Below are 55,845 nucleotides of genomic sequence, written 5' to 3'. Positions count from 1 at the left end.
AAAGTGGGTTTTCAAGACCCCGCAAACCGACCGTATGGCGGCAGAGCGCATCCTGAAAGATATGCAAGAGCGCGGCCTGACCAAGGTTGGCCTGATTTCTGGCACCGGTGGCTTTGGCAGTTCCGGGCGCGAGCAAACCCTCGCAGTGGCCAAGGAAATGGGTGGGATCGAGATTGTTGCCGATGAAACCTATGGCGGTTCAGACACCGACATGACGGCGCAGCTCACCAATATCCGCGGCACTGAAGGTGTGCAGACAATTCTTAACTTCGGCTTTGGCCAAGGCCCGGCCATCGTAACCCGTAACTACGCCCAGCTGGGTATTGAGCTTCCGTTCTATCAGTCTCACGGCGTTGCCTCTGATGGCTTCCTCGAGCTGGCAGGTAGCAGTGCTGAAGGCCTGAGATTGCCTGCGTCACCGTTGCTGGTGCCGGACTCCCTGCCAGAGTCTGACCCGCAAAAGCCGGTGGTTGAGGCTTATAAGAGTGAGTACGAAGCTCGCTGGGACTCCAAGGTGTCTACCTTTGGTGCCTATGCCTATGACGGCCTGATGCTTGCGGTTGAAGCTATCAAAAAAGCCGGCAGCACAGACAAAGCAGCTGTGCGCGATGCTCTTGAGAGCATTCAGGGCCATGTGGGCGTTACCGGCACTTTCAATATGTCAGCCGACGACCACAACGGTCTGCAAGCCGATTCCTTCCGCATCCTGGAAGTACAGGATGGTAGCTGGAAGCTGATCAACTAAGCCTGTTTTCATCCGTACCACAGGCTGGCGGCGACCCTTAGGGATTGCTGTCAGCCGCTGCGCGAGCGGACCTGATTATGTTCTCTGAATTCCTGCAGTACCTGTTTACCGGTATCACCATTGGTGCCACCTATGCCCTGATCGCTTTGGGCTTCACCCTGATTTATAACGCCAGCCATGTGATCAACTTTGCCCAGGGCGAGTTCCTGATGATTGGCGGTATGGCAACGGTATCCATGACAGCTATGGGTGTGCCGATGCTGCTCGCGATTGTACTTGCTGTGGCTCTGGCAGGTCTGTTGGGCATTGCCCTTCAGCGCTTTGCCATTGCGCCCGCCAAAAATGCGGATGTGGTTACACTGATCATTATTACCATCGGTGCGTCTATTTTTATTCGTGGCCTGGCCCAGCTGATTTGGGGCAAGGAATACCACGTTATGCCTAATTTCAGCAGCGACGAGCCGATTGAGATTTTTGGAGCCGTGCTGAACAACCAGAGCCTTTGGGTACTGGGTGTTGGCGCGGTTCTTGTTGCGGTGCTGGTGTACTTCTTTACCCGCACGCTGACCGGCAAGGCGATTCTTGCTACCTCGATGAACAAAGATGCTGCTCGCCTGGTGGGTATCCGTACCCAGGTCGTTCTGATGCTGGCATTCATGGTGTCAGCGTTGCTGGGCTCCATAGCCGGTATTGTGGTGGCACCGATTACCTTCACCTCCTATGACATTGGCATTATCCTCGGGCTGAAAGGCTTTGTGGCAGCGGCCATTGGAGGCCTCGGCAGCGGTATGGGTGCCGTAGTCGGCGGCCTGGCTCTTGGTGTGGTTGAAGCCATGGCTGCGGGTTATCTGTCGTCTGACTACAAGGACGCAGTGGCCTTCTCGATGATTCTTGTGGTGCTGTTCTTCATGCCCCGAGGCTTGTTTGGCGCCAAAGTTGTGGAGCGGGTGTGATGATGGCTCGATTTTCGCAATCCCGTCTAAAAGGCTTGGTGTTTCTGGCCATCGTGGTGTTTGCAGTACCACTGTTCATCTCCAACCCGTTTCATTATGGCCTGGCCACGCAAATCGCGCTGATCGCGGGAGCGGTGGTTGGACTTAACCTGCTTGTAGGCTTTGCTGGCCAGATCAGCCTTGGGCATGCGGGTTTTTTCGGGCTCGGTGCTTATTTCAGCGCCCTCATGACCAGCAATTACGGTTGGTCTGCAATTCCTGCCTTGATAGTCGGCGCCATTGTCGTGGCTATTATTGCCTGGGTTGTCGGTCGCCCGATTCTGCGCCTGAAGGGCCACTATCTTTCCATGGCTACCCTCGCGGTGGGCTTCATTATCGCGATTATCCTGAACAACGAGCGGGAAATAACCGGTGGGCCGGATGGCATGCCGGTGCCCCCGTTTGATGTGTTCGGCTGGGAGCTCAGCGCCTTTGGCCAGTATTCCCTGTTTGGCATGGATATCAGCGGTGACCTGGCCTGGTATCTGTTCGCGGGCGTGGTGCTGCTGGCAGCGGTCTGGCTGGCCCAGAACCTGATTGATTCTCCTATTGGCCGGGCCTTGCGCTCCGTTCACGGCTCGGAAGTCGCTGCCAGTGTGGTGGGTGTGAATACCGCAAAATACAAAAGCCTGGTATTCGTAATCTCAGCGGTATACGCCAGCGTGATGGGTGCGCTCTACGGGCATTTTCAGGGCTTTATTACGCCCTCTGTGGCCAGTTTCGACTTTTCCATTCTGCTGATCACTATGGTGGTTCTGGGTGGTATGGGCTCGACTATCGGAGTAATTATTGGCGCTGTGGTACTGGAACTGCTGCCGCAACTGCTGGCTGATTTTCAGGAGATGGAAATGGTGTTGTTCGGCCTGATCCTGATGCTGACCATGATCTTCATGCCCAAAGGCTTACTGCCAACTGCCGCTAATTTCCTGAACAAACGACGCTCCAAGTCTGCCGGAGGTGACGCATGACCGCTCTGGTGGAAGTTAATAAACTGTCCAAGGCTTTTGGTGGCGTACATGCCGTAGAAGGTGTGAGTTTCTCGGTGGATGCGGGCCAGGTGTACTCGGTTATCGGCCCCAACGGTGCCGGTAAAACCACGTTGTTCAACCTGATCACAGGTCTGTATACGCCCACCGGCGGCGAAGTGAAGCTGAACGGCGAAAGCATCGCGAAGCTTGAGCCTAATCAGCTGGCAGAACGGGGCATGTGTCGCACGTTCCAGCAGATGCAGATCTGTATGAACATGACGGCCATTGAAAATGTGATGCTGGGCCGGCACCTGACCCTGAAAAGCAATCTGTTAACCACTCTGTTCCGTTTGCCTGCGCTCACTCGGGGTGAAAAAGCCGCGCGGGAGAAGTCAGCTGAATTGATGGAGTTTGTCGGTTGTGGCGAGTACCTCAACACCGAAGCCTCAGCGATGTCTTATGGCGCGCTGAAACGGCTGGAGATTGCCCGCGCTCTGGCGGCGGAGCCGAAAATCATTCTTCTGGATGAGCCGGCCGCTGGCCTGAACGCCGTGGAAACCGCTGCGCTGGAAGAGCTGATCCGCAAGATTGCCGAGCAGGGCATTACCGTGATGCTGGTAGAGCACGACATGAAACTGGTGATGGGTATTTCTGACCGTTTGCTGGTGCTTAACTACGGGCGCGTACTGGCGGAAGGCACGCCGGAACAGATTCGTGCAAACCCGGACGTGATCGCAGCCTATCTGGGCGGTTAAACGGAGCGAGGGATAACCATAATGACACAAACACCGACCAACGTTGCGTCTGAAGACAGCTACAGCCTGCAAGCCATCAGTACGATTGTTCAGGAACATCAGGCCCTGTGGCGCATACTGGATTTGCTGGATGAGCTTCAGCACGACATGAACATCAATGAACAGCAGCCCGATGAAACGCTGTTTAATAACATCTTCGATTACGTTCAGCATTTTGCCCGGCGTGTGCACAGTTCTCCCGAGGAGATAGTGCTGTACCGCGTGCTGGGAGAAAAGTCGCCGGAAACCAAACCGCTGCTGGATAAGCTCGCTCACGGCTACGTGATTGGCGACCAGAAGATCAACGAGCTGCGCCATCTGCTAATGGTATGCATGGAGCGCTGGCCTGACGGCCGGGAGGACTTCAGTCACGCGCTGGCACGGTTTACCGAAGCCTTGCGCAAGCACATCAAAAAAGAGGAAGGCGTTGTCATACCCCGGGCCCGCAAACTTCTGAGTGAAGATGACTGGCACCTGATTATTGAATCCCGTGACCAGGCTAACGATCCGCTGTTTGGCGAGCGGGTGCGGGATGAATTCCGCGAACTACGTCATCGCATCGTGAGCTACACGCCGGAGCGCCTGGGTGGCCTGGGGCTGCATCACGCGCCGCGTAGGACTGCACAGCACGCCACTGAGGAAATGCTGACGATCAAGGGCCTGAAAACCTCCTATGGCCAGATCGAAGCGCTCCACGGCGTTGATATTCGCATCAATAGCGGTGAAATCGTTTCCCTGGTTGGCGCCAACGGTGCGGGCAAGTCGACACTGCTAATGACGATCTCTGGCCTGCAGCCGACAGACAGCGGCAGCATTACCTTCGAGGGTAAAGATCTGCTGAAAATTACTACGGATCAGCGGGTTGCCAGTGGCATCGTTCAGGTGCCAGAAGGCCGGCAGGTATTCAAAGATCTGAGTGTTGAGGACAATCTGCTGTTGGGCGCCTACACCCGTGGTCGCAGTCCGGAAGTGGAAGACGACCTTGAGCGCATGTATGAGAAATTCCCCATACTGCGGCAGAAACGCCGCAACCTGGCGGGCGAACTGTCTGGCGGCCAGCAGCAGATGCTGGCCATGGGTCGGGCGCTGATGGCAAAGCCCAGGCTGTTGCTGTTGGACGAGCCCAGCATGGGGCTGGCGCCGCTGATCATTGAAGAGATCTTCAACATCGTCAAAGAGCTTAAAAACGAAGGCATCACCATCTTTCTGGTGGAGCAGAATGCCTCCCAGGCGCTGGCGCTTGCTGATCGTGGTTACGTGCTGGAAACCGGCCGAGTGGTAATAGAAGGCTCTGGCCGTGAGTTGCTTAGTAATGAGAAAGTACGTGAGGCTTATCTGGGGATGTGACGGGGTGCATCTGTGTCAGCCCGGTATCCGGGCTGACACAGATGCAGTAAGCGCAGCGGTTGTTGATTTTCACCGCCGCCTTGATCACAGGGAGCGGCGGTACAGGGTTCCATCGAAGAACGTGGCAAGCTCATCAGCGTCACTAAATGAGAGCACCTGCGAAACATAATGGTCCGGTCGCACTACGACAACGGCCCCGTTTCTGTCGATACCGCGGGTTTCGAAAATGTCGACTTCCGGATCGATAGCGTAGACCTTTTCATAGTCAGTCACCTGGAAGGGCCCCACCTTTGGCGCAAAAACGGCCGGTATGTTCGGGCCAAATTCGATCTCACCATGGGGTTGTTGGTAGATCACCTTGACGTCGAAGATGCTGTCCAGATCCCAGCCCTCGGGGGTGTACTTCACAACCGGCGAGTCGGGTGAGCTGGATAGCCATTCCGCCCAGGCGGACAAACGGGAATCCTCTCCGGGGCGCGCCTTGTCCGCGAAGGCATAGATCCGCCAACGGCCGTCGGCGGTAGCATGGTGACCCAGATGGACATCATTACCATCACAAACGCGCGTCACCCGCTCCGATTTGAACCGTTTGCCAACGGGGAAGCCAGTGGCCAGGTTCTGATGTTCTGTGGTGCCAGTAATCATCGACTCTGTGTACTCGGTCATGAAGCCCGCCGGAAATTCCGCGGTTTTGACATAGAAATCTGAAAGTTCTTTCGGATCCTCGAACTCCTCTGCGGGCTTGGCCATCAAGCTCGACCATTCCCGATCGAAGTCGATCAGGTTCTGCGCGACAACCTGGCGTTCACTCGAATAGGTACTGAGCAGAGATTCGGGCGCGATGCCGGAGAGCACATGGCCCAGCTTCCAGGCGATGTTCCAACCATCCTGCATGGACACATTCATGCCCTGGCCAGCTTTGGCGCTGTGGGTGTGGCAGGCGTCACCGGTGATAAATACCCGCGGAGCCCGGGAGCCTTCTTCGCCGGGGGGCACATCATCGAATTTGTCGGTCACTCGGTGGCCAACTTCGTAAACGGCGTACCAGGCGCAGTCCTTCACTTCCAGGGTATAGGGGTGCAGGATCTGGTTGGCCTTGGCGATGGTGGTTTCCAGGGTGGTCTGGCGTACCTGCCGGTTGTCATCCTTGGCGACTTCGCCGAGGTCGACGTACATCCGGAACAGGTGACCGCCTTCGCGGGGAATGTGCAAAATACTGCCGCCAGTTGATGACTGAATGGCACACTTGGTGCGAATGTCCGGGAAGTCGGTGTTGGCCAGCACATCCATGACACCCCAGGCATGATTCGAGACCGCGCCGATATGCTTGCGGCCAATCGACTCACGAACGCGACTGTGAGCGCCATCGCAACCGACGACGTATTTGGCTTTCACCGTGCATTCCTGGCCTTCTTTATCGCCGGCGGTATGGCGCAATGTTACTTCGACGGGATAGTCCTCGCCGTCGTGAATCGTCAGCCCCACGAATTCCAGACCGTGGTCGGGGGTCAGCCGGGCGGGGGCGTTTCTGGCGAACTCGGCGAAGTAATCGAGAACCCTTGCCTGGTTGACGATCAGATGGGGAAACTCGCTGATTTCACCGGTGGCGTCATCCGGGGCCACCGAGGAGCGGGTAATGTGCGCCGGGTTATTGGCGTCCGGGGCCCAAAAGGCCATCTCGGTAATACGGTAGGCCTCGGCGGTGATTCTTTCGGCAAAACCGAACGCCTGGAATGTCTCGACACTGCGTGCCTGGATGCCATCGGCCTGGCCGATTTCAAGTCGTCCGGGTCGCCGCTCGACGATTCGGGTAGTGATGTTCGGGAATTTCGCCAACTGAGCGGCGGCAATCACGCCGGCCGGCCCGCTGCCGACGATAAGAACATCCACAAAATCCGGTAGCGCCTCGGGGCGATCAATGCCCGTGCCAGCCGCCTCCTCGACTCTCGGGTCGGTGGATACGTATCCGTGATGGTGAAACTGCATTGTTACTTCTCCTTTTTGTTTTTTAGGTCCGGCCGGATGATACCGGGACTGGTTGGCTCTGCTTCTTATTGGTAATCCGCTTTTTTATCCGTATGTGATGGCCTTCGAGTCGTTACCCGAACAATAACTTTGATAATGATCCATGAAAGACTGACTCAATTATGCGGAGTGAAGCTTGTGCAGGAAATGTATAATTCTGGTTTATTATTGCACTTTTCTATATTTAACCCGAGTTATCCCAGCTCACCACCGCCCCGTGTTGTTGATCAAAAAGCAATCAATAATCTGTGCCAGGTTGAATCAGGACCAAGCCGCAGGCTGTCGCGTTAGCGCCAGTGCCGCCAATGAGTTGCAGGTGACCAATACGGCCTGCAGTTGCAGGCCGTTATAGCGTCCGATGTTTACCCTCAGATGCGGCTTGAACCAGGAATAAAGGACTCGGTGACCGAGGCCTGCGGAGCAGGAACCTTATCGCCGCTGACCTGAGATACCGGGAATACGGCGTTAATCTGGCCAGTTCCTGAGCTGCCGAAGTAAGGGGTCAGTACTTCCGCTTTCTGGTCGTATTCGGACCAGCCCAGTGCGCCCAGCAGCATGGCGGTGTCGTGCATAAAGCCTTCACCGTGACCTTTTACGGCGTATTCGGGCAGCATTTCACAGAAGTCTTCCCACTCGCCGTTTTCCCACATCCGAACCACACTGTGATCCAGGCGTTCCAGGAACGGAGACCAGGTCTTGGTGGCGAACTTCGGTGCCTGACCGTTCTGGGCAAAGCGATGAGACAGCGAGCCGCTGGCAAAAATAGCCACGGTGCCATCATAATGCTCTTCGATCGCCTTACGCATTGCCCAGCCCAGGCGGGCACTGTCATTCAGGTAGTGCACGGTACACATTGCAGAGACCGAGATCACCTTGAAATGGCGGTCTTCGTTCATATAGCGCATCGGTACGAGAGTGCCGTACTCAGGATCGAGGGTGGTCTTGTCATGCGCCAGTGTTTCCACGCCCTGAGCATTGCATTCGGCGGCCAGCAGTTTGCCCAGCTCAGGGTTCCCGTCGTATTCAAACTTCATATTGGAGATGAAGTGGGGCAGTTCACCACTGGTGTAGTTGCCTTTGAAGTGGGCGCCACAATTGATGTGGTAGTTGGCGTTCACCAACCAATGGGTATCGAATACGACAATGGTATCCACGCCCAGTTCGCGGCAGCGGCGCCCGATCTCGATATGGCCGTCGATGGCTTTCTGGCGAAAGCCCTTCTGCGGGCCGTCCAGCTCGGACAGGTACATGGATGGTACATGCGTGATTTTTGCAGCTAATGCGAGCTTACCCATGAGGTTTTCCTCTTTTGTCGTTGTGGGTTTCCATAACCATTATCAGGCAGTTCTGTCGTGTCTTCGGTGCCAGGCGCTAAAGTGTGCCAACAGGGCGATTATAGGGGCTACCAATATGCATCCGAATATCAGTGTAGTGTTATGTTCCAGCAGGACAGGCACCAGCTGGGCGATGGCGGCACCGGTTACTAGCTGAATAAAGCCCATCAGTCCTGATGCGGTTCCGGCTGAGCTGTCACTGCTGTTGATGGCTGCTGACTGGGCGTTGGGTTGGCTTAGACCACGGCCGAATATAAGCAGCGCCATCGGCAGAAACAAGCCGGCAAAGCTGAGCTGATGGAGCACTGACAGGCCCATCAGCAAGGCCGCTCCTAGCAGTGAAATCAGGTTTCCGCTGAGTATCATCTGGTCAACACTGAACGCCTGTGCCAGGCGCGTTGACAGAAAACTACCCGCCATGAAGGCTAGCGATACAATCAGAAACCAGCTTCCGAACTGGGCCGAGTTGCCTCCTAGCTGATCCGTCACAATGTAAGGGCTGCTGCCAACAAAAAGATAGAAAGCTGCCGCCACTGCCGTGGTCGAGAGCACATAACCCAGATATTGCCTAGAGCCTAGTACGTCTCGATAGCGCTCAAGAATGCCGCGAAGGTGCAGGCTGTCACTGCGCACGTTGCTGGTTTCGGGTAGCATCCGCAGAGCCAGCAGCCAGACCAGAGCACCCATGAAAACAGATAGATAAAATATAGAGTTCCATCCGCTCCATAGGTTCAGATAACCACCGATGGTTGGTGCGATCGCCTGCGCAATGGCAATGGCCATAACCACATAACCCATGCGGCCAGCTGCACCCTGACGGCCATGTACATCAAGAATGATGGCGCGAACCAGTGCCATGCAGGTGCTGCCGCCCAGCGCCTGCAGGACGCGCCCAACAATCAGCATATCAACGCCATCAGCCGAGGCAGCAAACAGGCTGCCAACAGTGTGCAGACCAAGGCCGGTCAGCAGCACCTGCCGACGACCGAAATAGTCTGCCAGCGGTCCGGTGATCAACTGTCCGATTGCCAGTGTCAGCAGATAGAAGGTGAAGGTCAGCTGAATGGTGGCAATATCCGCATCCAGCGCAGCGGCTGCATCAGGCATCGCCGGCACGAAGGCATTCAGGGCCAGCGGGCTGGCCATGGCGATCAATGCCAGCAGAGCAACAGGTGGTGTCGGTTTCAACGTATCTCAGCCGTTTAGGCAATCGACGCAGCCGCAATGGGCGGCACCAGAAAGCACTTACTTGGGGTCGCGTATAACCAATAGGCGCAGCTCGGTCATATCTTCGATCGCATAGCGAACGCCTTCACGACCCAGGCCGCTGTCCTTAACACCGCCATATGGCATGTGGTCTACCCGCCATGACGGAACATCACCAATCACCACGCCGCCAACTTCCAGCTCGTTCCAGGCTTTTTGAATCTTGTAAATGTCGCGGGTAAAGATGCCGGCCTGCAGCCCGAAGTCAGAATTGTTCACTTCCTTCAGTGCCGCATCAAAGTCGGTGAACCTGGACAGAATTGCCACTGGGCCGAACGCTTCTTGAGTGTTTACGTTTTGAGCCGGGTCTACGTTCTCCAGCAGAGTTGCCTGCAGCATGGCGCCATCGCGATCGCCACCAGCCAGAATGTTGGCGCCGGATTCTTCAGCTTCCAAAACCCAATTGTGCAGCCGGGTTGCCTCCTTCTCGGAGATCATCGGGCCGATAAAGGTGGTTTCGTTTTTCGGGTCGCCGTGTACCAGAGCATTCACGGCAGCGGAGAGCTTCTCGCGTATCTCATCGTAGTGCTTCTCGTGCACCATAATGCGCTGCACGCTGATGCAGCTCTGGCCGGACTGGTAGTAGGCGCCGAACACAATGCGTGCAACAGCGTCGTTGATATCAGTGCCTTCGTCGACGATGCAGGCTGCGTTACCGCCCAGCTCCAGAACAACAGGCTTTTTGCCAGCTTTTGCCTTCAGCCGCCAGCCCACATCGGGAGAACCTGTGAAGCTCAAAAGCTTCAGGCGGTCGTCGGTTGTAAACAGGTCGGCACCGTCGCGGTGACACGGCAAGATGGAAAAAGCGCCTTTGGGCAGGTCGGTTTCAGCCAGAACTTCACCGATGATGATCGCACCGATCGGGGTTAGGCTTGCCGGCTTCAGGATGAAAGGGCAGCCCGCTGCAATGGCCGGTGCTACCTTGTGCGCTGCCAGATTCAGTGGGAAGTTGAACGGCGAAATAAAGGAGCAGGCACCGATCGGCACGCGCTTCCACATACCGGTGTAGCCTTCGGCACGAGGGCTGATATCCATGGGAACTACTTCACCGCCGATGCGAACAGCCTCTTCGGCCGCAATACGGAAAGTGTCGATCAGGCGCGTCACTTCACCACGCGAATCCTTGATTGGCTTGCCAGCTTCAATACAGAGGGCGCCAGCCAGCTCTTCTGCACGCTCCTCGAAGCGCTTGATACAGTGATTGAGGATTGCCTGACGCTTGTAGGCCGGCAGCTTGCGCATTGGCTCAGTTGCGGCGTCAGCGGCTGCGATTGCCCGGTCAATCGCAGCCGCATCTGCCATCGCGACACGGGTCGCAACTTCACCAGTGAACTTGTCATACACCGCCAGGTCCTGGTTCGGTGTAAGGGCTTCGTTAGCCAGATAGTAAGGATAGGATGCTTGCAGCATGAGATGGGGCTCCGCCGGATTTGGACTTTGTTAATATGTTAACTAATGCTAGTTAACATATTAACTGAAGTCAACGACCTCCAACGCAGGAGCCGCCTGACAATAGAGTGGATTATTAATGGGTGTCAGGGTTTTATCTCACAGAGTTGATCAAGCAGCTCTGCCAATTGCTGCATGTTCTTCTTGGAGAACTGTTTGGTGATTTCCTGATAACGGGCTTCCAGTGACGGACTAACGCTATCAAACATCTGCTCGGCCTTGTCGGTCAGGCTGATCAGCACGCGACGCTGATCCTCTGGTGAGCGGCGACGGTGGATGTAGTCCTGCTGTTCCAGTCGGCTGATGATGCCCGTTAAGCTAGGGCTAAGGATGCAGCACAGATCAGCGAGTTGCTTTGACTCCAGCTCACCGTGCTCGACCAGTGCGCGAATGACCCGCCACTGCTGCTCGGTGAGCGGGATTGACTGCAGCGCCGGGCGGAAGAAGCTCATGGTCGCTTCGCGCGCCTTGAGTAGCTTTAGAGGGATGGAGTCTTCGTATTTGCGCATCAGTGGTTCGCTACCCGTAATTCGTGTCGGCTGTAGGATGATCACCGAATCCCCATATATTGCATTGAATGCACCAGCAGGCCTGAAAACGCGGCAATGGAGATTCTGGAGGGTTGCCCGGTGGTCGATTTCCGTTGCATGGTAACATTTTATTAATATATGAATTAACAGTCCACAGCCTATTGTTGTTGGCTGCGGTAGCGCTTTGCAGTAACGCCTGTGTGGCGCTTGAAAAAATGGGAAAAGTAGGCAGGGTCAGAGAAGCCAAGCTGGTAACAGATATCGCTGCTGGAGAGATTGCTGAAGATCAGCAGTCGCTTGGTTTCTTGTATAATACGGTCGTGGGTCAGTTTTTTTGGTGAGCGATTAGATATGCGCTGACAGATTTGGTGCAGGCGGCTTTCAGAAATGCCCAGCCGGTCGGTGTACTCCGGAAGGTGCCAGTGTTCGCGGAAATGCTCCTCGATTAAATCGGAGAAACGACGAAAGATTTGCAGGTCATCGTTATTGACTGCGCTACTTTCTGCCTCTTTGGCAGACAGGCGGCTGATCTGGATCAGTAACAGGCTAACCAACGAATGCAGCGCCAGCCGCTTGGCCGGATGCTCCCGAAACCACTCAACCTTGAGATTGCGAAAGGTCTGGGTAATCAGGGGCCATTGATTGCGCTGCTCGGGTTCCAGGTCTGCTCGCACAATACAGATGCCATGACTCAGCTCAGTATCCATCTCCTGTTGCAGGCCATCTTTGAGCAGCTGCCAGACAATGGACTGATGAATGGTCAATACGTGGCCGCGGGCATCGGGTTTGGTCAGAAAAGAGTGGGGTACAGAGGGCGGCGTCAGAATCAGGCTAGGGCCGCGGACGTGATAGATCTTATCATCGATATGGAAGCTGATTTCGCCCCGGTCGATGTAGTGAATCTGTAGGTATTGGGCATGCCGGTGCACCGGCATGTCACGACCAAAAAAAATGGCCAGGTTTTCCAGAGCATCATAGTGAATGGGCGCGTCGATGTAACGGCGGTCGTAATCCTGCCCCATGATGATGTTAGGAATCCATTCACTGCTATCACTATCGTTCATGGTGCGCCGATAACAGAAAAGGCGGACGGCCATGCCGGGCACCTGAAGGTGTCGGCATGGCCGTATCTGCAGCTCTTAGCGTTTGCCAAGAGTCGGTACACGGTGAGTACCATGTGCGATGCAGACGTTCTTTGTTTCCATATAGAAGTCGAAGCTCCAATCACCGCCATCACGGCCGATGCCGGACATCTTGGTTCCGCCGAACGGAGATGGCAGGTTTCGATTGTTTTCGGAGTTTACCCACAGCATGCCGGCTTCGACGTGCTTGGCCATGCGCATGGCGCGGCCAGTGTTTTCAGTCCAGATGTAGCCGGACAGGCCATACTGGGTGTCGTTGGCAATCTGGACGGCTTCTTCTTCGGTGGTGAAGGTGATTGCAGTCAATACCGGGCCGAAGATTTCTTCCTGGGCAATGCGCATCTGGTTGTTGGCGTCGGTAAACAGGGTTGGCTCAACGTAGTTGCCTTTCGGGTTCAGTTCGGGTTTTGCATCGGTGATGCGCTTGCCACCCACGGCGATGTTGGCACCGTCTTTTTTGGCAATGTCGAAGTAGCTCAGAACCTTGTTGAAGTGTTCGGTTGCAACCAGTGGACCCACTTCGGTTTCCGGATCAAGCGAGTGGCCCACGCGCAGGTTGCGCACGCGCTGTTCCAGCGCAGCGATGAACTTGTCGCGGATACCGCTCTGGATCAGCAGACGGCTGGAAGAGGTGCAGCGCTGACCGTTCAGGCTGTAGATCATGAATACAACAGCATCGAGTGAGCGTTCGAAGTCGGCATCGTCAAACACGATAACTGGATTCTTGCCGCCCAACTCGAAGTGCATGCGCTTCAGAGTGTCAGCACCCTGGCGCATGATGTGAGAACCGGTGGCAGACTCGCCAACCAGTGCCACCGCCTTGATTGCCGGGTGTTCGGTCAGGCGCTTGCCAGCATCTTCGCCGAAGCCGTTGACCATGTTCCACACGCCTTTGGGCAACACTTCATCTGCGATCTCGGCCAGAATATAGGCGCTCAGTGGGGTCAGCTCAGCCGGTTTGTGCACTACGGTGCAGCCTGCGGCCAGTGCCGGAGCGATTTTCCAAGTGGACAGCATGAACGGCGTGTTCCATGGGGTGATGATGCCGACTGGGCCAATCGCATTGCGGATGGTGTAGTTGGTGTGCTCATCCTGATGCAAGGCCAGGCCATTTTGCGCTTCCGGTACCTTGTCGGCGAAGAAGCGGAAGTTGGCAGCGCCACGCAGGGCGGCCTGCTTCATAAAGCGGATCGGCTGACCGCAGTCCATGGATTCGACCATTGCGATTTCATCAGCGCGCTCAACCAGCCGGTCAGCGAATTTGTGCAGCATCTTCTTGCGTTCGGCACCTGGCGTGTTGGACCAGGCTTCGAAGGCGTTTTCAGCAGCTTCACACGCAGCGTCCATGTCGGCCACGGAGGCGGCCATCACTTTACCGATGCAGCTGTTGTCGGTCGGGGTGAGATTGTCGTATTCACGGCCGCCGTTACCCAAGGTGAATTCACCGTTGATATAGTGGCCGGTGGTGTTGTTCTTGAAGCGCTCCAGGTACTGCTGTGCGCGTTCCAGGTTGGTTGCCAGTGTATCGCTCATTTTATAACTCCTGAAACTTTCAGTATTTGTCGCCGTAGTATTCCTGCTCGGAAACGATCTTCGTTTCGAGTGAGCAGACGTTCTCGATGCTGCAGACCACGGTGTCGCCCGGCTGCATGTCGACTACCCCGTGCGGCGTGCCGGTAGCGATCATGTCGCCCGGGTTCAGGGTCATGATCTTGCTCAGGTATTCGATCAGGAAGGGCACGTCAAAGATCATGTCCTTGGTAGAGCCGTCCTGAGTGATCTTACCGTTCACTTCAGTGGTCAGACGCAGATTGTTGGCGTTGGGCACGTCAGCGGTATCAACGATCCACGGCCCCATCGGCAGCAGAGAGTCACGGCTCTTCACGCGCAGGTTCGGGCGGTAGTAGTTTTCCAGATAGTCGCGGATGGCGAAGTCGTTACAGACAGTGTAGCCAGCCAGGTAGTCCAGTGCGTCTTCACGCTTGATGTTCTTGCCGGTCTTGCCGATAACGGCGACCAGTTCGCACTCGTAGTGCTGGAATTCGATGTTGTCCGGGCGGTAGCTGATTTGCTTGTGGCCGGTCAGCGTGTTGGCGTGCTTGAGGAATACCAGCGGCTCCTTCGGCGGCTCGAACGCCAGTTCGGTGGCGTGGTCAGCGTAGTTCAGACCCAATGCGAAAATGGTGCCCGGCTCCTTTACCGGCGGTAGCCAGCTGATATCGTCCGAATTCAGCGCCACGTCCAGCACTTCGCCGTCAGTGGTGGTGATGCGATCGTTGGTGTTGATGTCGATATCCAGCTCACGGCCGTCAAAGATAATGCGTGCGTGTCTCATGGCTCAGGCACCTCCCAGCGTGTTGTTCAGGGTGCCGACACCCTCGATGCTTGCTTCAACTTTGTCGCCCTTGGCAACGGTAACGCGGTCACCGGCGAAACCGACGGCGATGATTTCGCCCGGCTGCAGCGTCATGATGTGCGAGATGATGCTGATCAGCTCCGCAACGCTGCGTTCCATGTTGGCCAGTGCAAAGGCGCTCTTCTGTGCGCCATTGACGCTTATGGTCACGGTCAGGGCGTCCGGAGTGGCAACCTTGTCGGCAGCAACCACTTCAGGGCCGACCGGTGCCGAGGTGTCCAGGCACTTGCCTTTGATGTCCGGGCGGTAGTAGTTCTGCTCTGGCAGAGAGTAGTCGGCGACGATGGTGTAACCGCCCACGCAGTCCAGTGCTTCCTCGGCAGAGACACGGCAGGTTTCCTTGCCGATCACCACACCCAGGCTTGCGCCTACAACCATTTCAGCAACGTCGTTGCCGTCAAAATCTTTTGCCCACTCTACAACGGCACCCTCGGTGCTCCAGGTATTGCGTGGCTTATAGTAAAGCACCGGTTGAGTCGGAGGCTTTTTGTAGGGAGCTTCGTTGAATGTTGCTTCCAGAGCAGCCATCTGTTTCTTGTCGTTCAGTGCGACGCAGACCAGCTTGCTGTTAACCAGAGTCCTTGCAGTCATTGTTAGCCTTCTCGTGTTGATGGCGGGCGATCAGTAGCCGGCCCGAGGTTTTTCGTCTTCAACCGGGGTGCCCTGTTTGAAGCGCTGCGCCAGTTTGCGGGTTTCATTGGCCAGAATCATGGTGTCTACACCGACACCAACGAAGTCGGCACCTTGTTGGACATAGCTCTCCGCCAGTGACGGGTCCAGGCAAAGCAGGCCGGCATACTTGCCGGCGTCGCGAATCTTGTTCAGGCCGGTGTTGACAGTATCGACCACCACCGGGTTGCCGGCGTCACCAATGTAGCCCATGGATGCGGACAAATCGGATGGTCCAATAAAGACGCCGTCAACGCCGTCCACGTGCAGAATGGCGTCAAGATTTTCCATCGCACTGGCAGTTTCCACCTGAACAATCAGGCAAATTTCATCGTTGGCTTTTTTCAGGTAATCCGATACCTGGTTCCAGCGCGCAGCACGGGCCAATGAGGTGCCCAGGCCGCGGATGCCCTGCGGCGGATAGCGAACAGCCTTTACTAGTTGAGCTGCCTGCTCGGCCGTCTCGACCATTGGCACGAGCAGAGTCTGCACGCCGATATCCAGGAGCTGCTTGAGCAGGGCCGTGTTGCCTTCGACGCAGCGCACGATTGGTGCTGTGTCGTAAGGGGCGATCGCCTGCAGATGCGCCATTATGGTACGCAGGTCGAACGGGGCGTGCTCACCGTCGATTAGCAGCCAGTCAAAGCCGGCCACGGCGGCAATTTCAGCGGCACTGTTGTCCGGCAGGCCAAGCCAAAGGCCGAACTGGGTATCGCCGGTAGCCAGTCCCTGCTTGAAGCGGTTCTTTAGCAGCTCCATGCTCGTCTCCTGTTTGATTGGTGCTTATTCGAAGTTCAGGGCCACGCCACCCAGTGAGCCGAAATCGGCGTGGACAGTATCGCCCGCCTTGACCGGCACCGGGCGGGTGAAAGAGCCGGAGAGGATCACCTGGCCTGGCTCCAGGCCAATACCGTGCGGGGCAAAACGTCTGCACACCCAAGTGATACCTTTCAACGGATTGCCAAGTACGCCACCGGCCAAACCAGTCTCTTCAATCTGACCGTTCAGGTACAGCATGCAGCCGGCCCAGCGCAGGTCGATATCCATCGGTTTGATTGGGCGGCCGCCCATGACGATACCGGCATTGGCGGCGTTGTCGGAAATGGTGTCATACACCTTGCGAGTGTAGCCTGTTTTCGGATCGGTACGCAGGCAGCGCGCGGCGATCAGTTCCAGTGACGGAATTACATAGTCAGTCGCGTCGATAACATCAAAGATGGTGACATTTTCACCGAATAACGGTTTTTTCAGTATGAACGCCAATTCTACTTCGATGCGCGGATCGAGAAAATCGGATGCTTTGAGGGTGGCACCGTCTTCGAACAGCATGTCGTCGAGCAGCACGCCGTAGTCAGGCTGGTCAATGTTGGATGACATCTGCATGGCTCGAGAAGTCAGGCCGATCTTGTAGCCGATTACCTTGCGTCCATCTTCAATCTTGTGGTCAACCCAGGCTTTCTGAACAGAGTAGGCATCTGCCATGTCCATTCCAGGGTGCTCCAGGGTCAGCGCCGGGATCTGCTTGCGATTCACTTCTGCTTCGTGCAAGCGATCGGCGGCGATCTTGATCTGCTCTTTGGTCAACATGCTTTATGGCACCTTTGATAGTCCGTTGCGGTTCAATGGCTGTGCGTGGAATCGCGCGCGGCCATATCGATTGGCGGCTGGCGATGGCGCAGGTGATATGAGACTTATTTTAGTTAACATATTAAGTAAGTCAAGAGTCGATGTCTGAACTATAGTTGTGGCTGTGTGTGGGTATCAATCAGAAAAGTGGTGCAATGGCTATACGTATTGACAGCAGTTAACATGTTAAGTAGATTTCTTACTATTCGCCCTTTGCTCATAATCGCCGGATTGATCCGGGACAAGGACTCGAATCAACCGCTCAGGGGAGTACTGACGATGCCGCATTTTATAGTTGAATACTCGGGCAACCTGCATGACCGACTGGATTTTCAAAAGTTATTCAAGCGCTTGCACGAATATGTGGTGTCAACGGGTGCTTTCCCGCTTGGCGGTGTGCGCAGCCGTGCAATCCGCTGCAACGATTTTCGGGTGGCTGATGGTCGTGATGACTTCGCGTTCCTGAACCTGAACCTGAAGATCGGACACGGTCGCGATATGGCGCTTAAACAGGAAGTCGCTAAGCAGGTATTCAAAATTTTGTGTGACTGGATGCAACCGATCAGTGATGAAACTTATGTACAGATCTCTTTCGAGATGACGGAACTGGATCCGGTGCTGAAGTTCAACAAGAACAACATACATCCTCTGTTCTCAAATACCTGACGGGAGTGTGACACGGGTGGGCGCTGCAAGACCTGTAGGGCAGTGCCAGGAAGGTTTGCGGGTATTCCCGGGCCGCGGCCAAGCAAGTAATAATTACAAAACTATCAGGAGATAGGCCGTTATGACAAAAACAAAACTCTTTACTAAAGCTGCCATCCTTTCATTGGGGCTGGCGATATCCGGCAGCGCTTTAGCCGCCACGACGTTGCACGTCGGGACCTGGCTGCCGCCGACCAACCCACAGAACGCCGTGGTCTGGCCGACGTGGGCCAAATGGGTTGAAGAGGCAACGGAAGGACGGGTTAAGGTTGAAATCGAACACGATCTGGGCCACCCGAAAACCATGTTCCAGCTGGTAGAGGACGGTGTCGTCAACGCCGGATTCAGTTACCACGGTTACGTTCCGGGTCGTTTCAAGTTGCCCCAGATTGTGGAATTGCCGGGCCTGGGTGTAGGAGCTGAGGCGGGTTCGGTCGCACTCTGGCGGGTGTATAACAAGTACTTTATGGACTCCGGCGAGTTTGAAGGCCTAACGCTTCTGGGCATGTTTACCCATGGTCCGGGCTATATCCAGTCCATTGAGCCAATCACCTCCTTCGACCAGATAAAGGGCAAGAAGATTCGCATTGGTGGTGGCGTCCAGACCGAGCTTGGCAAGCGAATGGGCGTGACTGCGGTTTCAGCGCCAGCCCCCAAAGTCTATCAAATGATGCAGCAGGGCGTGATTGATGGTGCCTTCCTCCCCATGGGTGAGCAGAAGACTTTGCGTCTCAAGGAAGTGGCGCCCAACGTCACCATGCTCCCTGGTGGCATGTACCTCGGCAGTTTTTCGATGTTCATCGATCCATACTTTCTGGAAAAGCTCGACCCCAAGGATCGCGAGGCGATCATGAGCGTATCGGGTGAAAAACTCTCCGCCCTGGCCGGGCGCGCCTGGGATGGTATTGATGACGAGGGCCTGAAGGCTGCGGAGGAAGCCGGCGTCAACATCATCCGGGTTAAGGAAGGCGATAAGATGGCGCAGGACTTCCAGAAGCTGATTCAGGGCATGGACGAACAGTGGATCCAGAGCGTGTCTGATCGTGCTCCGAATGCCCGACAGGCGCTAAAAGAGCTGCGGACCGTTGCCCGAGAGTATGAGCGTGAGCATCAGGAGTAACCACATGTCTCTCGCTACATGGGTTAACAGGCATTATAGCGAGAAGGGACCAGCCAAGTGGCTGGTCTTCCTTCTGGAGCTTGTAGCAGCATCAGTTCTCTTCCTGCTTATGTTGACTACCTGCCTGGACGTGGCCGGTCGTTATCTGTTCAGCAGCCCCGTTCCCGGGGCCACTGAACTCACCCGGCTGGGCCTTGCCCTGATGGTATTCGCGGCTATGCCGGTTGTCACTTATCGGGGTGGGCACATCGTGGTGGATCTGTTGGACAATGTGCTGGGGCAAAAGGTGTTGAAGGTTCTCGGACTGGTTTCGGCCCTGATTATTTCCTCTTCGATGTATTTCCTTGGGGTACGGATCTTTGAGCTTGGCGAGAGATCGATCCGGCGTGGTGTTGTGACGGAATTTCTCGGCATGCCCAGTGGTTATATTTCCGAGTACATCGCCATAATGAGTTGGCTAACCGCCGCCGCCGTGATAACGCTCGGCGTTCATCGCACCCTGTTCACTCCTGAAAAATAAACCAATCAGTTACGGAAAATTCTATGACCGTCGTGCTGACCGGCTTTGCCGTTCTCCTTTTCATGATCTTGGTTCTGAGGGTGCCGATTGCCTTTGCCATGGGTCTGGTCGGTTTCTTTGGCTTCGCTTTTCTGATGGGGCTGGACCTGAACAATTTCATGGATTTTCGCTGGCGGGGCGCCCTGTCGATGGCGTCGAACCGGGTGATCGATACGGTCCAGAATTATGGCCTGTCGGTAATTCCGTTGTTTGTGCTGATGGGTAACCTGGTGACCCGTTCGGGCCTGGCCCAGGAGCTTTACCATGTTTCCAATGCCTTTCTCGGTCATCGCAAAGGCGGACTGTCAATGGCAACGGTGGTAGCCTGTGGTGGTTTTTCGGCGATCTGTGGCTCCAGTCTGGCAACCTCCGCGACCATGGGCAAGGTGGCCATGCCACCGATGCGCAAATACGGTTATGCCGACTCTTTGGCCACCGCCTCTATCGCCGCTGGCGGCACTCTGGGCATCCTGATTCCGCCGAGCGTGATTCTGATAATTTACGGTCTGCTGACCGAGTCCTCTATCCGTGAACTGTTCGCCGCCGGTTTTATTCCGGGCATCCTCGGCATGCTAATGTATATGGGCGCGGTGCGTTATGTGGTTTGGCGTGATCCCAGCGCCGGCCCCGCGGGTGAGAAAGCCGAATGGCCGGAACGTTTGCGCGCGCTGAAAGGAGTTTGGGGTGTATTGCTGTTGTTCACTGTCGTCATGGGCGGTATCTATCTGGGTGTCTTCACGCCGACGGAAGCGGCAGGCATCGGTGCCGGTGGCGCTTTTCTGATTGCCCTCGCCCGGCGCAGTCTCACTTTGTCGACACTCTTCGAAACACTGGCGGATACAGCCCGTACTTCTGCGATGCTGTTTGCCGTGGTGATCGGGGCGCTGATTTTCTCGGACTTTATTAACCGGGCCGGGCTGCCGGGCATGTTACTGGAGTTCGTGACTGCGCTGGATGTGGCCCCGATTGTCGTGATTCTGGCAATTTTGGGTATCTACATTGTGCTCGGGATGGTGTTTGAAAGCCTGTCGATGATCCTGTTGACAGTGCCGGTATTCTATCCGCTTGTGGAGAGTATGGGCTTCGATCTGGTGTGGTTCGGCATAGTTGTCGTTGTCGTGACTGAGATCAGTCTGATCACGCCGCCCGTGGGCATGAACGTCTTTGTGCTCAGTGCAGTATTGAGGGATGTCAAAACGGGCACTATCTTCAAGGGTGTTACACCATTCTGGTGTGCCGATATTGTGCGTTTGGCGCTGATTGTGTTTATTGCTCAGATTGCACTGTTTTTGCCGGAGCTGCTGTACCGCTAAGAGGTACAGCCTTACCTGTCCCTGGTGGATAGAGGAGAAGAACAATGTTTCATGATGTTAAAAAGATTTTGTATGTCTCAGATCTTGATCAAGGTTCGCGTCCGGCATTCCGTGCAGCGGTCAGCCTGTGTGGTCACTACTCTGGCGCTCAGATCACGTATCTGTACGTGATTGAGTCCCTGTCGAGTACCGCACGCAGTTTGCTGAGTAACATGATGGAGGAAAAAGAGCTCGAGGACATGCTGCACAAGGGCGTTGAGGAGTTGAGCCTCAAGATCCGCGGGCGGATAGAGCGCTTCTGCGCGGAAGAGCTGGAAGAGCACGAAGTGTTAGGCCTGAAGAACATTGAGGCGCGCATCGAGGAAGGCACGCCCTGGCGTAAAATCCTTGAGGTCGGCGACGAGATGAATGCCGATGTGATCGTTATGGGAACCCGCAAGCACAGCGCGCTAGGGCAGGCACTGATGGGCTCTACCGCGACCAAGACGCTGACTCACTCCAAGCGTCCGGTTCTGATCGTGCCGCTGGGTGTTGGCTGATCTAGACTGTTCTGTTTCTGGCAGACGGCCACAAAAAAACCGCCAGCAGCTTTAAGTTCTGGCGGTTTTTTATGGCCGGAAGGTTTATTCCGGCTTTTTGGCGACCAGTGTCAGAATATCGTAGCTGGCAACCAGCTCGTCTTCCTGATTGGTGACCTGAACGTCCCAGACTACCACGCCTTGCGGATGGCCATCTGGCGAGGTGCGGCCCTGGTCGATCTTGCGCTTGCAGGTCAGGCGGGCACGAATGGTATCGCCCGGCGCTACCGGCTCGATGAACCGCAACGTATCCAGACCGTAGTTCGCCAGCACCGGACCTTCGCCCGGATACACAAACAGGCCGGCCGCAGCAGACAGCACGAAATAGCCGTGTGCGATGCGCTTGCCGAATTGACTTTTACGGGCGGCGATTTCGTCAAAGTGCATGTAGAAGTGATCGCCTGACAGGCAGCCGAAGTTCACCAGATCCGCCTCAGTAACCGTGCGACGGTGGGTCAGCAGTGACTGGCTGATCTGAAGATCTTCGAAGTGATACCGGAACGGGTGTATGTCGTTCTCGATCACTTTCGCCCCGCGGATGTACTCGCCGGTTACTGCGGCCAGCATGGTGGGGGAGCCCTGAATGGCTGTACGTTGCAGGTAGTGATACACAGCGCGGATACCGCCAAGTTCTTCACCGCCGCCAGCGCGCCCGGGCCCGCCGTGCTTCAGCATAGGCAGGGGAGAGCCGTGGCCTGTGGATTCTTTTGCAGCTTCTGCGTCCAGCAGGTGCAGGCGGCCGTGATAGGCGGCAAGTGCCGGTGCCAGCTTGGCAATGGTAGCCGGGTCGCGGCTGGTCACTGTGGTAACCAATGAGCCACGGCCCTTGGCGACCAGCTCAATCGCTTCGTCCAGGGTGTTGTAGGGAATGATTGTGGCAACCGGGCCAAAGGCCTCAATGTCGTGCGCGCCACAGCCGTTTTCCGGATTACGGCACAGCAGCACGTGCGGTTCAATGAATGCGCCTTTCTCGGTACCTTCGCCGGTTGGCTTGAAGTTGCCTTCGCCACCGACAACCAGCTCACTGGTTTTCAGCAGTTCCTGGATGTTGGCTTTAACGTCTTCAAGCTGGTCGATCGATGCCAGGGCGCCCATGCGTACGCCTTCGACCGAAGGATCACCTGTGGTGATTTTCGAGAGACGTTCTTTGAGCTTGTCGCACACTGCCTGTACCTGATCCTGAGGCACCATGACCCGGCGGATCGCGGTGCACTTCTGGCCAGCCTTGGCAACCATTTCTCGGCCCACTTCCCGTACAAACAGGTCGAACTCTTCGTGTTCCGGCGTCACATCCGGAGCCAGAAGGGCACTGTTCAGCGAGTCGGCTTCTGCATTGAACGGAATAGAACGGTTGATGATGTTCGGATGGTTGCGCAGCATGCGTGCCGTCTTCGCCGAGCCGGTAAAGGTGACCACATCCTGTTCTTCCAGGTGCTCGAACAGATCGCCGGTGCTGCCGATGATCAGCTGCAGGCTGCCTTCCGGCAGAGCGCCGGATTCGTGCATCAGGCGAACGGCCAGCTCGGTAACGTAGCAGGTGGAAGTAGCCGGCTTCACAATGGAGGGCATGCCCGCCAGGAATGTGGGTGCAAACTTTTCCAGCATGCCCCATACCGGGAAGTTGTAGGCGTCGATATGAACGGCTACGCCGCCACGGGGCACCATGATGTGGGTGCCGGCAAAGTGGTTGTTTTTGCCCAGCTGCGTAACCGGGCCTTCGTGTATAACGTTGCCGGACGGCAGCTCACGGCGGCCCATGCTGGCGTAGGAAAACAGCGTACCGAACCCGCCATCGATATCAATACCGTTATCCGCTTTGCTGGAACCGGTGTGCATCGAGAGGGCATAAAGTTCTTTTTTGTGCTCTTGCAGGTACATCGCCATGGCTTTGAGAGCCAGAGCGCGCTCCTGGAAATCCATGGCCAGCAGGGTTTTCCCGCCGACCTTGCGGCCGTATTCCACGGCTTTCCTGAAATCCAGAGTATCGTCGTGCGTATGCGCAACGATCTCGCCGTTGATGGCGCTGGGCAGCGCTTTTGCTGCCTGCTCACCAATCCAGTCACCGGCAATAAAACTCTTGAGAACTGACATGTAAGAAAACTCCAGAATTACATTTCGTCGTAGTCGAGGACTACCTTGTCGCTAACGGGGTAGCACTGGCACGACAACACGTAGCCCGCCTCAACTTCGTAATCTTCCAGTGCGAAGTTCTGATCCATTTCGACTTCGCCTTCGATTACCTTGGCGCGGCAGGTAGAGCAGACACCGGCTTGGCACGAGTAGGGCAGGTCGGCGCCTTCGTCGTTACCCGCCTGGAGAATGCTCTTGGTATCTCGCACCAGGTTGAAGGTCAGTGAGCGGCCATCTGCTTTTACGGTTACAACGCTGACAGCTTGCGGGTCGACTTTGGTTTCAGCACGGTCTTTGCGTGCCTGAGGCACTCCACCGGCAGGCGTAAAGAGTTCGTAGTGAACTTTCGACTTTTCCAGCCCGTGGCGCACCAGTGAGTCACGCACGGTCTCGGTCAACATCTGAGGGCCGCAGAGGAACGCAGCGGTCAGATTCTTGGCGTCAATCCAGTGGTCAAACAGCTGGTCACATTTGTCGGCATCAATGCGCCCGTTATAAAGGTCTATGTCCTGCTCTTCCCGGGTGAAGATGTACACCAGGTTGAAGCGGGTCATGTATTCGTTTTTAAGGTCCTGCAGCTGATCCCGGAACATGGTGCTGCTGGTGCCCTTGTTGCCGTAGAACAGGGTGAACTGGCTCTTGGGCTCTGTTTCCAGTGTGGTTTTCACGATGGACAGAATCGGGGTGATGCCACTGCCAGCGGCGACCGCCAGGTAGTTGCCTTCACGCTCCGGATCCAGATCCGTGGAGAAATGTCCCTGTGGGGGCATCACATCCAGCGTGGAGCCGGGTTTTAGCTGTTCGTTGGCAAAACTGGAGAATACGCCACCGGGTACGCGCTTTATGGCGATTCGCAGCTCTTCATCATTCACACTGGAGCAAATGGAGTAGGTGCGGCGCACTTCTTCGCCATCCACTTTGGCACGCACCACAAGGTGCTGACCTTGCTTGTACTTGAATTTTTCTGCCATATCGGCGGGCAGATCAAAGCACAGGGACACGGCGTTTCTTGTTTCCGGCCTGACCTCTTTGAGGGCCAGCGAGTAGAATTTATTCATGATCGTATCGGCTCTATATGCATTTGAAGTAGTCGAAGGGTTCAAGGCAATCGCGGCAGCGATAAAGCGCCTTGCAGGCAGTAGAGCCGAATTCGCTGATGCGCTCGGTGTGCTCGCTGCCACACAGTGGGCAGGCGATCACTTCATCGGCGCCCAGCAGGCTCATTTTGCTGGCACTGCCCTTGGGCGGAGCTATGCCAAATACCCGGAGTTTTTCGCGGCCTTCTTCGGTTATCCAGTCTGTGGTCCAGGCCGGCGTAAGCACGCGATTGATCTGCGGATCACGAATGCCGGCTGCACGCAGGGCTTCGACGATCAGCTCTTCGATCAGCTCTGTCGCGGGGCAGCCGGAGTAGGTTGGCGTTACATCTATGCTCAGATGTTTGCCATCCCAGCTTAGCCTGCGCACTATGCCCAGCTCCACTACGCTGACCGCAGGCACTTCCGGGTCCTTGACGTTATCCAGCAGTTCCCAGATTGCGTCTTCTGTCAGCAGTTCCGGGTGGGCGTTGGCCGGTACCCGGTCGCTGGCAATCAGTACGTCTACAGATGATGGTTCACGTTCATTCACCGGAGGTGCTCCCTTTAACAGACAGACTTACCAGGTGGTCGCATCCGGGTAGGCGCGAGGCAGGAACTGCATCTCGGCCAGGATGAGCCCCAGGTGCTCAGTGTGAACGCCGCTTTTGCCGCCCATGTACATCCAGGCATCTTCCGCGCCGGTTGTCAGGGTGGCCTCGGCAGCTACTTCACGCACCATGCCAAACCAGTCCTGCTTCAACTGCTCAGGATCCGGGCCAATGCCGGCCTTGAACATGGCGTGGTCGGTATCATCCGGAGTCACCAGTTCGCCGGTGAAGCGCCACAGGAGATCAAAAGCTTCCTGAATGCGGCGGTGGCTTTCCTCGGTACCGTCGCCCATGCGCTTGACCCACTCCGAAGAGCGGCGCAGGTGATAGGTGGCCTCTTTGACAGCCTTGGCCGCAATGTTGGCAATGCGCTCGTCACCGGCGTTCACCAGGCTTTTCAGCGTGAAGTAGTGCCACACATCGAAGAAAAACTGGCGCGCCATGGTGACGGCGTAGTCTTCATTCGGTTGCTCGACCATCAGCAGGTTGCGATAGTCGTGGGTATCCCGCAGATAAACCAGTTTGTCGGCGTCGCGGCCGTCATCGATCAGTTCGGCGACGTACTCGTACCAGTTGCGGGCCTGACCCACCAGGTCGAGCGCAACGTTCATCAGTGCCAGTTCTTCTTCAACCGCCGGTGCTTTACCAGTCAGCTCACAAAGGCGTTGGCTCAGAATGATGTCGGAGTCCGCCAGGCGGAGCAGGTATTCCTGTAGAGCTTGTTGCTGGGTCATGGGTCGCTCCTCACATGTGTCCGACTTCGTCAGGCAGCTTGTAAAAAGAAGCGTGCCGGTAAACCTTGTCTTCGGAAGGATCGAAAAGAACCTCTTTTTCGTCCGAAGCAGAGGCCGTGATGGTGTCAGACGGAACGACCCAGATGCTTACCCCTTCGTTACGACGGGTGTACAGTTCGCGGGCGTTTTCCATGGCCATTTCATTATCTGCAGCGTGCACGCTACCCACGTGTTTGTGGTTGAGACCGTGCTTACTGCGTACGAAGACTTCGTATAGGCGCCATTCAGACATTGTTATTTCTCCTGTTTACGCGGCTGCGCGCTGTTTTTGTTTTGCGGCGTAGGCAACGGCAGCTTCCCGTACCCAGGCACCCTCATCAATGGCTTTCCGGCGAGTAGAAATACGCTCATGGTTGCAGGGGCCATCGCCCTTGAGTACGTCGTAGAACTCTTTCCAGTCGATGTCTCCGAAGTCGTAGTGACCACTCTCTTCGTTCCACTTCAGATCCGGGTCGGGCACGGTGCAGCCGAGGAATTCGAGCTGTGGAATTGTCTGGTCAATGAACATCTGGCGTAGTTCGTCATTACTCTTACGCTTGATCTTCCAGACCATGGACTGCTGGGAGTTGGGGGACTCATCGTCGTGTGGGCCGAACATCATAAGCGCCGGCCACCACAGGCGGTTAATGGCGTCTTGCACCATATCTTTCTGGTCCTGGGTACCCTCACGCATCATGTCCAGCAGGATCTGGTAGCCCTGACGTTGGTGGAAGCTCTCTTCCTTACAGATACGTACCATGGCGCGGGAGTAAGGACCGTAGGAAGTACGTTGCAGCACCACCTGGTTAACAATGGCGGCACCATCAACGAGCCAGCCTACTGCACCCATATCGGCCCAGTTCAGGGTTGGATAGTTGAAGATGCTTGAATACTTGGCTTTGCCGTCGTGCAGCTTCTGGATTTCTACATCCCGGTCAGCGCCCAGAGTTTCCATGGCGCTGTACAGGTACAGGCCGTGGCCCGCTTCGTCCTGGATTTTGGCCATCAGCTGCAGCTTCCGCTTGAGCGTCGGCGCGCGAGTAACCCAGTTGCCTTCGGGCAGCATGCCGACGATTTCCGAGTGGGCATGCTGGGAGATCTGGCGGATCAGCGTTTTACGATAGCCGTCTGGCATCCAGTTCTTGGCTTCAATCTTCGTTTCCGCATCTACCTTTTCCTGGAAGTCCCGCTCTTCGGGAGACATTTCTTCCAGGGTCTTGAGGCGCTTGGTTCCGGTATCAACCATCTGTGCGTACATAACTCTCTCTCCGAATCTGGCTTATTTGGTCTGCTGGAGTTGGGCAGCAGTGCGCCGTGACGAATCACGGGCGATATCTCCATACTATATGATACTGAATAAATATCAAGGAATCGTATTCTGTATCATGTTCGCTTCATCAGGCTTTGGTTGTATGCTCAAGCCATTGAAAAGCAGAAGTTAATTTTCTTTCATTAATGATTGCTTTTGGTTTTTTGAAACACCAAGGAAAAATAAATGACCGGGACGTTACTGCTGACCGCCCCGGCTGCGGGCTTTAGTCCTTGCGGCGATCAAATACCCGCTTGGCCTTGCCCTCAGAGCGGCTCAGGGTTCCCGCATCCTGCACCTGTATTTTGGTGCTGATGCCGATGTAGGACTTGATGTGATGTGCCAGCTCTTTGGCCGCGTTTTCTTTAATATCTGCACCTTCTGCGCCGACTTTCAGCTCGACCCGGACATCCACGCAGTCCAGATTGCCCTTTTTGTACACTTCGATTTCGTAGTGAGGTGCCAAGGCATTGCACTTCAGTACCTGTTCTTCAACCTGGGTGGGGAATACGTTTACGCCACGGATAATCAGCATGTCGTCACTGCGACCTGTGATCTTGTCGATACGGCGCATGGGCCGTGCCGTGCCTGGTAGCAGACGGGTGAGGTCGCGTGTGCGATAACGCAGCACCGGCATGGCTACTTTGGTGAGGGAGGTGAATACCAGTTCGCCGTACTCGCCGTCGGGCAGCACTTCACCCGTTTCCGGGTTGACGATTTCCGGGTAGAAATGGTCTTCCCAGATGGTCGGGCCATCTTTGGTTTCCAGACACTCCATGCCCACGCCGGGGCCCATCACCTCAGACAAGCCATAGATGTCCAGAGCCTGAATGCCAAGGCGATCTTCCAGTTCCGTGCGCATTTCGTTGGTCCAGGGCTCTGCACCGAAAATGCCCAGTCGCAATGGCAGTTTTTTGGGATCAATGCCCTGACGATCCATCTCGTCAGCAATGTTCAGCATATAGGAAGGCGTGACCATGATGATGTCAGGCTCAAAGTCGCTGATCAGCTGAACCTGCTTCTCGGTCTGGCCGCCGGACATGGGAATGACGGTACAGCCCAGGCGTTCGGCACCGTAGTGGGCACCGAGGCCGCCGGTGAAAAGGCCGTAGCCATACGCAATATGAATCTTGTCTCCGGAGTGACCGCCACCGGCGCGGATGGAGCGGGCGACGATGTCGGCCCAGGTTTCAATGTCGCTCTGGGTGTAGCCCACGACGGTGGGTTTGCCGGTGGTGCCGCTTGATGCGTGTACCCGGACGACTTTTTTCATAGGTACTGCGAACATGTTAAACGGATAGTTATTCCGCAGGTCGGCTTTTCCGGTGAACGGAATCCTGGCGATGTCTTCCAGGCTGTTGATGTCCATGGGCTTGAGGCCAATGGCGTCAAACGCATTGCGATAATGAGGCACGTTCGTATAGGCATGCCAGACACTCCAGCGCAGGCGTTGAAGCTGCTCGTGGCGCAGTTCGTCAACGCTGGCAGTTTCCATCCGGTCCAGCTTTCCGACTTTTTGCATGGGTAGATTCATGGTTTTTCCTGTGTTGTTCTTGTCGCCCTGACTTGCCGCCGGGCCAGTTTCAGTTTATGCCACGCGCCCGGAACAATCCGGGCTGGTTTAATTATTCCGCGCTGTCTACGCGTTCGATAATCAATGCGATGCCTTGGCCTACACCGATGCACATGGTGCACAGTGCATAGCGGGCGCTCTGGCCCTGCTGATGACGACGCTCCAGTTCATTCAACGCTGTGGTCACAAGGCGTGCACCGCTCATGCCCAGTGGGTGGCCGAGTGCAATGGCTCCGCCGTTGGGGTTCACGTGCTCGGCATCATCCGGCAGGCCCAGATCGCGCAGCACGGCCAGGGCCTGGGCGGCGAAGGCTTCGTTCAGCTCAATTACATCCATATCGGCCAGTTCGAGGCCAGCGGTCTTCAGCACCTTGCGGGTGGCCGGCGCCGGCCCCATGCCCATAATGCGCGGTGCAACACCGGCAGTGGCCATGGCAACAACCCTGGCGCGGGGCTTGAGGTTGTGCTGTTTCAGGGCATCGCCGCTGGCAAGCAGCAGCGCGCAGGCGCCGTCGTTTACGCCGGAGGCATTGCCAGCGGTAACGCTGCCGCCATCACGGAACGGTGTTGCCAGGCTGGCGAGCTTTTCCAGGCTGGTTTCCCGCGGGTGTTCATCGGTATCAACAATGAGAGGGTCCTGCTTGCGGCGTGGAACGCTCACCGGCACGATTTCATTATCAAAGCGTCCTGCTTTCTGAGCCGCAACGGTACGCTGCTGGCTGCGCAGGGCGAAGGCATCCTGATCTTCCCGGGTAATGCTGAAATCGGCGGCGACGTTCTCGGCGGTCTCCGGCATGGAGTCAATGCCGTACTGCTTTTTAAGCAACGGGTTTACGAAACGCCAGCCTATGGTGGTGTCGAACATCTCGGCTTTTCGGCTGAAGGCGGAGTCTGCCTTGCCCATCACGAAAGGTGCCCGCGACATGGATTCCACGCCGCCGGCCAACATCAGGCTGGCTTCGCCCGTGCGCAATGCCCGGGCTGCGCTGCCAATGGCATCCATACCGGAGCCACACAAGCGGTTGATGGTGCCGCCCGGCACATCAATCGGCAAACCGGCCAGCAGTAATGACATGCGGGCCACGTCACGGTTGTCTTCACCGGCCTGGTTGGCACAGCCGTAGAGCACGTCGTCTATGGCAGCCCAGTCCAGTTCGCTATAGCGGTCTTTAAGTGCCTTCATGGGAATGGCCCCCAGATCGTCGGCGCGCACGGTTGCAAGGGAGCCGCCGTAGCGGCCAATCGGTGTGCGTACCGCATCCACTATGTAGGCATTTTGCAGGCGTTTTTCGTTACTCATTGCTCATTCTCCGACTGGATGACTTCGCCGCGTACCTGATAGGACTTGCCGCGAAACAGGGCAATCACGTGGCCGTTCTGGTTAGTGATTATGATGTCGTACACGCCGGTGCGGTTACCGCGGGACTGCTCAACCGCATTGGCGGTCAGCACATCGCCTTCACGGGCACCGAGCATGTAATCGATGGAGCAGCCTGAAGCCACAGTGGCTTTGTTATAGCTATTACAGGCAAAGGCAAAAGCCGAATCGGCCAGAGTGAACAGGTAGCCACCATGACACGAGCCGTGGCCCTGAATCATGATGCTGGTGACCGGCATGGTGACCGTGGCTTTGCCCGGGGATACGTGGGTAATCTTCATGCCAAGGTTACGGCTGGCCTCATCCCGCTCGTACATGGATTCGGCGCAGTCCTGTGCCAGCTTTTGGGCATCGGGTGCGTGGTGTTCGTTGCTCATGAATAGAACCCCTTTTCGGCAAACCGGTTTTTCCGCAGCAGCAATGCCGGCCTGTAGCGATCTTCGCCGTAGCTCTGCTGAAGGTGTGTCAGTACTGTATGCACAAGGCTGAACCCGAGGTTGTCGCTCCAGCGAAGCGGGCCTTCCGGATAGTTCAGGCCGGCTTTCATGGCAAGATCGATATCGCTGACGGAAGCCACGCCGTGCAGCGCCGCGTCAGCGGCTTCATTGGCCAGGGTTGCAACGGTGCGCATAATCACGAGGCCCGGTCGGTCGGCGATCTGACTCACGGCAATGCCGGCTTTTTGCAGCAGGGCGCAGGCGTCATTTACGGCCTGTGAGGTCGCCTGATCGGCCGCGGCGATAGCGAGGCGGCTGGCTTTGGCGTAATCGAACGCCAGGTCCAGCAGAATCAGGTTGTTGCAGGCTTCCGCTGCGGCGCGTTCGGTCGCCATGCGGCCATCGGTCAGTGCCAGTACAGCTTCGCCGAAATGCAGGCGGCCTGGGCCGTCCCGCTCGATGATCTTGAGGCCGCTTTCGCTCAGGCGCGTTACCAGTGCCGCCAGTGGGCCCGGGTTGCCTTCCACAATAAGGGTGTCTGCATCGCAGTTGGCAGACGCGGCTGTCGCCGGCTCAGGTTTTTGCGAGCCTTCGGAGTAGTTGTAAAAGCCCTGGCCACTCTTGCGGCCTAACCGGCCGGCTTCAACCAATTCTTTCTGCACCAGAGAAGGCAGAAAGCGTGTGTCCTGGTAGTAGGAATTGAAAACCGAGGAAGTCACCGCGTAGTTTACGTCGTGGCCGATGAGGTCGGTCAGCTCGAAAGGCCCCATACGAAAGCCCCCGGCTTCGCGCACGATGGCGTCCAGTGTCGCGCTGTCTGTTGCCTGTTCCTGTAGCAGGCGCAGGCTCTCCGCATAAAAAGGCCTTGCGACCCGGTTAACGATAAAGCCGGGTGTGGACGTTGCGGTTACCGGCTTCTTGCCCCACTGGGCGGCCGTGGCGTAAACGCTTTGTGCAATCTCGTCGCTGGTGGCCAGACCTTTGATGACTTCTACCAAGGCCATCAAAGGCGCCGGGTTAAAGAAGTGCATGCCCACCAGACGCTCGGGGTGCTTCATTTTGGCGCCCAGGGCTGTCACAGATATGGACGAGGTGTTGGTGGCCAGAATGGCTTTCTCACCGCAAACGTCCTCAAGGTTGGCCAGCAGGCTACGTTTGATCTCCAGATCTTCAACGATGGCTTCGATGACCAGACCGGCCTCCGCAAGCTCGCTGAGTTCTTTGATCGGCTTGATGCGATCAAGAAGTGCGTCCAGAGCGGACTGCTCCATCTTTCCCTTATCAACCCGGCGCTGCAATTGCTTGGCAACACTCTGGCGGCCAGCTTCAGCAGCACCCTCGCGCTGGTCGAGCAGGAATACCTGGTGGCCAGCCTGGGCGGCTACCTGGGCAATACCGGAACCCATGGCTCCGGCGCCGATGACGGCAACGGGGGTGTCGGTGGCAAGTGGTTGCATGCTTATTTCCCCTTGAATTCAGGTGCGCGCTTTTCCATAAAGGCGGTAACACCCTCACGGTAATCCTCGGTGCGCCCAGCCAGGCGCTGCAGGTCCCGCTCCACCAATACCTGCTCTTCAAAGCTGTTATTGGCGCTTGCGTGCAGGGCGCGCTTGATCATCGCCAAGCCTTTGGTGGGCTGGGTCGCGAAATGGCGGGCCAGTTTCATGGCTTCATCCTGCAGGGCGTCGTCTTCTACGCACTGCCAGATCATGCCCCACTGCTCCGCCTTTTCGGCGCTCAGCTTGTCACCCAATAAGGCCAGGCCTTTTGCGCGGGCCATTCCTACTGCGCGCGGCAGGGTCCAGGTGCCGCCCGAGTCGGGAATAAGGCCTATCTTGCAAAAGGCCTGAACAAAGTTTGCAGAACGCGCTGCAAGCGTAATGTCACACGCCAGAGCGATGTTTGCGCCGGCTCCGGCAGCAACACCATTAACGGCACAGATCACCGGCATGGGCAGATCCCGAATGGTCTGCAGCAGCGGGTTATAATAGTTCTCGATGGAGAAGCCCAGGTCCGGAGCTTCGGCGCCGGGCTTGACGTTGCGATCCGACAGATCCTGGCCGGCACAGAAGCCGCGGCCATTGCCGGTAAGCAGCATGACCCGCACGGTGTGATCGTTGCGGATGGCTTTCAGCGCGGCGCGCATTTGCTCATGCATTTCAACGTTAAAGCTGTTGAGGCTCTTGGGGCGGTTCAGGGTTACTTTTGCAATCCCCTGATCGATGTCGAGAAGCACACTCTGCTCGGTCATGGAAGAATCCTTGTGATAGCAGTGAAACCCGGTTTGGTCGCTTCGGGTGGGTGTTTTTAATCAGTCCGGGCTCAACGCCCGGAGAACCTCGGCTTGCGTTTGTTGCGAAAGGCCTCAAGGCCTTCACGGCGATCGTCCGTCGCTGCCAGAATGGTAAAGGCATGACGCTCAAACCGCAGGCCGGCAGCAAGATCCATATCTTCAGCGCGCTGCACCGCTTCGCGGGCCAGTCGCACGGCGATAGGGCCTTTGGAGGCGATGGTGCGGGCAATAGCCACAGCGCGCTCGATCGTCAGTTCCGGCTGGCATATTTCGCTCACCAGACCCGCTTCCAGAGCTCTCTGAGCACTGATAGGTTCGCCCGTGAGCACCATTTGCATGGCCAGTGACTGGCCCACTGCGCGCACCAGCCGCTGGGTACCGCCGGCCCCGGGCATAATGCCGAGGTTGATTTCAGGTTGGCCGAAGCGGGCGTTTGTGCCCGCAACCATAATGTCGCCGTGCATGGCCAGTTCGCAGCCGCCACCCAGGCAGAATCCGTTCACAGCGGTAATCAAAGGCTTGGTAAACCGGGCGATGCGCGCCCAGTGCTTGATGCGGGGGTCTTCGAGCATGCCGACCAGATCGCGAGCCGCCATTTCGTTGATGTCAGCGCCTGCAGCGAAAGCGCGCTCACTACCGGTAATAACCACGGCGCGGGTTTCAGGATCAGCTTCGGCGGTATCCAGCTCGCTGCTCAGGGCTTCAAGCAGTGCAGTATTCAGGGCGTTGAGGGCTTCAGGGCGATTAAGCGTTAACAGGCGAACGCCTTGATCCGGCCCTTCCGAGAGCAGTATCTGTGGCATAGCGGTTCCGGCATTGCGTTGTTTTAGTGGTTTGTCGGTAAGGCCTCATGGTTTTCAAGGCGACTTCCGCAGGGCGGTGTCCCGCCTTGTTCAATATCAGGAAAGAGTATAGGTTTGAATTGATACCGGTCAAGAATCTGAAACGAGATTTTTGTATCACGTTATTGTCGGATGAATTGGTGTGTTTGTAGACTTATGATTTCCATGGTTATTTTTCTTGTTAGCCTTTAGTCTTATGGCGCAGCAAAAGAGGCCATGCCGCGCCCCGTCACCTTCTGAGCCGTGTATTATCTGTTCCGATACAGAAAAAGTAGCTTAAAATACGAAAAAACAAACACGTTATAAGGAGCGTTTTATGCCCTGTTACCGGATTGATGGTGTGACGCCAGTGGTACATCCATCGGCGTACGTGCACCCCACTGCCGTACTCATTGGCGATGTGCATGTGGGGCCCGATTGCTACGTTGGGCCCTGCGCGTCTTTACGCGGTGATTTTGGCCGTATTGTGATGGAACAGGGTGCAAACCTGCAGGACACCTGCGTGGTTCATGCCTTTCCCGGACGTGATGCGGTTATCCGGCGCAATGGCCACATAGGGCATGGTGCTGTGCTGCATGGCTGCGTGATAGAGGAAGATGCCATGGTCGGGATGAACTCAGTCGTAATGGACGAGGCCGTGATAGCGGCGCGCTCCATTGTTGGTGCCGCAGCGTTTGTGAAAAGTGGTTTTAGTTGTGAACCGGCCTCACTGATTGTCGGCTCGCCGGCCAAGGTGCTGCGCCAACTGAGTGATAAAGAAGTAAGCTGGAAACAGCGTGGCACCCAGGAATACCAGACGCTGACACGGCGGTGCCTGGAGAACATGAGGGAGTGCTCGCCACTGGCCGAAGTGGATGCTGACCGGCCGAAGTTGCAGATTGGCGAGCATGATCTGAAGGATAATACATAGAGCTTGCCATTCCTTTTTTGGCTTGCGGTCGACAACGGCTTGCGCATGGAAATGATATGAGCCCGGAAGAATGGCAGAACATTCTGGAAGTGATTCCGGATGTGCGTGATGGCCTGACGCGCACTGAGCGGCTTGTTCTGTACCTGATACATGAAACCCAGAAAGAGCTGAATGGGCGCAATGTCCCTACCGTTATGCTTTACGGACGGGTGCTTGAGTATGTTGATATGAGTGAGGCAGAGCTGCACGTCTATCTTGACCGGTTGGGTGTCCGGGGTGACGGCACTCAATAGCGGTGACGCTTGGCCCTGCTCACTGATCCCGCAACCGCAACGATCATCCCGGAATCAGATATGCCAGCAAGATCCTGCTTTCAGTGATCCTTGAATATCACTGCTTCACTGAGAGGCGCACGCGTGGTCCGGGTTTTGTTGGCCTTGACCTCCGGGTCTTCGTAACCGAAGCAGATACCGAAAACAACGCCCGTATTCTCGTCCAACCCAAAGGCATCGCGAATCATGTCAGGGTGCGAGCGCAGGCTGCCCATGGCGCAGGAGCTTATGCCATGGGCCGTCATCGTCAGCATCAGGGTTTGCGCGTAAATTCCGACATCCACGGCGATGGTGGCACCAAAAGAGCGATCCATGCACAAGAAGGCCACATGTGGCGCATCAAAAAATTCGAAATTACGCAGCGCCGCCCGGTTCCGTCCAGCCTTGTCGTCGCGGGCGATCTCCATTTCTCCATACAGGGCTGAGGCACATTCAACCTGGCGGCTACGATAATGGCCATCAAACTTGCTGACGTAGCTGAAATCCGGTTTTGACGGGATTCCTGACAGGGCTCGCTCAACAAACTGTTTGCACAGTGAGTTACGTAGCGCACCAGAAGCCACGACTACGCACCAGGGCTGCGTATTGCAGTTTGATGGGGCTTTCTGTGCCTGTTCAAACACTGCCCTCATTGTGCTTTCCGGCACGGGTTCTGGCAGAAACCCGCGGACAGAGCGCCGCTGCGAAATCGCATCTGCCAGCGACATGTTGGGTTTGCTGATTGCATTCATATGAGACTCCGAAACGACATGAAGGTCTTCAGCACTCGGCGCGAGTGCTCAGGCGGTGCTGGTCAGAAAAACACACCCGGCAACCAGGTCGCGATTTCCGGAAAGACCATGATGATGCCAATGGCCACTATCTCGATGATCACGAACGGAACTACAGAGGTGTAGATGTCCTTCATGGTAATGTCCGGCGGTACCACACCTTTCAGATAGAACAGGTTAAATCCAAAGGGCGGTGTCTTATAGCCGATTTCCATGTTGATCACGAACAGGATGCCGAACCAGACAGGATCGAAGCCGAGGGATTTCACGATTGGCATGAACACCGGCAGAGTGATCAGCATGATGCCAACCGGGTCGAGCACCATTGCCAGGAAGAATATGATCACCATCATTGCAATGATGATGCCCCAGGGGCCGCCGGGAATGTGCTGCATCATGCCTTCGATCAGATCTTGAGCTCCCATGCTTTGATATGCCGCGCTAAACGCGTGAGCGGCAAACAGGATCCACATGATCATGCCTGTGAGCTTGAAGGTACGGATAGCTGCTTCTTGCAAGATGCTCCATTTGAGCTGGCGATAGACGGCTGCCGAAATCAGCGAACCGAGAACGCCCATGGCGGCGGCTTCCGTTGGTGTGGTAATGCCACCGATAATCGAGCCGAGCACCATGAACACAACGCCAATGGGCAGCAGTACGGCTCTTAAGGCACGGAGTTTCTCAGGCCAGGTGCCACGTTCTTCTGGAGGCAGCGCTGGTGCCAGGTGCGGCTGAAGGGTAGAGCGCACGAGGATGTAAGTAACGGTCAGTACCATCAGCAGAACGCCAGGCATGATGCCGGCAGCAAACATCTGGCCTACGGATACCCCGGTAATCAGTGCGTAGAGAATCATCAGGATGCTGGGCGGTATCAGAATGCCCCAGCCGCCACCTGTATTGATGACGCCCAGTGCCATTTTGCGGTCATAGCCCCGTTCCAGCATGGAGGGCAGTGCGATGGTTCCCATGGCAACTACCGCTGCACCACTGATGCCAACCATGGCAGCAAATACGGCGCAGATAACCAGGGTTCCTATAGCCAGACCGCCGCGAAGGCCACCAAACCACAGATGCATCATCCGGTACAGGTCCTTTGCGACACCGGTTCGCTCCAGCACCATGGCCATGAAGACAAACAGAGGAATCGCAACCAGGGTAAAGCTGCCCATGGTGCCCCATATCTGCGAGGCCACCATATAGAAGGAATCGAATCCCCAGGTGAAATAAAGGAAGATCACCGAAACACCACCGAGAACAAAAGCCAGCGGCAAACCCAGTAGCAGGAAGAATAACAGCGAACCAAAAAACAGCAGGGTCAGGATTTCAATACTCACGACTGCTCTCCTTCAGAAGCGCTGTGATCCGGGCGGTAATAATCCAGGTTGAATGCAATGGCAATGTCTTCAAGGAGTTTTGCCAGGCCCTGCAGTACCAGCAGCCCTGTTCCGACAGGAATGGCAAGCTTGACCGGCCAGACCGGCGGGTTCCAGGCAGAGTAAGAGGTTTCCCAGTTTGATATGGATTCGCTGGCTATATCAATGCCAAACCACAGCAGTGCAAGGGTAAAAATGAAAAATATCAAAGAGGTGACGATGTCCATAAACGCCTGGTTGCGAGGCGATAGCTGCGAGTGCAGAAGATCGACATTGACGTGGCCCCGATGAGCCATGATGTAGCCTCCGGACATGACCGCATAAACGCCGAACAGCATCTGGGTAAGCTCGTTGGTCCAGACTGTGGGTGCGTTCAGCAGATAACGGAAGCCCACTTCCAGCAGCAGGAACGCGAACATGGCAAAAACGAGCAGGGCTATCCAGCGCCCGACAAAGTCATTAAGACGGGTAACCCCTCTTATGAATGCGGTCAGCACACTCATGGCATTCTCCAGGAGGATGTTGGGTTTTTCAGGGATAAAAAGGCCGGACGTCAAAGACTCCGGCCTGTATCACTTATTTAAACTCGCGGATCAGAGGTAGCCGAGTTCGGCCAGGTAGCCCTTCAGCATATCCAGCGCCTTCTTGGCGTTCTCGCTACGCTCGCCTTCCTCGTCCCACATTGCCTGTGCGGCCTTTACCAGCTTGTCCTGAACTTCATCTGGCAGAACGTTCACCTGTACACCCTGTTCGGCGATGACCTTGGCCAGAGTTATGCGCTCCTTATAAAGGTACTCGTTGGTACGGACCCAGAATTGCTCGTCGAGCGCATCCTTGACGATCTCCTGCATGTCTTCCGGCAACTTGTTGAGCGCCTTCATGCTGACAATGATGACGTCAGTTCCCGCGATGTTCAGGGCCGGTTGAACGTGGTACTTGGCCACTTCATACAGGGCCATGCTGGCGGCACCCTGAGCTGCACCCCAATGGGCACCGTCAACGATGCCGGAGTCCAGTGCCGAATAAAGCTCGCTGCCTGGAATATAAGACGCTGCAGCACCCGCTTCGGTCAGGAATTTTTGCAGAACACCGGAGGAGCGAATCTTCAGGCTGGTGAAATCTTCCCAGTTTTTGATAGGCTTTTTGACCACCATCTCGGTGGGATAAACCTTATCGGTCGCCCAGTAAACGTCGTGCTCTGCCGCTTCGTCACGGAGCATCTGCTCAAAGCCCATGCCTTGATGGAAGTATTCAGCCTCCCAGACGTTACGGAACGCAAAGGGCAGGCCGGAGGCAATGCCGGCAAGGGAGATTTTGTCCTGGGCATAGGAGGGAGAGATTGTGCCCATTTCCAGAATGCCGCGGCTTACGGCATTAAAGGTGTCCTGGGCTTTGAACAGAGCGCCTGCTTCATAGAGTTTCAGCTTCAGGCGCCCGTCTGTGCGCTCGTCCAGGACTCGCTGTAGCCTTACCAGGCTGTCAGTATAGGAACTGCTGGCGCCGGGCCAGTGGGACTGCACTCTCCAAGTAAATGTCTCTTGGGCTGCTGCGGGCGCAGCGCTTAGGGCAGCGGAAACCCCGATGGTAAGGGCTGATGCGTAAACTGTGAGGTTTTTTCGTGCTTTGGCGAAGAGATTCATGACTATGCCTCGTTCGTTGTTGTAATGATACTTCTTGTTGTTTCACTGTGCAGAACTATCGATTGCAGGGTGAATTTATGTTTTCTGAATCTATCACATGATTGGGCTTTTGCAATAGGATGTTTTATGTGTAGACAGCAGAATGTTCTTAATAAGGGTAGACCAATGATTGACAGTCAGCATTCCCATGGTGTGTTCCAGCTTGTTATCAACCGTCCCGAGAAGAAAAATGCTCTGACCCGGGAAATGTATCAGCAACTGAGTGACGCCGTAATCCGTGCCAATGAGGATGAGGCCGTAAACGCCATTGTTATCTCTGGCGCCGGAGGTGTGTTCACTGCTGGCAATGATCTGGATGATTTTCGGGCTCGTGCTACGGATGAACATCCAAAGCCCTCTGCCGGCCTGGCGTTTATCGAAGCGCTAATGGACTGTGATACGCCGGTTATAGCTGCTGTCGAAGGCCTGGCAATCGGTATCGGCACAACTCTGCTGTTACACGTGGATGTTGTGGTAGCTGCAGAGAATGCGAAATTCAAAACGGCGTTTGTGGATCTCGGGCTGGTGCCGGAGGCCGCTTCCACCGTGACCATGCCCCTGCATTTGGGCGCGCGCAGAGCCACAGATCTGTTGCTGTTGGGCGAGGTAATCAGTGGCAGCGATGCCAGGGAATGTGGGCTGGTAAGCCGGATTGTGGATGATGGGCAGGCGCTGGTTGAGGCGTTGGCACTTGCAGCGAGCCTGGCAAACAAACCCCGTGAAGCTCTGCGGGCCAGTAAGCGACTGATCCGCGCTCCCTGGCGGGAGCAGATTAAACAGGCACTGGAGCGGGAACGTCAGGTGTTTTCTGAGCGGCTTCGGTCGGAGGATTGCCGGGCCGCTCTGGCCAAGCTGACCCGGCGTTGACCGGGTTTAACGCGTGATCGTTTGCCAGTAAGGTTCGCGCAGCTCCCGCTTCAGAACCTTACCTATGGTGGAGCGGGGGAGCTCCTCGCGGAGCTCGATAGCGGAGATGCGCTGGCTTTTGCCCAGCTGTCCGTTAGCCCATTCGAGTATTGCGGGCCCGGAATCCTGGTGCCCGGGTTTTAGAACCACCAGGCCCAGAGGTGTTTCCCCCCACTGTTCACTTGGAATGCCGATAACCGCTGCATCGTCCACCGCAGGGTGAGCCAGCAGCGCCTTCTCAAGATCGACCGCGTAAATGTTGAATCCACCGGAAATAATCATGTCCTTGCGGCGATCGAGAATATAGATAAAACCGTCCTCATCGATTCGTCCCATATCTCCGCTGCGATAGAACACCTCGCCCTCAGGGCTTTCCCACAGCATTTCCCGGGTTTGCTCAGGCTGGTTCACGTAGCCTCGCATCATTGAAATAGCACGGCCAGCCAGCTCGCCGGTTTCGCCTTTCGGCAGTTCGTGGCCATCTTCGTCGATCACGCGCACTTCCGCGCCTTCTGTTGGTATGCCTACCGAGCTCCATTTGTCCGGGTGCGCGGCACAGTCGAGGCTGGTGGAAATGCCACCCTCTGTGAGGCCGTAAACCTCCCGTATGTTGCCGGGCCAGCGTGTCATGGCATCGGCTATCACGTCCGGTCTTAGCGGTGCGCTGGTGCAGAGCTTCAGCTTGAAGCTGGAGAGATCAAAGCGGTCAAATTCCGCGTCGGCCAGAATCCTCTGGTACTGCACAGGTACCAGCATGGCATGAGTCACACGGTGTGTTTCGGCCAGCTCCAGAAACCGCCGGGCGTCGAACTTTGCCATCACCACCAGAGTGCCACCGTGGAACAGCGTGGGTAACACAGAAACCAGTGTGGTGTTGGAGTATAGCGGCGTTGAAACCAGGTTAATGGCATCGCCATCCAGCCCGAAGCGGCTCATGCGCATCATTTGCCGCTGGCGGAAACGGTAGTCATGGAGAATGCCCTTCGGGGTGCCTGTGGTTCCAGAGCTATAGATGATGTTAAAGGCATCATCCAGTGATACGTCCGCAGGGCGGGCCTCAGCTGAGGCATTGGCAAGCCAGTCTCTCAGCGTCTGGCCAATTCCTTCGCCGTCTTCACCCAGGGCCATAATACGGTCGTCCGGTAATCCCTGCAGCCCGGGCCGGAAGCTGTGAAGGAGGTCCCGGTTTTTCCGTGACACAAACAGGAATTGCGCTTTGCAATCGGACAGCATCAGGCTCAGTGCTTCGGCGCTGGCCATGCCTGAAAGCGGCACCATGCAGCCGCCGGCGGTAAGTATGCCAAGATACAGAGCAACATAATCAGCGCTGTTTTCCGACAGAGCTGCAACTGAATCACCGGACTGCAACCCGGCATCTCGCAGGCGGTTGGCGATCTGGTTAGTCTGGTCCAGCAGGGCTCTCCAGCTCACCGTACCCTGTTCACTGATCAATGCCGGGTGCTCCGCGCGGGTGGTTGCAAACCTCTGTATCCGGTGGCCAATAGCCTCCATGGGCTCGTTCGGGGTTATGGGTGCGTACACCGGCATTTCGCTCAGGTTATTTTTCATTTTTGTGCCTTATGCTGCTATGGTGTTTTGACTAGTGAAATCCACTTCCGATTATATTGACTCAAAAGTGGAAGACATGACAAATTAATGCGAAAGCAAAACCGCTAGTGCAATAATAAAACCAGATACAAGGAGTAGCGGCATGGGGCGTTTTGAAGGTCGGGTGGCTATTGTTACCGGAGCAGGCAGCGGTATAGGCCGGGCAACTGCCTTGCGACTGGCCCGTGAGGGTGCTCAAGTGGTTATGGCGGATACGTCCGAATCGGGACTGGTTGAAACCGGGAATCTGATGCCGGAAGGTGCTGAGCACCTCCGTCGCCTCGTCAACGTTGCCGATGAGGCTCAGGTAAAAGACCTGGTAAGCGAGGCATTAAAGGCTTTTGGGAAAATCGACATTCTGTGCAACATCGCTGGTATTGCCAGCACAGGGAAAGGCCACCCATCGGTAACCGCAAACGAGCGAGACGAATGGGACAAGGTGTTGTCGGTTAATCTGATTGGCACCATGCTGCTCATCAAGCATGTCGCGCCGCACATGCAGGCTCGAAAACTCGGTTCCATTGTCAATACAGCTTCGGTTGCCGGTATCCGCTCCGGGGCAGGGGGCAATGCCTACAGCGCCTCGAAGGCTGGAGTGATCAACCTCACTATGACCGCTGCGTGTGACCTTGGCGATCACAATATCCGGGTGAACGCCGTCTGCCCGGGCCTGGTTGAGACTGGCATGACACGAGAGGTGTTTGATTACGCCCGTGCCCATGAAAAGGCCCACAAACTGGGCGCTCGCTGCGAACTGCGACGTTACGGCGACCCGGAAGAGATCGCAGCGGCCATTCTGTTTTTTGCCAGTGACGATGCCAGCTATATCACCGGGCAGGCGCTGCCGGTGGATGGCGGCAATACAGCCTCTCTGAACCTGCCAGGAATGAAAGTGTGATGAGTAAGCAAGTTGATGACACATATGTCGATGGTACAGAGTTGCCGGGCTTTCATAGCCTGCTTGGCTACCGACAGGCCTCCTGGGAGGAAAACGAAGCGGTTATTGCGCTGGAACTGCAGTCAAGGCATCTGAACCTCGGTGGCGTCATTCATGGCGGCGTGCTTACGTCTCTGCTTGATATAGCTATGGCCCAGGCCGGTACACACTGCCCCTTCCCGGGGCGTATGCGTAAAGCCATTACCTTGTCTTTGACCACCACGTTCACCGGCCAATGCTCCGGCGGCACCATTCGCGTGACCGGGCGCAAGCGGGCCGGTGGTACGCGGATTTTCAACAGCACCGGCGAAGTTCATGACGACAAAGGCAACCTGCTTGCCATCGCCGAAGGCACGTTCCGGATCCGGTCTGGCAGTGACAAGCCGGAAGGCGTTCCTATCTGATTTTCAGGCCATAAAACAAAACCTGACCGGTTTCTAAGGCCGGTCAACGAATAAATATCAAAAAGGAAGCCGACATGTTCGAGTTGTCTGACAAAGCTAAAAAACTGCAGGTGCAGTTGCACGAGTTTATGGATACGTACATCTATCCCAACGAGCACACGCATCACGAGCAGATTGAAAAAGCAGAGAACCGTTGGGCACCGGTTCCGATCATCGAAGAACTGAAGGCAAAGGCGAAGGCCGAAGGCCTTTGGAACCTGTTCCTGCCGGAGAGCGATCTGGGAGCCGGTCTGACCAACTTTGAATACGCCCACCTTTGCGAAATTATGGGCCGTTCTGAAATGGCGCCGGAAGTGTTCAACTGCTCCGCCCCGGATACCGGCAACATGGAAACCATCGCCCGGTACGGTAATGAAGAGCAGCAGGAGCAGTGGCTGAAGCCTTTGCTGGCAGGTGAAATTCGTTCCTGCTTCTCAATGACCGAGCCGGACGTGGCGTCCTCCGATGCCACTAACATTGCCTGCGAGATCCGTCGTGAGGGTGATGAGTATGTGATCAATGGCAAAAAATGGTGGTCCTCAGGTGCCATGACCACCACCTCCAAAATTGCCATCGTAATGGGCAAGACCGACCCGACTGCGCCCAAGCATCAGCAGCAGTCCATGATTCTGGTACCGCTGGATGCGCCCGGCGTAAAGCTTATCCGCTCGCTGACGGTGTTTGGTTACGATCATGCGCCCCATGGCCATGCGGAGATTCATTACGAAAACGTGCGGGTTCCTGTCAGCAACATGTTGCTGGGTGAGGGGCGTGGTTTTGAAATCGCCCAGGGTCGCCTTGGGCCAGGCCGAATTCACCACTGCATGCGCACTATTGGTGTTGCGGAACGTGCGCTGGAGCTGATGTGCAAGCGTGCCAATGAGCGCGAGGCGTTCGGCAAGCCGCTGGCCAGCTTTGACTCTATCCGCAAGGACATTGCCCGCAGCCGTATCGAGATCGAGCAGGCGCGGCTGTTGACACTCAAAGCCGCACACATGATGGATACCGTTGGTAATAAGGTAGCCCGTCAGGAAATCGCCATGATCAAAGTGATTGCTCCAAGCATGGCGCTGAAGGTGCTTGACCGTGCCATTCAGGTGCACGGTGGTGCCGGCGTGAGCCAGGACACCTTCCTTGCGTCAGCATGGGCCAAGGTTCGGACGTTGCGATTGGCGGATGGCCCGGATGAAGTGCATCTGGATTCTGTAGCCAAGATTGAACTGCGTCAGTACCGCTGATCAGACTGAAACCTTGATGGAGGCGCGAGTTATGAATAACCCACTTTTTGATATGACCGGTAAGGTGGCCCTGATCACGGGTTCCACTAAAGGCATCGGCCGTTCAATTGCCGAAGAAATGGCCCGGCTGGGCGCAAAAGTCGTCATCTCCAGCCGCAAAGCTGACGCCTGCGAGCAGGTAGCAAACGAACTGAAAGCCCAGGGGTATGAGGCCATCGCCATACCCTGCCATGTTGGCAAGAAAGATGACCTGCAGAACCTGGTGAACAAAACCAACGAAGCCTGGGGCAGTATCGACGTGCTCGTATGCAACGCCGCCACCAATCCTGTTTATGGCCCCACCTCCGAAATGACCGACGAGGCCTGGGACAAGATCATGGACACCAACGTAAAAGGCACCTTCTGGCTCACCAACATGGTGCTGCCGCAGATGGCAGAAAAAGGCGAAGGTGCTGTTGTATTGCTATCCAGCATCGCCGGAATCCGTGGCAACACTACCATCGGGACCTACGGCGTATCCAAGGCCGCAGAAGCTGCACTGGCGAGAAATCTGGCTGTGGAGTGGGGACCGAAAGGCATCCGCATCAACAGCATCGCCCCCGGCCTGATCAAAACCGACTTTGCCCGCACACTCTGGGAAGATCCGGTACGCGTGAAGCGCGCCGAAGACAAAACCCCACTGAGAAGAATCGGCGACCCGGTCGACATCGCCGGCCTGGCCGTATTCCTGTCAACCAAAGCCAGCGCCTACATAACCGGCCAAACCATAGTAGCCGACGGCGGCGAAACTATTTGTTGAGACAGAGCCTCGCGTGTCGTGGTGAGGCCGGCGGGTGGTGTGTCTTTCTTCCGGGAAAAAGAACTCGCTGCGCTCAGACACCTTTGTTCCCTGCAGAAAGACACACCACCCACCGTCCGCTAACCGTTTGCAGGCTGCGGCACTTAAAGATTAAAGAAGGCTTAGACAAATCATGAGTATGAAGCCGGAATTGGTAGAGGTTCTGCCAGCACACAAATTCGATGAGTCCAGACTTCTGGTCTGGCTGCAAAAGCAGTTACCAGAGGTTGGTAACCGTCTGGCAGTCAGACAGTTTCAGGGTGGCCAGTCGAATCCCACGTTCCTGCTGGAAACCGACCGCGGCAGTTATGTTCTGCGGAAGAAGCCTCCGGGTAAAACCCTGCCTTCCGCCCACATGGTGGAACGTGAATACAAGGTGATGCGTGCGTTGTCCCAGCACACCAGTGTGCCAGTTCCTGATGTCCGGGTGCTTTGTGAGGACAGCGACATCATCGGTACACCGTTCTACGTGATGGATTATATGGAAGGCCGTATTGTCAGCCACTCCGCCTTGCGAGAGCTGGATCGTCAGGAACGGCTGCCAGCCCATCACTCTGCCATCGACACACTCGCAGAGCTGCACTCCGTTGACGTGAATGCCGTTGGCCTTGGCGACTATGGGCGTCCAGAAGGCTATGTGGAACGCCAGGTTTCGCGCTGGAGCAAACAGTATCTGGCTGCCAAAACAGACGATATGCCAGCCATGGACAAGCTTATGGCATGGCTGCCCGAAAATCTGCCTTCGACTGATGAGTGTGCTATTGCGCACGGTGACTATCGCTTCGGCAACCTGATGCTGGCTCCGGACAAGCCCGAGGTGATCGCCGTTCTGGATTGGGAGCTTTCTACGCTTGGGCACCCGCTGGCGGACTTGGCCTATTATTGCCTGCCCTATCATCTGCCATCGGATATGCCGGGCATGCGCGGGCTGCAAGGGGAAGATCTGGAAACACTGGGCATACCAAACGAGCAGGAAACCATCGCTCGCTACTGCGCCAAAACAGGCCGCGAAAGTATTGCAGACTGGCACGTCTATCTCGCGTTTTCGCTGTTCCGGTTAGCCTCTATCGTCCAGGGCGTCTACAAGCGTGCGCTGGACGGTAATGCCGCCAACGCCAATGCTCTGGAAGTGGGTAAACGCGCCAGCCTGCTGGCCGAAACCGGCTGGAAAATCGCCAGTGCAGGAGAGCAGGCATGACAGCACCCATCGTTCGGCGCATCCTTATCACCAACGACGACGGCATTAACGCCCCGGGGCTGGCGCGGCTGGAAAAGATTGCCCGTAACCTGGCAGAAGAAGTCTGGATTGTTGCTCCGGAGCACGACCGCAGCGGTGCGGGCCAGAGCATCTCCATACACCACCCGTTGCGGGTATACGAAACCGGGGATAAACGCTACGCGGTTTCCGGTACCCCGGCGGATTGTGTGCTCTATTCCCTTGCCCAGTGGTTCAGTGAAACACCTCCGGATCTTGTGTTGTCTGGTGTCAATTGCGGTGCCAACATCAGTGACTCTGTGCAGTATTCGGGTACGGTTGGCGCGGTGCTCAGCGCTCACCATATGAACATTCCCGCCATTGCCCTGAGTCAGGCCTTTCTGTCTCGAGAAGGAATCGACTGGGCGCCCGTCGAGCAATTTGGCGAAGCGGTAATCCGCAAGCTATGGCAGCCGGGCGAAAGGCGGGCCTGGAACGTGAACTTTCCTGCCTGCGAGGCAGGAGATATCGTTTCTGCGCGCTGGTGTAAGCAGTCCAGCGGTTCCATCCAGCAAGCTCGCCTGCAGGCAGGCCATGATTCCCGGAACCTGCCTTATTGGTGGCTGGGGTTTGATCGCAGCTCCCGGCATATCATAGCACCGGATTCCGATGTGGCTGTGCTGAGAGACAGGGCGGTTGCCATTACACCCCTGAGACATGAAGGCCCCTTGCCCGGGGATACCAAAGAATTTGATCTGTCGGCGATGCTGGCAGGCTGATGTACACCTGGAGACAACAATAATTATGTTCACACGTCACTATGCGGTCTGGCCTAAAGAGTTGCCCAAGACCATGACTCTGCCGAAAACCAGTGTTTTTACCAATCTGGAAATATCGGCACTGCGCTATCCCGATCACACAGCCATCATTTTCTACGATGCGTTCATCACATACCGTCGGCTGCTGGCGGAAGTGGAGGCCATGGCAGGTTACCTGCAGGCGCAGGGTGTGAAAAAAGGTGATCGAGTGCTGCTGTATATGCAGAATTCGCCGCAGTATGTGATCTCCTACTACGCGATTTTGCGGGCGGATGCGGTGGTGATTCCGATAAACCCGATGAACCGGGCCGCAGAGCTGGAACACTATATTGCGGATACGGGCTCGGCGGTATGCCTGGCGGGCCAGGAACTGGCTGAATATATTACGCCGCTGTTGGGAAAAACCGATCTGGAACAGATCGTGGTGGCTTCCTACAACACATACATCAAGCCTGATACCGACCTGGATCTGCCTGCGGAAGTAGCAAGCCCCGCCTGGTCGGGTGCTGTTCCGGGCGTAGTGAGCTGGGAAACCGCCATGGCGGCGGGCTATAGTCCCCAAAAGCATACAGCAGGCCCGGAAGACCTGGCAGTGATCCCCTATAGTTCGGGTACAACCGGCGCCCCAAAAGGCTGTATGCACACGCATCGCTCAGTAATGGCAACGGCGGTACACCGTGTGTTCTGGAACCTGAGCACTTCCGACAGCGTGCAGCTGGCCACCCTGCCATTTTTCCATGTGACCGGCATGACCGGCTCCATGAACGGGCCAATTTTCGCTGGCTCCACATCGGTGATTATGACGCGCTGGGATCGCACCACCGCATCAAGGCTCATTGAACGCTACAAGGTCACCGGCTGGACTAACATCGTTACCATGGCGGTGGACTTTCTTTCCAATCCGGATATAGGCAAATACGACCTCTCCAGCCTCAACATGATTGGTGGCGGAGGTGCCGCCATGCCCGGCGCCGTTGCGGAAAAGCTGAAAAGGCTGACGGGGCTCGACTACATTGAGGGCTATGGCCTGTCAGAAACCATGGCTGCAACCCATATCAACCCCAATGCGAAGCCCAAGGCCCAGTGTTTGGGTATCCCCGTGTTTGATGTGGACAGCCGGATTATTGATGTGGATACCCTGGAAGAGAAAGCGCCGGGTGAAACCGGTGAGATCGTTTCCTGTGGCCCGCAGGTAACCATCGGCTACTGGAACCGGCCGGCGGAAACCGATGCGGCGTTCGTCGAAATTGATGGCAAGCGTTTCTTCCGCACCGGCGATCTCGCCTATTACGACGAAGAGGGTTACTTCTTCATGGTCGATCGCCTTAAGCGAATGATCAACGCATCCGGATTCAAAGTGTGGCCTTCGGAAGTTGAGGGCATGATGTACCGACACCCTGCCATTCATGAGCTTTGTATTATCTCGGCCCCGGATCCCAAACGTGGGGAAACGGTGAAAGCCTGTATCGTGCTCACACCTGAAGCGGAAGGCATCACCAGCGTTGAGGACATTACGAGTTGGTGCAAGGAACAGATGGCGGTCTACAAAGTACCCACCATTGTTGAATTTGTGAGTGCCTTGCCAAAGTCCCCCACGGGCAAGCTGATGTGGCGATCGCTTCAGGAGGAAGAGTGGAAGGGAAGGGACGGATCATGAATAATAAGCCCAGTATTCTGATTGTGGGTGCCGGAGCTATTGGTAGCTTCTACGGCGCCATTCTGAAGAAAGCCGGTTGCTCCGTGAGCACTGTGTTGCGCTCAGACTATGATGCGGTCAGAGCCCGGGGTATTCGTATCACAAGCGCGCTGGGAGATCTGTCCTATCATCCCGACCATGTATATCGGGATGGTGACCTGCCGGAAGAAACGCCGGACTTTCTCATCTTGTGCGTAAAAGTATTGCCCGGTGTGGACCGGGTTGCACTGGTTGCGCCCTGGATGGGTGAGAAGACCCGCCTGGTACTGATCGAAAACGGCCTGGATATCGAAACCGAGCTTGCCGATGCCTATCCGGAGAACCCTCTTATAAGCTGCCTGGCCTTCATTGCCGCAAGCCGCACAGAATCCGGTATCGTTGAACACAAAGCCTACGGCAAGTTAGTGATGGGGCGTTATCCGGAAGGTGTTGATGAGAGCTGCCGGGTTTTGTCTCAGCTGTTTACAGAGGGTGGCATTAAGGTCGACCTGACAGAGCGTGTCGTGGGCGAGCGCTGGCGCAAGTGCCTCTGGAATACCCCGTTCAACCCTTTATCTGTTATTGCTAACGGTGCGGACACCCGAACTATTCTGGATACGGCGGGTGGCGAAGAGCTGATCCGGGCCATGATGCGTGAGGTGATGGAGGTGGCTGCGGCAGAAGGCTATCCAATGGATAAGGCGTTGATCGATCAGAACATAGAGGGCACCCGCAAAATGCCTGCCTACAAGAACAGTATGGCGCTGGATTATCTGAATGACCGCCCGGTTGAACGGGAGGCAGTATTGGGTAACGTGGTGACGTTAGCCAAGCGTCATGGCATTGCAGTGCCTCACCTGAATACGGTGCTGGTGACTCTGAAAATGCGCGCAGCGCTGGAGGGGCGGGAATAGTATTTAGGCAGTATTTAGGCAGTATTTGGATAGTATCCGGAGCCCCCTTGCGGGGCTACGGATAATGTAATTCTGTTCAAAAGTTTTGTTCAGAAGTCTCGTTCAGACTACATACATGGCGAGGTTTTCTGCAACGCAGGCCGGCTTGTCCTGCCCGTTTATTTCCACGGTGGTTTTGTAAGTCGCCAGGGTTCGTTTGTCGTCCACCGGTACAACGTCTATCAGCTCGACTCTGGTGCGGATCTCCGAACCCACCGGCACTGCCGCTGGAAATCGCAGCTTATTCAACCCGTAGTTAATCGTGGCCTTCGTACCCGTTACCCGCAGGGCCTGGGGGTTGAGCCGGGACATCAGGGATACCGTCAGATATCCATGAGCGACCGGGCTTTTCCAGGGCGATTCCCGCTTTGCCCGCTCCACATCCACGTGAATCCACTGGTGATCACCCGTGGCATCGGCAAACGCTCCGATCATATCCTGGGTGATGGTAAGCCAGGGGCTGTAGCAACACAGGTTCCCTTTATGGCTGGCCAACTTGTCGAGTTGTATTTCCACCATGTTATGCCCTTCTTAGACTGCGTAGCCGGGGGTTTTGCTGTCGAGAAGTCGCAGCAGTGCCGGCCAGGTGAGCGCCGCTGCGCTACCCAGGGCTTGTGACTGTTCTGCGGTAGTCCGGATGGCCTGCTCGGAAGGCATATACACTGGGCCGCAACTCTGTGCTTTAACTTGTATCTCGCAGGCTTTCATCAGGAAGTACAGGTACGTAAAGGTTTCCGGTACGTCTTTACCGGCAGTCAGAACACCATGATTGCGCAGCAACATCATGGATTTGTCCCCGAGGTCCCGTATCAGGCGCTCACGCTCATCCAGGTTCAGAGCTACACCTTCATAATCGTGGTAACTCAGGTGCGCCAAACAGAGCATGGCCGTCTGGCTCAGGGGCAGCAGGCCGTCTCTGTGGGCGGAAACGGCCACGCCATCTGCGGCATGAAGGTGCATGACGGCACCGGCATCGTCGCGCCCCATGTGCACAGCACTGTGTATGGTGAAGCCTGCCGGGTTCACCCGGCCAAGACCGCCGGATTCCACAACCTGTCCGTCCCTGTCCACTTTCACCAGAGAGGATGCGGTGATCTCGTGGAAGAGCAGGCCATAGGGGTTAATGAGAAAATGGTGCTCGGGGCCAGGCACCCGGGCGGAGAGGTGGGTGAAAACCAGATCGTCCCACCCGAACAGGGCAACAAGACGATAGGCCGCAGCCAGTTCACTGCGAACCTGCCACTCGGCTTTTCTCAGAGTGTCGGCGCCGGTATTTGAGGTGTTTGTTGTCATATGTTGTTCACCTTATTTCTCACTTTGCATAAAAAAGGGGGTGGCAAGCCACCCCCGAAAAAGACCTCTGACTGATCAAAAGAGGTCTCAGGCTCACTGATCAAGGAGTTTAGCTTGCCTGTAAAAGGGAGGCGTAGTTTTCCAGGTGAAAATCATCGTCACCCAGCTGGTGATTGATCATGATCAGACGCTTGGCGTAATGGGCAAAATTGTATTCCCATGTCATGCCAATGCCACCGTGGGACTGTATGCCCTGTTCGGAAATGAACTGCCCGCTGCGGCCGATAACGTTTTTAGCAGCAGACAGCACGCGACGGCGCTCATCGCTCTGTTCTTCATCTGCCACGCTGGCCGCCAGAATAGCCATGGAACGGGCCTGTTCCAGTTCAGACATCATGTCTACCATGCGGTGCTGCAGTACCTGGAACTTACCGATAGGTACGCCAAACTGCTTGCGCTGCTTGAGATAATCCAGAGTCAGCTCGTTGGCGGCTTCCATAACACCGACAGCTTCCGCACACAGTGCTGCAATGGCACGGCCTGCCTGATACTCAATCACCTCGGCGGCACTGCCTTCTTCGCCCAACAGTGCATCAGCACTTACCTGAACATTGTTCAGCGTAATATCACAGCCTTTTGAACCATCAATGGTCGGGTAAACACGGCGCTCAATGCCTGCCGTATCTGGTTTCAAGGCAAACAGGCTGATGCCGTTAGCATCGCGGGTGTCGCCCGAGGTGCGAGCGGAGAGCAGAATGACGTCAGCACAATGCCCACCAATCACAACGGCCTTGCGGCCATTGAGCAGGTAGCCACCGTCTTTTTTCTCGGCGCGGGTTTCCACATCGTTCAGATTGTAGAAACTCTGGGGCTCCTGAAGCGCAACCGCTGCTTGCAGTTCGCCGCTGGCAATGCCGCCCAACCAGGCTTCTTTCTGGCTATCGTTGCCGGCCTGGCTGATAAGCCCACCGCCAAAAATGACAGACTGCAGGTATGGCTCCAGGCAAAGGCCACGGCCCAGTTCGGTCATAACCGACTGCACTTCTACACCGCCACCACCGAAGCCGCCCAGCTCTTCTGAGAAGGGCACAGATGTTAGCCCAAGCTCACTGAGCTGCTTCCAGAAATCCACGCTGAACCCGGCATCGGTTTCGCTGAACCCCAGGCGCTTTTCAAAACTGTATTCACCGCGCACCAGGCGGGCCACGGTGTCCTGCAGCATCTGCTGCTCTTCATTGAGTCGGAAATCCATGGTCGCCTCCTTAAAGCCCGAGAATCATTTTCGACACGATATTTTTCTGGATCTCGTTGGATCCGCCGAAAATCGAGAGCTTACGATTATTGAAGTACTGAGCTGAAAGGGGTGCAGCATTTTCGTCTGACAGGAACTCGCCTTCATAATCAAGGTTCAGTTCTTCTTCCACAAACGGAATGGAATAGGGCCCAATGGCTCTGCGCGCCAGGTCGTTAATAGCCTGGCGGATTTCTGTGCCCTTTACCTTCAGCATGGAGCTTTCCGCGCCGGGCATGCCGCCGCCTTCAACTGAGGCAATAATGCGGAGGTTACTGATCCCCGCAGCCATAAGGTCAATCTCAACCTTGGCAATGCGCTGGCTGAACGATGAGTCTTCAATCAGCGGGCGGCCATTCTTGATGCGGCGAGATGCCAGCTGCTTCAGGTGAGACAGCGCGGCTTTGGACAAGCCGATGCCGGCCAGGCCGGTGCGCTCATAAGTCAGCAGGAACTTGGCGTAAGTCCAGCCTTTGTCCTCTTCGCCTACGAGGTTCTCAACCGGAACCTTCACATCTGAAAAGAAGACTTCGTTCACCTCGTGCTCACCATCAAGGGTGATGACCGGGCGCACTGTGATACCTGGTGTGTTCATATCGATCAGCAGGAACGAAATGCCTTCCTGTGCCTTCACCTCGGTATTAGTGCGCACCAGGCAGAAAATCATGTTGGCGTACTGGCCAAGTGTGGTCCAGGCTTTCTGGCCGTTCACGATGTAGTGGTCGCCCTCGCGCACTGCGCGGGTCTTCAGTGATGCCAGGTCAGAGCCGGCGCCGGGCTCGGAATAGCCTTGGCACCACCAATCTTCACCGCTGAGGATGCGGGGAAGATAGGTCTGCTTTTGTTCTTCGTTGCCGAACCTGATGATAACCGGCGCCACCATGTTCACACCGAACGGGATAGACCGGGGTACGCCGTAATGACAGGACTCTTCATCCCAGATGTGCTTCTGAACCGGTGTCCATTTTACACCGCCATACTCTTCCGGCCAGTGCGTGGCGTACCAACCTTGCTTGCAGAGAATCTGCTGCCAGCGCTGGTGGTCTTCTTTGGACAGGTGACGGAAACCCTTCACTTTGGCGGCAAGGTCTGCCGGCAGTTTCTCTTCCAGGAACGCCCGCACTTCGTTGCGGAAAGCGAGCTCCTCGGCGGTGTAGTTCATGTTCATGATTAGCCTCGTCGTGTTGGGCTTTTTGGTATCAGCTAAACGCTGCGATTCCGGTCTGGCCGCGGCCAAGAATCAGGGCGTGGATGTCATGAGTGCCTTCATAGGTATTCACAGCTTCGAGGTTCATGACGTGACGGATTACGTGGTATTCGTCGGAGATACCGTTACCACCGTGCATGTCGCGGGCAACCCGTGCGATGTCCAGAGCCTTGCCGCAGTTGTTGCGCTTGAGCAGAGAGATCGCATCCGGAGTGGCGTCACCAGCATCTATCATTCGGCCCAGCTGCAGAACGGCCTGCAGGCCTAGAGTAATTTCGGTCTGCATGTCTACCAGCTTCTTCTGGATCAGTTGGTTTGCGGCCAGGGGTTTGCCGAACTGCTTGCGCTCAAGGGTGTAGCTACGGGCTGCGTGCCAGCAAAATTCAGCGGCGCCCAGAGAGCCCCAGCTGATGCCAAAGCGGGCTTTGTTCAGGCAGCTGAAGGGGCCTTTCAAACCCTCCACTTCCAGCTTGTTTTCTTCTGGTACAAAAACATCATCCATAAAGATGGAACCAGTTTCTGAAGCGCGAAGCGAGAACTTGCCAGGAATTTTCGGGGTTTCAAGGCCTTTGGCGCCTTCACGCTCGATGACAAAACCGTTTATCTTCCCATCCAGCTTCGCCCAGACCACGCACACATCAGCGATAGGGGAATTAGTGATCCAGGTTTTGGATCCGCTCAGCAGGTAGCCGCCATCCACTTTTTTGGCGCGGGTTTCCATGCCTGCCGGATCAGAGCCGTGGTTAGGCTCGGTCAGGCCGAAACAGCCAACCATCTCGCCAGAGGCCAGCTTGGGCAGAATGCGCTTCTTCAGGGCTTCCTGGCCAAAGGCATGAATCGGGTGAATAACCAGTGAGGACTGAACGCTCAACGCGGAGCGGTAGGCAGAATCAACGCGCTCTACCTCGCGGGCGATCAGTCCGTAACACACATGACTGAGGCCTGGGCCGCCATATTGTTCCGGCAGGGTGGCGCCAAGCATGCCCAGGTCGCCCATCTCGTTGAAGATGTTGCGATCAAACTTTTCATGGCGATTGGCCTCGATGATGCCCGGCATCAGGCGCTGATCACAGAAACTGCGAATACTGTCCCGAACCTGGCGCTCGGTTTCATCCAGTTGTTTGTCAAACTGCAGCAGGTCATCCCAAGGTGCAGAAGCCATGTTGTTTCTCCTCAGTAAAATCAGTTGTTAACCCGTTCAATCACAGCGGCAATGCATCTTCCGTTGGGGTTCAGCCGAGAACCTGGGGAAGGGCGTCCGGGGGTAAAAGATCCCGGACTGCTTTGTCATTTGTGCTAGTATAGTTTCATTAAGCGAAACTGAGTTTTGTATTTACTTGGCAAAAGACTAATCCGGGTGTGTGTGAAATGCAAGCAGAGACCATCTCTGTCAGCGTGATCCTGACAAGGATAGAGCAGGCATGAGTACTGCAGATCGTTGGTTGTTACCTTTTGCGGTTTTGACTGAGCTGATGGCTATAGGCTTTTCCAACACTCAGCTCAGTGCAATCGCGGGCGTGTTATTCATTTTTTGTTTTCTGTGGGCGGGTGGTCGCCTGCAGACATACTCCCGCATTCTGTTGCTGGTGTCTTTGGCAGTGACTGCGTGGTTTTCTGTTCGTGGTCAGCTGGGCATGGACAGGTTAATCAAAGCCTCTGCTGATGCTGCGTTTTACGCCGCATTTCTTGGCAGCCTGGGGATGATGCAGTGCTTGGTCAGGCGCTTTGAAGTGCTGCGCAGGATTCACGATATCCTGTTGGGTGGTCGCGCGATCTGGCTGTATCCTAAATACGCTCTGGTTAGCTGTGGTGTCGCCTCTGTGCTGAGTTTCGGCATGATGAACCTGTTGTGTGGCAGCCTTTCGGAAACCCTCCGGGAGCGCGGGATCACCGGTGAGTCCCGCCTGCAGTGGCTGCGCAGCGTTCTGATCAGCGCGCTTCGCGGTTTTGCGCTTGTTCCCCTGGTGGCGCCAACCAGTGTCGCCGTGGCCATATTGACCCGGGAGTTGCCTCAGTTAAGCTGGTCTATGCTTTTGCCCTATGGGGTTGCGGCGTCAGTGGTTCTGATTGCGGTTGGCTGGTTGCTGGAGCAGCGCCGTTTTCGGCAGGTCAGTAGCGAGCGTGTGGATCTGGAACAATGGCCGCCGGGCACTTTGCGGCTGTTGGGGCTGGTTCTGATCGTATTTATAATGATGGCGGCTATCGTCGTTTTGACTGATTTCAAAGTCTCAGTCGCCGCCATGATGGCCGTGCCATCTGTTACGCTTCTTTATATGGCGTGGCAGGAAAGGTCGCTTGGGGTTGTGCTCAAGGAGAGCGTGACTCAGGTTTCGGCCATGAATAATGAAATGGCGATCTTTGCCGCGTCGGCGATTCTGG

At 56.1% G+C, this 55,845-nt stretch carries 55 protein-coding genes and 1 pseudogene (2 of these 56 only partly in view); 23 read left to right on the top strand and 33 right to left on the bottom strand.

Features of this window, described 5'->3' with window-relative positions; genetic code table 11:
- The 6 genes and pseudogenes from BUA49_RS01375 to BUA49_RS17890 form a co-directional block, all read left to right on the top strand.
- On the top strand, positions 1 to 745 hold the 3' portion of the coding sequence (locus tag BUA49_RS01375) for an ABC transporter substrate-binding protein (RefSeq protein ID WP_072795010.1). 416 nt of this gene lie to the left of the window's left edge; 745 of the gene's 1,161 nt are visible here — the last part of the coding sequence; the start codon falls outside the window, past its left edge; its stop codon occupies positions 743 to 745.
- A 77-nt stretch (positions 746 to 822) separates the two neighbouring features.
- Positions 823 to 1,698 carry a branched-chain amino acid ABC transporter permease gene (locus tag BUA49_RS01370; protein WP_072795009.1) on the top strand — a complete coding sequence of 292 codons (876 nt, stop codon included), beginning with the start codon at positions 823 to 825 and terminating at the stop codon, positions 1,696 to 1,698.
- On the top strand, positions 1,698 to 2,705 hold the full coding sequence (locus tag BUA49_RS01365) for a branched-chain amino acid ABC transporter permease (RefSeq protein ID WP_072795008.1): 1,008 nt from the start codon (positions 1,698 to 1,700) through the stop codon (positions 2,703 to 2,705). Before BUA49_RS01370 ends, BUA49_RS01365 begins: the two co-directional genes overlap by 1 nt.
- The gene (locus tag BUA49_RS01360) at positions 2,702 to 3,460 is read left to right on the top strand and encodes an ABC transporter ATP-binding protein (RefSeq protein WP_072795007.1); all 759 of its coding nucleotides are present in this window, start codon (positions 2,702 to 2,704) and stop codon (positions 3,458 to 3,460) included. Before BUA49_RS01365 ends, BUA49_RS01360 begins: the two co-directional genes overlap by 4 nt.
- A 21-nt stretch (positions 3,461 to 3,481) precedes the next feature.
- Positions 3,482 to 3,931, top strand: a pseudogene (locus tag BUA49_RS17895) (hemerythrin domain-containing protein); the annotation flags it as partial.
- A gap of 210 nt (positions 3,932 to 4,141) precedes the next feature.
- Entirely contained in the window at positions 4,142 to 4,846 is a 705-nt protein-coding gene (locus tag BUA49_RS17890) for an ABC transporter ATP-binding protein (RefSeq protein WP_228704458.1), read from the top strand.
- An 84-nt stretch (positions 4,847 to 4,930) separates the two neighbouring features.
- On the opposite strand, the gene BUA49_RS01350 is transcribed toward BUA49_RS17890, so the two are convergent.
- The 11 genes from BUA49_RS01350 to hpaH all read right to left on the bottom strand — a co-directional run bounded on the left by BUA49_RS01350 (position 4,931) and on the right by hpaH (position 17,264).
- Positions 4,931 to 6,832 (bottom strand): FAD-binding monooxygenase, encoded by a 1,902-nt coding sequence (locus BUA49_RS01350; RefSeq protein WP_072795005.1) that lies wholly within the window; start codon positions 6,830 to 6,832, stop codon positions 4,931 to 4,933.
- A gap of 407 nt (positions 6,833 to 7,239) precedes the next feature.
- Positions 7,240 to 8,166 carry a 3,4-dihydroxyphenylacetate 2,3-dioxygenase gene (hpaD, locus tag BUA49_RS01345; protein WP_072795004.1) on the bottom strand — a complete coding sequence of 309 codons (927 nt, stop codon included), beginning with the start codon at positions 8,164 to 8,166 and terminating at the stop codon, positions 7,240 to 7,242.
- 42 nt (positions 8,167 to 8,208) lie between these two features.
- Positions 8,209 to 9,393 (bottom strand): multidrug effflux MFS transporter, encoded by a 1,185-nt coding sequence (locus BUA49_RS01340; RefSeq protein WP_072795003.1) that lies wholly within the window; start codon positions 9,391 to 9,393, stop codon positions 8,209 to 8,211.
- Positions 9,394 to 9,450: 57 nt separating this feature from the next.
- Positions 9,451 to 10,881, bottom strand: a complete 1,431-nt coding sequence (locus tag BUA49_RS01335) for an aldehyde dehydrogenase family protein (RefSeq protein WP_072795002.1) — start codon at positions 10,879 to 10,881, stop codon at positions 9,451 to 9,453.
- A gap of 125 nt (positions 10,882 to 11,006) precedes the next feature.
- On the bottom strand, positions 11,007 to 11,429 hold the full coding sequence (gene hpaR, locus BUA49_RS01330) for a homoprotocatechuate degradation operon regulator HpaR (protein ID WP_072795001.1): 423 nt from the start codon (positions 11,427 to 11,429) through the stop codon (positions 11,007 to 11,009).
- Between the two features lie 179 nt (positions 11,430 to 11,608).
- Positions 11,609 to 12,547: a 4-hydroxyphenylacetate catabolism regulatory protein HpaA gene (hpaA, locus tag BUA49_RS01325; protein ID WP_217650391.1), complete on the bottom strand. Its 939-nt coding sequence runs from the start codon at positions 12,545 to 12,547 to the stop codon at positions 11,609 to 11,611.
- Positions 12,548 to 12,589: 42 nt separating this feature from the next.
- Positions 12,590 to 14,125, bottom strand: a complete 1,536-nt coding sequence (gene hpaE, locus BUA49_RS01320; RefSeq protein WP_072795000.1) for a 5-carboxymethyl-2-hydroxymuconate semialdehyde dehydrogenase — start codon at positions 14,123 to 14,125, stop codon at positions 12,590 to 12,592.
- 19 nt (positions 14,126 to 14,144) lie between these two features.
- Positions 14,145 to 14,927 (bottom strand): fumarylacetoacetate hydrolase family protein, encoded by a 783-nt coding sequence (locus tag BUA49_RS01315; protein WP_072794999.1) that lies wholly within the window; start codon positions 14,925 to 14,927, stop codon positions 14,145 to 14,147.
- 3 nt (positions 14,928 to 14,930) lie between these two features.
- Positions 14,931 to 15,599, bottom strand: coding sequence for a fumarylacetoacetate hydrolase family protein (locus BUA49_RS01310; RefSeq protein WP_072794998.1), 669 nt, complete (start codon positions 15,597 to 15,599; stop codon positions 14,931 to 14,933).
- 30 nt (positions 15,600 to 15,629) lie between these two features.
- Positions 15,630 to 16,436 carry a 4-hydroxy-2-oxoheptanedioate aldolase gene (gene hpaI / locus BUA49_RS01305; RefSeq protein ID WP_072794997.1) on the bottom strand — a complete coding sequence of 269 codons (807 nt, stop codon included), beginning with the start codon at positions 16,434 to 16,436 and terminating at the stop codon, positions 15,630 to 15,632.
- Between the two features lie 24 nt (positions 16,437 to 16,460).
- Positions 16,461 to 17,264: a 2-oxo-hept-4-ene-1,7-dioate hydratase gene (hpaH, locus tag BUA49_RS01300; RefSeq protein ID WP_072794996.1), complete on the bottom strand. Its 804-nt coding sequence runs from the start codon at positions 17,262 to 17,264 to the stop codon at positions 16,461 to 16,463.
- 318 nt (positions 17,265 to 17,582) lie between these two features.
- Between hpaH and BUA49_RS01295 the strand changes: the two genes are divergently transcribed.
- From BUA49_RS01295 to BUA49_RS01275, 5 genes are all read left to right on the top strand, one after another.
- Positions 17,583 to 17,969: a 5-carboxymethyl-2-hydroxymuconate Delta-isomerase gene (locus tag BUA49_RS01295; protein WP_072794995.1), complete on the top strand. Its 387-nt coding sequence runs from the start codon at positions 17,583 to 17,585 to the stop codon at positions 17,967 to 17,969.
- A gap of 121 nt (positions 17,970 to 18,090) precedes the next feature.
- On the top strand, positions 18,091 to 19,128 hold the full coding sequence (locus BUA49_RS01290; RefSeq protein WP_072794994.1) for a TRAP transporter substrate-binding protein: 1,038 nt from the start codon (positions 18,091 to 18,093) through the stop codon (positions 19,126 to 19,128).
- A gap of 4 nt (positions 19,129 to 19,132) precedes the next feature.
- The gene (locus tag BUA49_RS01285; RefSeq protein WP_072794993.1) at positions 19,133 to 19,648 is read left to right on the top strand and encodes a TRAP transporter small permease; all 516 of its coding nucleotides are present in this window, start codon (positions 19,133 to 19,135) and stop codon (positions 19,646 to 19,648) included.
- A gap of 23 nt (positions 19,649 to 19,671) precedes the next feature.
- Positions 19,672 to 21,000 carry a TRAP transporter large permease gene (locus BUA49_RS01280; protein WP_072794992.1) on the top strand — a complete coding sequence of 443 codons (1,329 nt, stop codon included), beginning with the start codon at positions 19,672 to 19,674 and terminating at the stop codon, positions 20,998 to 21,000.
- A 44-nt stretch (positions 21,001 to 21,044) separates the two neighbouring features.
- Entirely contained in the window at positions 21,045 to 21,539 is a 495-nt protein-coding gene (locus tag BUA49_RS01275) for a universal stress protein (RefSeq protein ID WP_072794991.1), read from the top strand.
- An 84-nt stretch (positions 21,540 to 21,623) separates the two neighbouring features.
- On the opposite strand, the gene paaZ is transcribed toward BUA49_RS01275, so the two are convergent.
- The 12 genes from paaZ to paaF form a co-directional block, all read right to left on the bottom strand.
- Complete coding sequence (gene paaZ, locus BUA49_RS01270) at positions 21,624 to 23,669, bottom strand: phenylacetic acid degradation bifunctional protein PaaZ (protein ID WP_072794990.1); 2,046 nt, start codon at positions 23,667 to 23,669, stop codon at positions 21,624 to 21,626.
- 17 nt (positions 23,670 to 23,686) lie between these two features.
- The gene (paaE, locus tag BUA49_RS01265; protein WP_072794989.1) at positions 23,687 to 24,766 is read right to left on the bottom strand and encodes a 1,2-phenylacetyl-CoA epoxidase subunit PaaE; all 1,080 of its coding nucleotides are present in this window, start codon (positions 24,764 to 24,766) and stop codon (positions 23,687 to 23,689) included.
- Between the two features lie 13 nt (positions 24,767 to 24,779).
- A complete protein-coding gene (gene paaD / locus BUA49_RS01260; RefSeq protein WP_072794988.1) occupies positions 24,780 to 25,337 on the bottom strand; it encodes a 1,2-phenylacetyl-CoA epoxidase subunit PaaD in 558 nt (185 codons plus the stop codon).
- Positions 25,338 to 25,364: 27 nt separating this feature from the next.
- Positions 25,365 to 26,129, bottom strand: coding sequence for a 1,2-phenylacetyl-CoA epoxidase subunit PaaC (gene paaC, locus BUA49_RS01255; protein WP_072794987.1), 765 nt, complete (start codon positions 26,127 to 26,129; stop codon positions 25,365 to 25,367).
- Between the two features lie 10 nt (positions 26,130 to 26,139).
- On the bottom strand, positions 26,140 to 26,421 hold the full coding sequence (gene paaB, locus BUA49_RS01250) for a 1,2-phenylacetyl-CoA epoxidase subunit PaaB (protein WP_072794986.1): 282 nt from the start codon (positions 26,419 to 26,421) through the stop codon (positions 26,140 to 26,142).
- Positions 26,422 to 26,436: 15 nt separating this feature from the next.
- Positions 26,437 to 27,426: a 1,2-phenylacetyl-CoA epoxidase subunit PaaA gene (gene paaA / locus BUA49_RS01245; protein WP_072794985.1), complete on the bottom strand. Its 990-nt coding sequence runs from the start codon at positions 27,424 to 27,426 to the stop codon at positions 26,437 to 26,439.
- 277 nt (positions 27,427 to 27,703) lie between these two features.
- Positions 27,704 to 29,011 carry a phenylacetate--CoA ligase PaaK gene (gene paaK, locus BUA49_RS01240; protein ID WP_072794984.1) on the bottom strand — a complete coding sequence of 436 codons (1,308 nt, stop codon included), beginning with the start codon at positions 29,009 to 29,011 and terminating at the stop codon, positions 27,704 to 27,706.
- A 91-nt stretch (positions 29,012 to 29,102) separates the two neighbouring features.
- Complete coding sequence (pcaF, locus tag BUA49_RS01235; RefSeq protein ID WP_084063459.1) at positions 29,103 to 30,350, bottom strand: 3-oxoadipyl-CoA thiolase; 1,248 nt, start codon at positions 30,348 to 30,350, stop codon at positions 29,103 to 29,105.
- A complete protein-coding gene (gene paaI / locus BUA49_RS01230; protein ID WP_072794983.1) occupies positions 30,347 to 30,805 on the bottom strand; it encodes a hydroxyphenylacetyl-CoA thioesterase PaaI in 459 nt (152 codons plus the stop codon). The genes pcaF and paaI overlap by 4 nt, the downstream gene beginning before the upstream one ends.
- A complete protein-coding gene (gene paaH, locus BUA49_RS01225) occupies positions 30,802 to 32,322 on the bottom strand; it encodes a 3-hydroxyacyl-CoA dehydrogenase PaaH (RefSeq protein WP_072794982.1) in 1,521 nt (506 codons plus the stop codon). Before paaH ends, paaI begins: the two co-directional genes overlap by 4 nt.
- Positions 32,323 to 32,324: 2 nt before the next feature.
- Positions 32,325 to 33,116, bottom strand: coding sequence for a 2-(1,2-epoxy-1,2-dihydrophenyl)acetyl-CoA isomerase PaaG (paaG, locus tag BUA49_RS01220; RefSeq protein ID WP_072794981.1), 792 nt, complete (start codon positions 33,114 to 33,116; stop codon positions 32,325 to 32,327).
- A gap of 71 nt (positions 33,117 to 33,187) precedes the next feature.
- Positions 33,188 to 33,961 (bottom strand): 2,3-dehydroadipyl-CoA hydratase PaaF, encoded by a 774-nt coding sequence (paaF, locus tag BUA49_RS01215; protein WP_072794980.1) that lies wholly within the window; start codon positions 33,959 to 33,961, stop codon positions 33,188 to 33,190.
- 355 nt (positions 33,962 to 34,316) lie between these two features.
- Between paaF and BUA49_RS01210 the strand changes: the two genes are divergently transcribed.
- Positions 34,317 to 34,910, top strand: a complete 594-nt coding sequence (locus BUA49_RS01210) for a phenylacetic acid degradation protein PaaY (protein WP_072794979.1) — start codon at positions 34,317 to 34,319, stop codon at positions 34,908 to 34,910.
- A 56-nt stretch (positions 34,911 to 34,966) separates the two neighbouring features.
- A complete protein-coding gene (locus tag BUA49_RS01205) occupies positions 34,967 to 35,203 on the top strand; it encodes a hypothetical protein (protein ID WP_072794978.1) in 237 nt (78 codons plus the stop codon).
- An 80-nt stretch (positions 35,204 to 35,283) separates the two neighbouring features.
- Here the strand turns inward: BUA49_RS01205 and BUA49_RS01200 are convergent, their stop codons facing one another.
- The 4 genes from BUA49_RS01200 to dctP all read right to left on the bottom strand — a co-directional run bounded on the left by BUA49_RS01200 (position 35,284) and on the right by dctP (position 39,025).
- Positions 35,284 to 35,973 carry a nitroreductase gene (locus BUA49_RS01200; RefSeq protein ID WP_072794977.1) on the bottom strand — a complete coding sequence of 230 codons (690 nt, stop codon included), beginning with the start codon at positions 35,971 to 35,973 and terminating at the stop codon, positions 35,284 to 35,286.
- 62 nt (positions 35,974 to 36,035) lie between these two features.
- On the bottom strand, positions 36,036 to 37,346 hold the full coding sequence (locus BUA49_RS01195) for a TRAP transporter large permease (protein ID WP_072794976.1): 1,311 nt from the start codon (positions 37,344 to 37,346) through the stop codon (positions 36,036 to 36,038).
- Positions 37,343 to 37,888, bottom strand: coding sequence for a TRAP transporter small permease subunit (locus BUA49_RS01190; RefSeq protein WP_072797557.1), 546 nt, complete (start codon positions 37,886 to 37,888; stop codon positions 37,343 to 37,345). The genes BUA49_RS01195 and BUA49_RS01190 overlap by 4 nt, the downstream gene beginning before the upstream one ends.
- Before the next feature lie 90 nt (positions 37,889 to 37,978).
- Positions 37,979 to 39,025 (bottom strand): TRAP transporter substrate-binding protein DctP, encoded by a 1,047-nt coding sequence (dctP, locus tag BUA49_RS01185; RefSeq protein ID WP_072794975.1) that lies wholly within the window; start codon positions 39,023 to 39,025, stop codon positions 37,979 to 37,981.
- Between the two features lie 165 nt (positions 39,026 to 39,190).
- Between dctP and BUA49_RS01180 the strand changes: the two genes are divergently transcribed.
- Complete coding sequence (locus tag BUA49_RS01180) at positions 39,191 to 39,931, top strand: enoyl-CoA hydratase/isomerase family protein (protein WP_072794974.1); 741 nt, start codon at positions 39,191 to 39,193, stop codon at positions 39,929 to 39,931.
- Between the two features lie 6 nt (positions 39,932 to 39,937).
- On the opposite strand, the gene BUA49_RS01175 is transcribed toward BUA49_RS01180, so the two are convergent.
- Positions 39,938 to 41,539 (bottom strand): class I adenylate-forming enzyme family protein, encoded by a 1,602-nt coding sequence (locus BUA49_RS01175; protein ID WP_072794973.1) that lies wholly within the window; start codon positions 41,537 to 41,539, stop codon positions 39,938 to 39,940.
- Positions 41,540 to 41,681: 142 nt separating this feature from the next.
- Between BUA49_RS01175 and BUA49_RS01170 the strand changes: the two genes are divergently transcribed.
- From BUA49_RS01170 to BUA49_RS01135, 8 genes are all read left to right on the top strand, one after another.
- Entirely contained in the window at positions 41,682 to 42,476 is a 795-nt protein-coding gene (locus BUA49_RS01170; RefSeq protein WP_072794972.1) for an SDR family NAD(P)-dependent oxidoreductase, read from the top strand.
- Positions 42,476 to 42,919 carry a PaaI family thioesterase gene (locus BUA49_RS01165; protein WP_072794971.1) on the top strand — a complete coding sequence of 148 codons (444 nt, stop codon included), beginning with the start codon at positions 42,476 to 42,478 and terminating at the stop codon, positions 42,917 to 42,919. The genes BUA49_RS01170 and BUA49_RS01165 overlap by 1 nt, the downstream gene beginning before the upstream one ends.
- 74 nt (positions 42,920 to 42,993) lie before the next feature.
- A complete protein-coding gene (locus BUA49_RS01160) occupies positions 42,994 to 44,196 on the top strand; it encodes an acyl-CoA dehydrogenase family protein (RefSeq protein WP_072794970.1) in 1,203 nt (400 codons plus the stop codon).
- A gap of 31 nt (positions 44,197 to 44,227) precedes the next feature.
- Complete coding sequence (locus tag BUA49_RS01155; protein WP_072794969.1) at positions 44,228 to 44,995, top strand: SDR family NAD(P)-dependent oxidoreductase; 768 nt, start codon at positions 44,228 to 44,230, stop codon at positions 44,993 to 44,995.
- Positions 44,996 to 45,167: 172 nt separating this feature from the next.
- Positions 45,168 to 46,232, top strand: a complete 1,065-nt coding sequence (locus BUA49_RS01150; RefSeq protein WP_072794968.1) for a phosphotransferase — start codon at positions 45,168 to 45,170, stop codon at positions 46,230 to 46,232.
- On the top strand, positions 46,229 to 47,008 hold the full coding sequence (gene surE, locus BUA49_RS01145) for a 5'/3'-nucleotidase SurE (protein ID WP_072794967.1): 780 nt from the start codon (positions 46,229 to 46,231) through the stop codon (positions 47,006 to 47,008). Before BUA49_RS01150 ends, surE begins: the two co-directional genes overlap by 4 nt.
- Positions 47,009 to 47,033: 25 nt before the next feature.
- Complete coding sequence (locus BUA49_RS01140; protein WP_072794966.1) at positions 47,034 to 48,704, top strand: long-chain fatty acid--CoA ligase; 1,671 nt, start codon at positions 47,034 to 47,036, stop codon at positions 48,702 to 48,704.
- Positions 48,701 to 49,636: a ketopantoate reductase family protein gene (locus tag BUA49_RS01135; RefSeq protein ID WP_072794965.1), complete on the top strand. Its 936-nt coding sequence runs from the start codon at positions 48,701 to 48,703 to the stop codon at positions 49,634 to 49,636. Before BUA49_RS01140 ends, BUA49_RS01135 begins: the two co-directional genes overlap by 4 nt.
- Positions 49,637 to 49,738: 102 nt before the next feature.
- On the opposite strand, the gene BUA49_RS01130 is transcribed toward BUA49_RS01135, so the two are convergent.
- The 5 genes from BUA49_RS01130 to BUA49_RS01110 all read right to left on the bottom strand — a co-directional run bounded on the left by BUA49_RS01130 (position 49,739) and on the right by BUA49_RS01110 (position 54,628).
- The gene (locus BUA49_RS01130; protein ID WP_072794964.1) at positions 49,739 to 50,194 is read right to left on the bottom strand and encodes a MaoC family dehydratase; all 456 of its coding nucleotides are present in this window, start codon (positions 50,192 to 50,194) and stop codon (positions 49,739 to 49,741) included.
- 12 nt (positions 50,195 to 50,206) lie between these two features.
- Positions 50,207 to 50,968 (bottom strand): class II aldolase/adducin family protein, encoded by a 762-nt coding sequence (locus BUA49_RS01125; protein ID WP_072794963.1) that lies wholly within the window; start codon positions 50,966 to 50,968, stop codon positions 50,207 to 50,209.
- A gap of 109 nt (positions 50,969 to 51,077) precedes the next feature.
- Positions 51,078 to 52,220 carry an acyl-CoA dehydrogenase family protein gene (locus tag BUA49_RS01120; RefSeq protein ID WP_072794962.1) on the bottom strand — a complete coding sequence of 381 codons (1,143 nt, stop codon included), beginning with the start codon at positions 52,218 to 52,220 and terminating at the stop codon, positions 51,078 to 51,080.
- A gap of 10 nt (positions 52,221 to 52,230) precedes the next feature.
- Entirely contained in the window at positions 52,231 to 53,427 is a 1,197-nt protein-coding gene (locus tag BUA49_RS01115; protein WP_072794961.1) for an acyl-CoA dehydrogenase family protein, read from the bottom strand.
- A 31-nt stretch (positions 53,428 to 53,458) separates the two neighbouring features.
- Positions 53,459 to 54,628 (bottom strand): acyl-CoA dehydrogenase, encoded by a 1,170-nt coding sequence (locus BUA49_RS01110; RefSeq protein WP_072794960.1) that lies wholly within the window; start codon positions 54,626 to 54,628, stop codon positions 53,459 to 53,461.
- 259 nt (positions 54,629 to 54,887) lie between these two features.
- Here BUA49_RS01110 and BUA49_RS01105 point away from each other — a divergent pair, with 259 nt between their 5' ends.
- Positions 54,888 to 55,845 carry the 5' portion of a hypothetical protein gene (locus BUA49_RS01105; RefSeq protein ID WP_072794959.1) on the top strand. The gene runs 404 nt beyond the window's last position, so 958 of the gene's 1,362 nt are visible here — the first part of the coding sequence; its start codon is at positions 54,888 to 54,890; its stop codon lies off the right edge, out of view.

It is taken from the genome of Marinobacter antarcticus (assembly GCF_900142385.1).
GTDB classification, from domain to species: domain Bacteria; phylum Pseudomonadota; class Gammaproteobacteria; order Pseudomonadales; family Oleiphilaceae; genus Marinobacter; species Marinobacter antarcticus.
This window is presented reverse-complemented; position numbering and strand designations above follow the sequence as displayed.

What these genes read in the sequence shown, in the direction of transcription:
- BUA49_RS01210 (WP_072794979.1), top strand. Translation starts at nt 34,317, where the DNA reads ATGCCCTGTTACCGGATTGATGGTGTGACGCCAGTGGTACATCCATCG.
- BUA49_RS01295 (WP_072794995.1), top strand. Translation starts at nt 17,583, where the DNA reads ATGCCGCATTTTATAGTTGAATACTCGGGCAACCTGCATGACCGACTG.
- BUA49_RS01115 (WP_072794961.1), bottom strand. Translation starts at nt 53,427, where the DNA reads ATGAACATGAACTACACCGCCGAGGAGCTCGCTTTCCGCAACGAAGTG.
- paaZ (WP_072794990.1), bottom strand. Translation starts at nt 23,669, where the DNA reads ATGTCAGTTCTCAAGAGTTTTATTGCCGGTGACTGGATTGGTGAGCAG.
- BUA49_RS01120 (WP_072794962.1), bottom strand. Translation starts at nt 52,220, where the DNA reads ATGGATTTCCGACTCAATGAAGAGCAGCAGATGCTGCAGGACACCGTG.
- hpaI (WP_072794997.1), bottom strand. Translation starts at nt 16,436, where the DNA reads ATGGAGCTGCTAAAGAACCGCTTCAAGCAGGGACTGGCTACCGGCGAT.
- paaA (WP_072794985.1), bottom strand. Translation starts at nt 27,426, where the DNA reads ATGTACGCACAGATGGTTGATACCGGAACCAAGCGCCTCAAGACCCTG.
- BUA49_RS01165 (WP_072794971.1), top strand. Translation starts at nt 42,476, where the DNA reads ATGAGTAAGCAAGTTGATGACACATATGTCGATGGTACAGAGTTGCCG.
- BUA49_RS01315 (WP_072794999.1), bottom strand. Translation starts at nt 14,927, where the DNA reads ATGAGACACGCACGCATTATCTTTGACGGCCGTGAGCTGGATATCGAC.
- BUA49_RS01125 (WP_072794963.1), bottom strand. Translation starts at nt 50,968, where the DNA reads ATGACAACAAACACCTCAAATACCGGCGCCGACACTCTGAGAAAAGCC.
- BUA49_RS01310 (WP_072794998.1), bottom strand. Translation starts at nt 15,599, where the DNA reads ATGACTGCAAGGACTCTGGTTAACAGCAAGCTGGTCTGCGTCGCACTG.
- pcaF (WP_084063459.1), bottom strand. Translation starts at nt 30,350, where the DNA reads ATGAGTAACGAAAAACGCCTGCAAAATGCCTACATAGTGGATGCGGTA.
- paaE (WP_072794989.1), bottom strand. Translation starts at nt 24,766, where the DNA reads ATGAATAAATTCTACTCGCTGGCCCTCAAAGAGGTCAGGCCGGAAACA.
- BUA49_RS01180 (WP_072794974.1), top strand. Translation starts at nt 39,191, where the DNA reads ATGATTGACAGTCAGCATTCCCATGGTGTGTTCCAGCTTGTTATCAAC.
- BUA49_RS01335 (WP_072795002.1), bottom strand. Translation starts at nt 10,881, where the DNA reads ATGCTGCAAGCATCCTATCCTTACTATCTGGCTAACGAAGCCCTTACA.
- hpaA (WP_217650391.1), bottom strand. Translation starts at nt 12,547, where the DNA reads ATGGCCGTCCGCCTTTTCTGTTATCGGCGCACCATGAACGATAGTGAT.
- hpaR (WP_072795001.1), bottom strand. Translation starts at nt 11,429, where the DNA reads ATGCGCAAATACGAAGACTCCATCCCTCTAAAGCTACTCAAGGCGCGC.
- BUA49_RS01290 (WP_072794994.1), top strand. Translation starts at nt 18,091, where the DNA reads ATGACAAAAACAAAACTCTTTACTAAAGCTGCCATCCTTTCATTGGGG.
- paaI (WP_072794983.1), bottom strand. Translation starts at nt 30,805, where the DNA reads ATGAGCAACGAACACCACGCACCCGATGCCCAAAAGCTGGCACAGGAC.
- BUA49_RS01365 (WP_072795008.1), top strand. Translation starts at nt 1,698, where the DNA reads ATGATGGCTCGATTTTCGCAATCCCGTCTAAAAGGCTTGGTGTTTCTG.
- BUA49_RS01200 (WP_072794977.1), bottom strand. Translation starts at nt 35,973, where the DNA reads ATGAATGCAATCAGCAAACCCAACATGTCGCTGGCAGATGCGATTTCG.
- paaK (WP_072794984.1), bottom strand. Translation starts at nt 29,011, where the DNA reads ATGAATCTACCCATGCAAAAAGTCGGAAAGCTGGACCGGATGGAAACT.
- BUA49_RS01360 (WP_072795007.1), top strand. Translation starts at nt 2,702, where the DNA reads ATGACCGCTCTGGTGGAAGTTAATAAACTGTCCAAGGCTTTTGGTGGC.
- BUA49_RS01205 (WP_072794978.1), top strand. Translation starts at nt 34,967, where the DNA reads ATGAGCCCGGAAGAATGGCAGAACATTCTGGAAGTGATTCCGGATGTG.
- BUA49_RS01370 (WP_072795009.1), top strand. Translation starts at nt 823, where the DNA reads ATGTTCTCTGAATTCCTGCAGTACCTGTTTACCGGTATCACCATTGGT.
- BUA49_RS01130 (WP_072794964.1), bottom strand. Translation starts at nt 50,194, where the DNA reads ATGGTGGAAATACAACTCGACAAGTTGGCCAGCCATAAAGGGAACCTG.
- dctP (WP_072794975.1), bottom strand. Translation starts at nt 39,025, where the DNA reads ATGAATCTCTTCGCCAAAGCACGAAAAAACCTCACAGTTTACGCATCA.
- hpaE (WP_072795000.1), bottom strand. Translation starts at nt 14,125, where the DNA reads ATGAGCGATACACTGGCAACCAACCTGGAACGCGCACAGCAGTACCTG.
- BUA49_RS01110 (WP_072794960.1), bottom strand. Translation starts at nt 54,628, where the DNA reads ATGGCTTCTGCACCTTGGGATGACCTGCTGCAGTTTGACAAACAACTG.
- BUA49_RS01155 (WP_072794969.1), top strand. Translation starts at nt 44,228, where the DNA reads ATGAATAACCCACTTTTTGATATGACCGGTAAGGTGGCCCTGATCACG.
- BUA49_RS01190 (WP_072797557.1), bottom strand. Translation starts at nt 37,888, where the DNA reads ATGAGTGTGCTGACCGCATTCATAAGAGGGGTTACCCGTCTTAATGAC.
- paaF (WP_072794980.1), bottom strand. Translation starts at nt 33,961, where the DNA reads ATGCCACAGATACTGCTCTCGGAAGGGCCGGATCAAGGCGTTCGCCTG.
- BUA49_RS01175 (WP_072794973.1), bottom strand. Translation starts at nt 41,539, where the DNA reads ATGAAAAATAACCTGAGCGAAATGCCGGTGTACGCACCCATAACCCCG.
- surE (WP_072794967.1), top strand. Translation starts at nt 46,229, where the DNA reads ATGACAGCACCCATCGTTCGGCGCATCCTTATCACCAACGACGACGGC.
- hpaH (WP_072794996.1), bottom strand. Translation starts at nt 17,264, where the DNA reads ATGTTGACCAAAGAGCAGATCAAGATCGCCGCCGATCGCTTGCACGAA.
- hpaD (WP_072795004.1), bottom strand. Translation starts at nt 8,166, where the DNA reads ATGGGTAAGCTCGCATTAGCTGCAAAAATCACGCATGTACCATCCATG.
- paaC (WP_072794987.1), bottom strand. Translation starts at nt 26,129, where the DNA reads ATGACCCAGCAACAAGCTCTACAGGAATACCTGCTCCGCCTGGCGGAC.
- BUA49_RS01160 (WP_072794970.1), top strand. Translation starts at nt 42,994, where the DNA reads ATGTTCGAGTTGTCTGACAAAGCTAAAAAACTGCAGGTGCAGTTGCAC.
- BUA49_RS01140 (WP_072794966.1), top strand. Translation starts at nt 47,034, where the DNA reads ATGTTCACACGTCACTATGCGGTCTGGCCTAAAGAGTTGCCCAAGACC.
- BUA49_RS01275 (WP_072794991.1), top strand. Translation starts at nt 21,045, where the DNA reads ATGTTTCATGATGTTAAAAAGATTTTGTATGTCTCAGATCTTGATCAA.
- BUA49_RS01350 (WP_072795005.1), bottom strand. Translation starts at nt 6,832, where the DNA reads ATGCAGTTTCACCATCACGGATACGTATCCACCGACCCGAGAGTCGAG.
- BUA49_RS01280 (WP_072794992.1), top strand. Translation starts at nt 19,672, where the DNA reads ATGACCGTCGTGCTGACCGGCTTTGCCGTTCTCCTTTTCATGATCTTG.
- BUA49_RS01285 (WP_072794993.1), top strand. Translation starts at nt 19,133, where the DNA reads ATGTCTCTCGCTACATGGGTTAACAGGCATTATAGCGAGAAGGGACCA.
- paaB (WP_072794986.1), bottom strand. Translation starts at nt 26,421, where the DNA reads ATGTCTGAATGGCGCCTATACGAAGTCTTCGTACGCAGTAAGCACGGT.
- paaH (WP_072794982.1), bottom strand. Translation starts at nt 32,322, where the DNA reads ATGCAACCACTTGCCACCGACACCCCCGTTGCCGTCATCGGCGCCGGA.
- BUA49_RS01150 (WP_072794968.1), top strand. Translation starts at nt 45,168, where the DNA reads ATGAGTATGAAGCCGGAATTGGTAGAGGTTCTGCCAGCACACAAATTC.
- BUA49_RS01170 (WP_072794972.1), top strand. Translation starts at nt 41,682, where the DNA reads ATGGGGCGTTTTGAAGGTCGGGTGGCTATTGTTACCGGAGCAGGCAGC.
- BUA49_RS17890 (WP_228704458.1), top strand. Translation starts at nt 4,142, where the DNA reads ATGCTGACGATCAAGGGCCTGAAAACCTCCTATGGCCAGATCGAAGCG.
- BUA49_RS01135 (WP_072794965.1), top strand. Translation starts at nt 48,701, where the DNA reads ATGAATAATAAGCCCAGTATTCTGATTGTGGGTGCCGGAGCTATTGGT.
- paaG (WP_072794981.1), bottom strand. Translation starts at nt 33,116, where the DNA reads ATGACCGAGCAGAGTGTGCTTCTCGACATCGATCAGGGGATTGCAAAA.